Here is a 57,106-nt window from a genome sequence, read left to right as displayed (position 1 = left end):
CGAACGCCGAATTCGCCGCCGGGACCCCGCAGTAGACCCCTGTCTGTAGGAGCGCGGCCCCGATCTCCCGAGGACTGAGCCCGTTGCGCACCGCCGCGCGGACATGCATCGCCAGCTCGCCGTGGTGGCCGTGCGCGACCAGGGCGGTCAGCGTGATCAGACTGCGTTCGCGCCGGGACAGCGTCGGATCGGTCCAGATCTCGCCCCAGGCGTAGCGGGAGATGAAGTCCTGGAAGGGCGCGGTGAACTCCGTGGTCGCGGCCTGCGCCCGGTCCACGTGCGCGTCGCCGAGGACCTCGCGGCGCACCGCCGTCCCGCTTTCGCGCTCCCCCGGTGCGAAGTGGGCGCGCAGCGCCTCCCGTACGGCCGCGGGACGTTCGGCGGGAGCCAGGTGGGAGGCGCCCGGCAGTTCGGTCAGCGCGGCGCCGGGGATCCCGTCGGCGATCTCCCGGGCGTGCGCGGGAGGCGTCGCCGGGTCCTCGCGGCCCGCGACGACCAGCGTCGGAGCCCGTACCTCCGACAGCCCGGGCCGCAGATCGCAGTCGGCGAGAGCGTCGCAGCACGCGGCGTACGCCCCGGGGTCCGTCCCCAGGAGATCGTCGAGCAGCCGGGGCTCGGTGAATCCGGGTGTGAACCAGCGGCCCGCCGCGCTCTCCGCCACCTTGCCGAGGCCCTCGGCGCGCACGAGGGCGGCGCGCTCCCGCCACGGCCCCGGGTCGCCGAAGTGGGCGGAGGAGCAGACGACGGCCAGGCGGTCGACGCGCTCCGGGTGGTGGACCGCGAGCCAGAGGCCCACGGCGCCGCCCAGCGACACCCCGGCGTACGAGAAACGGTCCAGGGACAGCGAGTCGGCGAGATCCAGGACCAGGGCGCCCAGATCGGCGATCCCGGCCCCCGGGCCGATCAGACCGGCCGGCGAGCCGCCGTGCCCCGGCAGGTCCCACCGTACGACCCGGTGGGCGGCGGAGAGTTCGGGCGCGACCCCGTCCCAGAGCGCGGTGGAGGTGCCCAGCGACGGGCCGAGCAGGAGCGGGGGAGCGCTCGCCGGCCCTTCGGCGCTGTGGTGGAGGAGACGGTCGGGTGTCATGGTCATCGGCGCTCCAGTGCGCGGTCGGTGAGAGTGCCGGCGCAGCCGGTGTAACGGGCAGGGTCGGTCAGTTCCGCGAGATCCAGGCCCTCGAAGGCGGGCTCCCCGGCGAGGATCTCCGACAGCGGTATGCCTTCGTCGCGGGCACGGCCGGCGGCCTCGGTGAGGATCTCCTTGGCTCGGGCAGGTCCGACCCGGCCGGCGGCGACGGCGGCCAGCCGCTCCGAGACGATGAGCCCGCCGGTCAGTCCCAGGTGGCTCCGCATGGCCGACGGGAACACCTGGAGCCCCTCGGCGAGTTCGGCAGCGTCCCGCGCTGCCCCGCCGACGAGGCGCAGCAGATCGCGCAGCGGCTCCCATTCGGCGTGCCAGGCTCCCGCGGGCCGTTCGTCCTCGGCGGTGAGCGAGCCGTACAGCGTGGCAGCCTGCCCCGGCGCGCGGCGCGCCGCGGCGGCGATCAGGGTGGCTCGGACCGGATTGGCCTTGTGCGGCATCGCGGAGGAGCCGCCGCCGGATCCCTCCGCCACCTCGGCGATCTCGGTACGCGACAGCGTCAGCACATCGGCCGCGGCCTTGCCGAGCGCACCCGCCGTGAAGGCGAGCGCACCGGCCAGGTCCGCGACCGGGGTGCGCAGGGTGTGCCACGGCAGCGGCGGTTCGGCCAGGCCCAGTTCCCGGGCGTAGGCCGCGACGAGCGCCTGCCCCGCCCCGTCGCCGTCGGCCGAGAAGGCCGCAAGCGTGCCCGCCGCGCCGCCGAGCTGCACCGGGAGCGCGCCGCGGACGGCCCGCACCCGGTCCCGCGCGTCGAGCACCAGCGACCGCCAGCCGGCGGCCTTGAGACCGAAGGTCGTCGGCACGGCGTGCTGCGTCAGGGTGCGGCCGGGCATCGGCGTGTCACGATGCCCGGAGGCCAGCAGCTCCAGTGCGTCGGCGGTCCGCGCGAGGTCGTCGAGGACGAGTGCCAGGGTCCGCGACGCCACCAGCATCGCCGCCGTGTCGAGGATGTCCTGGCTGGTCGCGCCCCGGTGCACGAACGGCCGCGCGTCCTCGTCGACCGCCGCGGTGAGGGCGGCGACGAGCGGGATCACCGGATTGCCGCCGGACCGCGCCCGCAGCGCCAGCTCCCGTACGTCGAAGCTGCCGAGGTCGGCCGCCGCGGTGACCGCCCGCCCCGCCTCGGCGGGGGCGAGCCCGGAGGCGGCCTGCGCCCGGGTGAGCGCCGCCTCGGCGTCCAGCAGCGCCCGCAGGAAGGCGTGGTCGCCGGTGGCGGTCTCGGCGGCGGAGCCGGCCCGCCCGGGGGCGAGGAGACCGGCGTCGCTCTCGTGCATCAGCTGAACTCCAGGAAGACCGTCTCGTCGTCGCCCTGGAGACGGATGTCGAAGCGGTAGGTGCGGGGGTCCGTGCGTGTCGCGATCAGTGTGGCGCGCCGCTCCACGTCCAGCGACTCCAGCAGCGGATCGGCGTCGCCCACGCCCTCGTCGAGCAGATCGGGAAGATACACACGGGTGTAGAGGTGGTGGACCAGGCCGCGGGCGAACACGGCCGCACAGAGATACGGGACGCCGCCGGGCGGGAGCGTACGGACGAACCAGCGCCCGGCCGCGTCCGTCGGCGCCCGGCCGAACCCGGTGAAGTCCACCCCGTCGCGCCCGATCACCTTGCCCGTCGCGGGGTCGTGGCGCAGCGACCCCGGCAGACCCGTGCGCGAGCCGTCGGGCGCGGGCTGCCAGGTCTCCACGATCGCGTCGGGCACGGGCTCGCCCCGGCCGTCGAGCACGTGGCCGTGGACCGTGACCGTATCGGGGTGCCCGGCCGGGGCGACCTCGCTGCCGCCCGGGAAGGGCAGCGCGTAGCCGTAGAACGGTCCCACGGTCTGGGAGGGGGTGGGGGCGTGGGACATCAGGCGTCGCCTTCTTCCTCGGTCCAGGTGGCGCACGGTCCGTCGAGGACGATGTCCCAGCGGTAGCCGAGGGACAACTCGGGAACGGACAGATCGTGGTCGTACGTCGATATGAGCCGCTCGCGCGCGGCCTGGTCGGTGACGGACCTGATCACCGGGTCGTAGGGGAGGAGCGGATCGCCCGGGAAGTACATCTGGGTGATGAGCCGCTGGCTGAACGACGTACCGAACAGCGAGAAGTGGATGTGCGCGGGGCGCCAGGCGTTGGTGTGGTTGCGCCACGGGTAGGCGCCCGGCTTGACGGTCGTGAACGCGTAACCGCCGTCGTCGTCGGTCAGACAGCGGCCGAAGCCGGTGAAGTTCGGGTCGAGCGGCGCCGGGTGCTGGTCGAGCTGGTGGGCGTAGCGCCCGGAGGCGTTGGCCTGCCACACCTCGACGAGCTGACCCCGCACCGGCCGGCCCGCCCGGTCCAGCACCCGGCCGGTGACGGTGATCCGCTCGCCGAGCGGCTCGCCGTCGTGCTGGGCGGTGAGATCGCGGTCCAGCGCGGTCACATCGGTGACACCGAAGGCCGGACCGGAGAGCTCGACCGCCTCAGGGTCGCGTACGGGGATGAGCGAGCGGTGCGGGTGGCGGAAGTGGCTGCTGCGGTACGGGGGATAGTCGCGCGGCGGGTGGTGGGCGCCCGGCTCGGCAGCCGCCTGGGCCCTGGCCACCTCGGAGTCGATCTCCTGCTGGCTCATCCCGTCGGGCAGCGGATATGCGGGAAGGTCACGTGCGGTCATGTCACGGCTCCGTGAATTGCTGAAAATGCTCAGTACACTGAGTAAAATGCGATGGCCATGAAGCTACCCAGGGCGAGCTGTTGAGGTCAAGACCCTCAGTACACTGTGTATCTTCGGCATCCCGGCCGACGGAGCCGACGGCCGACGGCCGTCAGAGAGAGGGCGGTGCCGTGCAGGCGGTCGACCTGAGCACCCACCCCGGGCACCTGGCCCGGCGTCTTCAGCAGGCGCACCACCTGCTCTGGAACACCATGGTCTCCCAGGAGATCACCTCGCCCCAGTTCGCCGTCCTCAACGCCCTGACCGCGGAACCGGGCCTCGACCAGCGGACGGTGGGGGAGCGGGTCGGCCTCGACCGGTCCACCGTCGCCGAGGTGATCACGAGGCTGCTGCGCCGTGAGCTCCTGGACAAGGTGCGGGACCCCGGCGACGGGCGGCGCTTCCTGCTCCGGCTCACCGACGAGGGCGTGCGGACCCACCGACGGCTCGCCCTGCGCACGGTCGGGATGAACCAGGTCTTTCTCGGCCCGCTCTCCGCGGAGGAGCAGGAGACGCTGTTCGGTCTGATGCACCGGGTCGCGGACGCGGCCGAGGCCTTCCGCGCGCCGGAGGAGCCCGCGCAGCCCGCCCGGCGGTGACGGCGGGCCACGTCAGGGCGTGTGGATGCCGAACCGCGCCCCCTGCGGGTCGCGGAGCACCGCGACCCAGGGCCCGCCCGGGATGTGCGTCGGGGGTGCGAGCGGCTCGCCGCCCCCGGTCAGGGCCCTTGCGGCGGTGGCCTCGGTGTCGGACACCGTGAAGTAGGGCAGCCAGTGCGGTGGTGCCTCGGCCCGTTCGTCGTCGTCCTGCACCTTCATGCCGCCGAAGTCGGCTCCGTCCGCGCCCCAGTGCGTGAAGTGCGCGGAGCTGCTCACCGTCCAGTCGAACACCGACGGGTAGAAGGCGAGTGCGCCCCGCGGATCGGGGGTGCGGAGCTCTGCCCAGCCCAGGGCGCCCGCATCGTTGAGGCGCCCCGCTCCACGGAAGGCGCGGGCCTGCCAGAGGGAGAAGACCGCCCCCGACGGGTCGGCGGCCACGGCGAATCTTCCCTGGTCGAAGATGTCCATCGGTTCCATCAGCACCGTGCCGCCGGCCGAGCGCACGGCATCGGCCGTGGCGTCCGCGTCCTCGGCGGCGAAGGAGACGGTCCAGGCGGGCTGCTGCTCCGGCCGGTAGAGAGGACTGAAGGCCGCGACGGCGTCCTCCCCGAGGCGCGCCGTCGTGTAGCCGCCCGCCTCGGGCCGCGGATCGGTCTCGGACCGCCAGCCGAAGAGTCCCGCGTAGAACGCCTGTGCGGCCTGCACGTCCGGGGTGCTCAACTCGACCCAGCAGGGTCCGCCGGGCACCGGTTCCGTGGGCTTCATGCGGTTTCCTCCCGAGGCGCGCCGACAGTCACGTTCCTACGCTGTTGTGCAGCACGCTAGGGCCGCGCGGAGTGGGCGGCTACCGGAGACGTCCGGGTACGATCGCGGATCTTTTACGTGTGTAACACCTGCTAAAGTAAATGGGTGAGTGATACAGCCGTGCGACCCCGGAAGCCACCCGTCCACAGACTGCCGGTCACCGGTGTCCTGAGGCTGCACAGCCCCGCGGAGATCTGGTACAAGCCCGCGCTGAGCGTGGTGGTCGCCTCGGCCGTGCCGAACCTGCTGCTGTACTCCCTCGACCGCCTCGACCTCGTCATGTACACGATGGCGGGATCGCTCTGCGCGCTCTACGGACACAATCTGCCGTACGCCCGAAGGGCACACACCGTCCTCCGCGTGATCCTCGGGATGGCGGCGGGCCTCGCCGTCGCACTCGTGGCCGCCTCGCTCACCGACTCGACCGCCGTGCTGATCGCTGTCGGTGCGCTGCTCGCGGCCGTGCAGAAGACCTTCTGCGACGCGACGCGCATCGGCCCGCCCGGCAACGTGATCTTCGCCTTCGTCACGTCCGCCGCGCTCTTCGCCCCGCAGGAGCTCGGACAGGTGCCGGGGCACATGGCCCTGATGCTGGCCGCGGGCGCCTTCTCCTGGCTGGTCACCGCCGGCCCGGCCCTGTGGCGCAGGGAGGGGCCCGAGCGTCTGGCCACCGCCCGCGCGCTCGACGCCGCCGCGGCGCACGCGGCGAGTCCCGACGCCAGGACCCGGCACGCCGCGGCCGCGGCGGTGCAGGCCGCCTGGCAGTCACTGCTCGCCGCCGGACGCCCCACCCCCGTACGCCAGGAGCTCGAGCGGCTCGTCGTCCACGCCGAGCGGGCCCTCGCCACCACAGCGTCCGGCGGTAGCGTCCCCGGCGCCGGCGCCGACGAGCTCCGCCGGTGGGCGGCGGGGGCCCGGGCCCGCGGCCCCGTGCCCAGCCCGCCCCCCGCGCCCGGCACGGTGGAAGAGCTCTTCGGGATCGACGCCGAGCGGGCCGGACAGCGGATGCGGCGCGGCCGCCGCGAGGCCCGGCGCAGGCTGCTCCGCGCACTCGGCCCCGGCTCCCCGGTGCTGCCGGTGGCCTTCCGTACGCTCGTGGGCTGCGCCCTGGCCGGTTACGTGTCCTCGGCGCTCGGCGTCGGGCACCCGTACTGGGCCGTCGTCACCGCGGCCTCCGTCTACCAGCCCAATCTCACCCTCTCCTGGAGCAGGGCCCTGCAGCGGACCGTCGGCAACCTTCTCGGCGTGCTGGTCTTCGCGGCCGTCATCCCGCTCGCCCGGGTCAGCCCGCTCGTCCTCGTCCTGTGTGTCCTGTTCTTCAACTTCGCGGCCGAGGCCCTGATCACCCGTAACTACTGGCTCGGTTCCGTCGCCGTCACCCCGATGGCCCTGCTGATCCTGGAATTCGGCGGGTTCCAGCCGGCCGGTGAGCTCATCGCCGACCGCGCCCTGGACACCCTCGTGGGCGTGGCGGTCGGCGTCCTCGCCGCGGTGGCCGTCACCAACCGCCGGGCGTCCGGACGCGTGGAACGGGCCCTCGCCGCGGCAGCGGATGCCCAGGACCGCGCCCAACGGGCGGTCGCCGACCCGGCTGTCGACGCCCTCGCACTCGAAACGGCGCGCAGGAGGCTGACCGCCTCCCTCGTCGAGCTGCGCGACGCCAGTGACATCGCGTCGGGCGAGTGGTGGCAGCGCGCCCTGCCCGAGGAAGAGCTGCTGGCGGCCGAGCAGGCGGGACACCGTACGCTCGCGGCGACAGCACAACGGCAGGGGCTGATCACCCTGCCCCCGGCGAACGGAGCGGAGTGACCGACGACATCGTGGCCTCGGTGGTACGGCAGTGGCAGGCCGTCAACCCGGGGCTCGACACGGGACCGATGGAACTCATCGGCCGCATCAACCGCTGCGCGGCCCTGCTCCAGCAGGCCGAGGACGCCCCCTTGCGGGCCGCGGGGCTCACCCGTGCCGAATTCGATCTGCTCGGCGCGATGCGGCGCACCGACCGTGAGCTCACGCCGGGCGAGCTGGCCCGGGAGACCTTCTCGTCGGGAGCCGCCGTCACGAAGCGGCTGCGCGCCCTTCAGGAGTCCGGCCTGATCGGCCGCCGGAGCGACGCCAGGGACCGCAGGGTCGCCCACGTCGGGCTGACGGAGGCGGGGCGTGACCTCGTCGACCGCCTGCTACCCGAACAGCTCGCGTACGAGCGGTCGGTGCTCTCCGGACTCGACGAGGAGACCCGCAGAGGCCTCAGCGGACAGCTCGGCGAGCTGCTGGTGCAACTGGAGGGCCGGCTCGGCGGCCGCCGCTGAGGCCGCGGCGCTCCGACGCGGGCCGGGAACGGGGCATCCGACCTCCGGCGGCGGGGTGTCCTCACCGACGGTGACGGCCGCGCGGGCGGGTGACGGCCGTGCCGCCCCCGGCCGGCTGCCCGTCGACCGGACGGCTCGCCCCGCGCGGATTCCGCGCCGAGGCTTCGTACATCCGTCCGTCGCTCAGGGATCTGCTCCTTTCGATCCGATTCGATCACATGTGCCCTCGTCCCGCTCTGAGGTGCACTTCTATTCGTATGGGCTGATGGTTATCGCTCGCGCGTACGCATAATTTCTCGTTTCTGCTGGAAATTCACGGCCCGGAACGGCTGCCCCGAAGGTGCCGGTGTCCCGCAGGGTGGGACATCGGGGTCTGCTTTCTCCCGATTCCCGTAGAGCGTCACTCCCCGCGCACGCTCGACGGCGTTGAGTGCGAAAACTGGCGAGTGTATTACTGCCCGCGTGCTCGCGCAGGGGGTTGGGCGAATATGCCGAAGCGCTGTTCTGATCTGGCTAGGCTCACGCGCAGTGAAGTCGAGTTGATATGCAATTCGAGCACTTGTTCACAAATGTGCGTACTAGTGCCGTGCATCCCGAATACCTTCCCGAATCAACCGCCAGAGGGTTTAGATGGTCCGTGTTGAATCACCGCCGACCAACAGAGACATCCCCGTAGTGCGCGCGGCGCTCCTGCCCGTCGTGCTGATGGCCGGTGCGACCGCCGCAGGCGCGGTGCCGGTCACCGGGGCCACACGGGCGGCAGTCGTCTGGTGCGGCGCGATCGCCACAGTCGTGGTCGCCACGCTCACCGTCGTGCTGAACCGCCGGCGCCGGGCGATGCGCGTCCAGCGCGCCGAGTACGAACAGCGCATCGCCGCCCTGGAGCACCGCGTCGCCACGTACGACCAGGAGACGGAACGACTCAGCAAGGAACTCCTGCCGGCCGCGATCCGCAGGCTGCGGGCGAGCAACTCGCCGCAGGAGGTGATGCGCGACATCGTCGACGCGGACGCTTCGTACCGGAACCTCCCCAAGGCGCAACGCGCCCTGGTCCTCCAGGTCCTCGACATCATCGACAACGAAGAGGCGATGCGTGACTCCGCGCAGCGCGCCTTCGTCAGCGTCGCCCGCCGGGTCCAGGCCATCGTCCACCGACAGGCCAGTGAACTCCGGGAGATGGAGGACCACCACGGGCGCAACCCCGATGTGTTCGACGACCTGCTCCGCATCGACCACGGCACCGCGCTGATCGGCCGGCTCGCCGACTCCATCGCCGTGCTCGGCGGCGCCCGCCCCAGCCGCCAGTGGCCCAAGGCCGTACCGCTGTTCAGCGTGTTGCGCGGAGCCATGTCCCGGATCCTGGAGTACCAGCGCGTCGATCTGCACTCGATCGCCAAGGTCGCCATCGTCGGCACCGCGGTCGAGCCGCTCATCCACGCCTGCGCCGAACTCCTGGACAACGCGACGCGTTACTCGCCGCCCCAGACCCGGGTGCACGTCACCGCGGTCGAGGTGCAGACCGGCATCGCCATCGAGATCGAGGACGGCGGAGTCAGCCTCAGCGAGGAGGCCCGTGCGCGGGCCGAGAACATGCTCGCCCAGGCCCAGGCCGGCATCAACATGAACGACCTGGGGGAGTCCCCGCGCCTCGGCATGGCAGTCGTCGGCCGGCTCGCCCGCATGTACCAACTCCAGGTCTCCTTGCGCCAGTCCGCGTACGGAGGGGTCCGCGCCGTACTCATCGTGCCGCGCGACATGATCACCACCGGCCCGGCCCCCGGCATCGCACACGGCATCGGCGCCACCTCGCGGCCCCAGAGCTCGCTCGACATGTCGCAGATGAAGCACGTCGTCCCGCCGCGCGGCAAGCACAAGACGCGCCCCGCCGCGACCGGGCCCGTCCCGTCGCTCGCGCCCCCGGCGCCGGCCCCCGCACCGGCCCCGGCGGCGTCAGCCGCACGGTCCGCGCCCACCGCGTCAGCCATGGGCGACGACGAGATCGTCGTGACCGAGTGGACCGACGGCGGACTCCCGCAGCGCCGAAGCCGAGGGCGTGCGCCCCTCGGTTCGCACAACCTCCCGCAGCAGTCGGCATCGGCTTCGGAGCCCGCCGCCCGCAAGGGGCACAACGGACAGGGCGGCGGCGGCACGGCACCGCCCGGTCTCTGGCTGGAGGCCTTCACCCAGGCCGTCAACGGTGTGCCCAAGGAGCCGAAGCACGACACAGAATCTGACGACGTGTGGGACAAGGGAGACGAGAAGTGATCCAGCAGCGGGGAAACATGGACTGGATGCTCAAGGAACTGGCCGACGACGTACCGAGCATCCACCAGATCGTGGTGCTCTCCGCCGACGGACTCCGCATCGCCCGGCACGGCGGCGACCCCGACGTCGCCGACCGTCTCGCCGCCGCCTGTGCCGGGCTGCAGAGTCTGGCCGCGGCCGTCGCCACCGAGATCCCCTACAGCGACGGCCTGATGAAGCTCGTCGTCATCGAGGTCACCGGAGGGTTCTTCTACCTGATGGCGGCGGGCGCCGGTGCCTACCTCGCGGTCCTCGCCGGCGAGACGGTCGACGCCGGACTGGTGGGTGCCCGCATGCGCGACATGGTCGTCCGTATCGGTGCGCACCTGACGAGTCCTCCGCGCCACGACGGGCAGGCCGGATGAGTCCTCCCCGGCGAGAACGCCGTAAGGCCGACCCGGCGGTGAGCGACCCGGAACGGCTGTACGTGATCACCGGCGCCCCCGACGGTGAAAGGGCTGAACTCGACCTCGTCACCATGGTGGTGGCGCAGGCCGAGCCGTCGCCGACGGTCCAGCCCGAGCAGGCCGCGATCCTGCGGCTCTGCAGGGCGCCGTTGTCCGTCGCCGAGATCTCGGCCTATCTGAGTCTCCCCTTCAGTGTGGTCACCTCGCTCCTGACAGAACTCCTGGCGACCGAACTGATCGAGTCGCGCGCGCCCATCGTCCGCGCCGCGCTCCCGGACCGGTCCCTCCTCGAAGCGGTGATGCATGGACTTCAGAAGCTCTGACACGATCACGGGCCCCCGCAACGAGGACGTCCTTCCCGACACGGCCACGGCCGCGGTGAAGGTCGTCGTCGTGGGCGGGTTCGGGGTCGGCAAGACGACCATGGTCGGCTCGGTGAGCGAGATCCGGCCCCTGACCACCGAAGAGACCATGACCCAGGCCGGTGTCGGCGTGGACGACAACGTGGGTGTGGAGACCAAGACCGCCACCACCGTCGCCATGGACTTCGGGCGGATCAGCCTCAGCGACGAACTGATCCTCTACCTGTTCGGCACCCCCGGCCAGGAGCGCTTCTGGTTCCTGTGGAACGGACTATTCGAAGGAGCGCTCGGAGCCGTCGTCCTCATCGACACCCGTCGGCTCCAGGTCAGTTTCGACGTCATCGGCAGGCTGGAGGAGCGTGGCGTCCCGTTCGTGGTGGCCGTCAACACCTTCCCCGGCGCGCCGCGCCACCCCGTCGAGGCGCTGCGCAGCGCCCTGGACCTGCCCGACGAGGTCCCGATGATCGACTGCGACGCCCGGCTGCGCACCTCCAGCCGCGATGTGCTGATGACCCTGATGCGATACCTGCACCGCCTTGCCGTGCCGCTCGCCTGACGGCGGCACACACTCTGCCTCTGAACGGGCCCTGTCCCCACTCGCCCGGTCCCGGAACGTCTTACCAGGAGCCACTGTGACAACCCCCTTCCAGCATGAACCCGGCTCGGCCACCGGTCCGGTGCCGCCCCCGCAATGCCCCGCGCACGGCATGGGCATCGGGCCCGGCGGCCTGCGCCGGCTGTACGGCCCGGAGGCCGAGGCGGACCCCACGGGCCTGTACGAGAAGCTGCGCGCCGAACACGGCTCGGTGGCGCCCGTCCTGTTGCACGAGGACGTTCCCGCCTGGCTGGTGCTCGGGCACAGCGAGAACCTCCACATGACCCGGACCCCCTCGCAGTTCTCCCGCGACTCGCGGCGGTGGCGCGGCCTGCAGGACGGCAGCGTGGCCCCGGACCATCCGCTCGCACCGCTGTTCACCTGGCAGCCGGTGTGCTCGTTCGCGGAAGGCGCCGAACACGAACGGCTGCGCGGCGCGGTCACCGACAGCATGGCGCGCATCGACACCCGTGGGGTGCGCCGCCACATCAACCGGTACAGCAACCGGCTCGTCAACGACTTCTGCCGGGAGGGCCGGGTCGAGCTGGTCAGCCAGTTCGCCGAGCGCCTCCCGATGATGGTGATGTGCGCGATCATCGGCATGCCGGAGGAGTACGGCGACCGTCTGGTGCAGGCCGCCCGCGACATGACGCGGGGCTCGGAGACCGCGGTCGCGAGCAACGCCTACGTGATCGCGGCACTCGACAGGCTGGTCCAGCGCCGCCGGGCGGCCCCCGCCGAGGACTTCGCCACCTGGCTGGTCGAACACCCCGCAGGCCTCACCGACAAGGAGGTCAGCGAGCACCTGCGGGTGGTTCTGATCGTCGCCTACGAGACGACCACCAACCTGATCGCCAACGTGCTGCGCATGGTCCTCACGGACCCCAGGTTCCGGGCCAGGCTCAGCGGCGGGCACATGACCGTGCCCGAGGCGGTCGAGCAGACCCTGTGGGACGAACCGCCCTTCACCTCGGTCCTCGGCCGCTGGGCGGTGGGCGACACCGAGCTGGGCGGACAGCAGATCAAGGCGGGGGACGCCCTGATCGTCGGCATCGCGCCGGCCAACACCGACCCCGCCGTCCGGCCCGACCTCAGCGTCAACATGGAGGGCAACCGCGCTCACCTGGCGTTCAGCAGCGGCCCCCACGAGTGCCCCGGCCAGGACATCGGACGCGCCATCGCCGACGTCGGCGTCGATGCCCTGCTGATGCGCCTGCCCGACCTGGAACTCGGTGTCGACGAGGAGAAGCTGAACTGGGCCGGGAACTTCATGTCACGGCACCTGGTGGACCTGCCGGCGGGCTTCGCCCCTGCCCCTGAGCAGGAGATCGACGCCGAACCCCTGCCCGCGGTGGCCCGGTCCCGTTCGCACGTCGACTGGGAGGTGTCGTCGCCCGTCACCCCCCGCGGCCCCATGGCCCCCCCGGTGGGCCAGGTCCCGGCCGGAGTGCGCACCGCCGAGCCGCAGTACGCGGCACCCGGGGAGGGAGCTCTCATCCCGGCGCAGCGGAGCGGGCCGACGAGGATCTGGCGCGCCGTCGTACGGTGGTGGAACGGCCACTGACACCGGCACCGCCCGCCGTGCCGGTTGCCCCGGACCTCCGGGTCCGGGGCAACCGGCTGCCGGGCCCGTACCATCGAGCAGCGTGAAGCTGACAATTCTTGGCGGCGGCGGATTCCGGGTCCCTCTGGTGTACGGGGCACTGCTCGGCGATCACGCCGAGGGCCGCGTCTCGCGGGTGACCCTGTACGACACGGACGGGGACCGGCTCACCGCCGTCGCCCGGGTCCTCGACGAACAGGCGCGGGGCATCCATGACGCGCCCGCGGTCGTCGCCACCGACGATCTCGACGAGGCACTGCGCGGCGCGGACTTCGTCTTCTCCGCGATCCGCGTCGGCGGCCTCGAAGGCCGAGCCTCGGACGAACGTGTCGCACTCGACGAAGGCGTCCTGGGTCAGGAGACGGTCGGTGCGGGCGGTATCGCGTACGGGCTCCGCACCGTGCCCGTCGCGGTCGCACTCGCCCGGCGCATCGCGCGGCTCGCCCCCGACGCATGGGTCATCAACTTCACCAACCCGGCCGGTCTGGTCACCGAGGCCATGTCCCGGCACCTCGGCGACAGGGTCATCGGGATCTGCGACTCCCCGGTGGGGCTCGGCCGGCGCATCGCCCGGGTCCTGGGCGCCGATCCGGACCGGGCCAGGGTCGACTACGTCGGGCTCAACCACCTCGGCTGGGTGCGTGGCCTGGAGGTGGACGGCCGCGACGAACTCCCGCGCCTGCTCGCCGATTCCGCGCTGCTCGGCTCCTTCGAGGAGGGCAGGCTCTTCGGGGCGGACTGGCTGCGCTCCCTCGGCTCGATCCCCAACGAGTACCTGCACTACTACTACTTCAACCGGGAAGCGGTCCGCGCCTACCAGGAGGCCGACCGGACCCGCGGCGCGTTCCTCCGCGACCAGCAGGAGGGCTTCTACGCCCGGATGAAGGATCCGGCCGCCCCGGCGCTCACCACCTGGGACCGTACGCGCGCCGAACGCGAGGCCACGTACATGGCGGAGAACCGCGACGTGGCCGGGGCCGGCGAGCGTGAGGAGAGCGATCTGGACTCCGGGGGCTACGAACAGGTGGCCCTCGCCCTGATGCGGGCCGTCGCCCGCAACGAACGGACCTCCCTGATCCTCGACGTCCGCAACCGGGGCACCCTCTCGGTGCTCGACGAGGACGCCGTCATCGAGGTGCCCTGCCTGGTCGACGCCAACGGCGCCCACCCCGTGGCCGTCGACCCGCTCCCGTACCACGCGGTCGGCCTGGTCACCGCCGTCAAGGCGGTGGAACGCGCGGTGCTCGAAGCGGCGGAGACCGGCTCGCGTGCCGCGGCAGTCAAAGCCTTCGCCCTGCACCCGCTGGTCGACTCCGTCTCCGTGGCCCGCCGGCTGGTCGACGGCTACACGAAGGTCCACCCCGGCCTCGCCTACCTCGCGCCGTGACCGGTCAGGGAGCCGGCACGGCCTTCGGCCGGCCGGACGGGTCCCAGGACGGCACGACGCCGGTGACCTGACACACCATGAGGAAGAGCGGAATGGGCGGCGTGTACGGCGTCCGGCTGTCCGGTGCGTGGATCAGCCGGGGGCGCCCGGCGGGGACAAAGGCACCGGCGGCGTACGACGCCTGCTCCGGCCAGTCCAGATCGAGATCCGAACCCGACGGGACGATCCACCACCACCGGTCGGCGTCGGCGAACACGCATCCGGCGCGCGGCAGATGCGACATCAGCCTGAATCCGTACCGCGCGGGCACGCCCACCGCGTCGCAGCCGAGGCTCGCCGACAGCGCGGGCGGCAGCGGAAGCCGGACCCGGCCCGGTGCGCCGTCCTCCTCCGGGACCCGGGCGCGACGCGCGCCGAGCAGCTGGGCCAGGGCGTGCTTCAGCATGTCGGCTCCGGGCCGTACGGCAGCTCGGCCCATACGATGCGCCCGGAGTGGTTCCCCGCGTCGTGGGACCCCCACGCCGTGCTCATGGAGTCGACGAGCAGCAGCCCGCGCCCGTGCTCCCCGTCGGCGGTGAGGGACAGCCGGGGGCCGCCGGGCTGGTGCCCCTGGTCCTGTACGGCTATGCGCAACCGGCCGTCGTCGCAGCGGAGTTCGCAGACGACCCGGGCGCTCGCGGTGTGCACCACCGCGTTTGTCACGAGCTCGGAGACGATCAGCACCGCCGCGTCGTGGGCGTCCCCCGTCAGCCGCCAGTCCGCCAGCCGGGCCCGGGTGAGGCGCCGCGCACCGGCCACCGACTCGGGGTGCGCCGGCAGCGCGAAGCAGTAACGGAGCGCCTCCGCCCCGGGGCTGAGGTCCATGAGCCGGGGGATGAGCGCACTGCCAGGTGCCACGACCGATTCCTCACAGTGGGGGCTGTGTCACGCTTCGCACCGTCCCGCAACGGGGCGGGCGCGACCACGCGAACTTGGTTCGGTTACCAACTCTCCCCCTGACATGAACACTTGGCAAGAGGCACTCTGAAAAATTCAGAGTGACTGTGTCCCTGAAGCCCCGCGCATGGCACACTGCTCGCACACAGCGCATCGGGAGGTCTGAAGTGAGCGAACCGCGGTCGGCCCCGACCGTGGGCCAGGTCGTTCTCGGTAAGCGTCTGCAGGACCTGCGGGAACGCGTGGGCCTGAGCCGGGACCAGGCGGCGAAGGTGCTCCGTGTCGCCCCGGGGACCATACGCAGGATGGAGACCGCCGAGGTCGGGCTGAAGATCCCGTACGTCCAGCTCCTCCTCAAGGCCTACGGGATCGCAGACGACGAGACCGACGCCTTCGTCGAACTCGCAGAAGAGGCCAACAAGCCCGGTTGGTGGCAGCGTTTCCACGATGTGCTGCCCGACTGGTTCAGCATGTACGTCAGCCTGGAGGGCGCCGCGAGCCTCCTGCGCACGTACGAGCCGCACTTCGTCCCCGGGCTGCTGCAGACCGAGGACTACGCGCGCTCCGTGCTTCGCACCGGCGCGGTCGGCCAGACCAGGCCCGCCGACATCGAGCGCCATGTGGCACTGCGGATGGAGCGGCAGGCACTGCTCACCAAGGCGGAGGCGCCGAAGCTCTGGGTGGTCATGGACGAGACGGTCCTGCGCCGCCCCGTCGGCGGCCCCGACGCCATGCGGGCCCAGGTCGACCGCCTGCTCGAAGCGACCGACCTGCCCAACGTGACCCTGCAGATCGCGGAGTTCGCGACGGGCCACCACCCGGGTACGTACGGCCCGTTCGTCCTCTTCCGCTTCGCGGTCCCCGAGCTGCCCGACATGGTCTACAGCGAGTACCTGACAGGCGCCGTGTACTTCGACGCGCGCCCGGAGGTGGCCTCTTATCTCGAGGTCATGGACCGAATGGCGGCTCAGGCCGCAACTGCACAACGCACGAAGGAAATCCTCAGGGACTTCCGCAAGGAGCTGTGATGAACCACATATACAACGGCATGCCGGCCGCCGACCTCGGCACCGAAGGCTGGTACAAGCCGTGGAGCGGTGGTAACGGCGGCAATTGCATCGAGGCCATGAAGCTGGCCGACGGCAGGGTGGCGGTCCGTCAGTCCGCGGACCCGGACGGGCCCGCTCTCATCTACTCCAACGGCGAGATCGCCGCCTTCATCCAGGGCGCCAAGGCCGGACAGGCCGATTTCCTTCTCACCTGACGCACGAGCCGCCTATTGTCGCACCACACGCTGTTCGCCGAAGTCCCCGACCAACGGAGTGCGTTATGACCGGGCAGGATTCCCAGGCCGTCGAGATCGACACGAGCAAGCCGCATCCGGCACGGATGTACGACTGGTTCCTCGGCGGCAAGGACAACTACCCGGTCGACGAACAGATGGCCCAGCAGCTGCTCGCCCTGGATGCCCGGGGCCGCGACATGGCCCGGGTCAACCGTGCCTTCATGCACCGGGCCACCCGCTGGCTCGCGGAGAGCGGCGTGCGGCAGTTCCTCGACATCGGATCGGGCATACCCACCGAGCCGAATCTTCACCAGATCGCCCAGGGGACCGCCCCGGACGCGCGCGTCGTCTACTGCGACAACGACCCGATCGTCCTCGCGCACGCGGCGGCGCTGCTGCGCTCCACGCCCGAGGGCGCCACCGAATACATCCAGGCCGACGCCCGCAGGCCCGACGCCATCCTGGAGGCGGCGGGCAAGATCCTCGACTTCGACCGGCCGATCGCGCTCTCCCTCCTCGCCCTGCTGCACTTCGTCGACGACGAGGACGGGGCCGCCGAGCTCGTCGACCGCCTCGTGGAGCAGCTGCCCTCCGGCAGCTATCTGGTGCTGTCGCACACCACGGGTGACTTCGACCCCGAGGGCGCGGCCCAGGCCCGTGCCATGTACAAGGCGCGGGGGATGACCCTGCGGCCCCGCTCGCGCGCCGAACTCACCACGTTCTTCCACGGCCTCGAACTCGTCGAGCCGGGCGTCTCGCTCTCCGCGGACTGGCGTCCGGAGCTCGGCGAGGTCATCGACGTACCCGGCGTCGAGCCGATCCCCGGTTACGCGGGCGTGGCGCGCAAGCGCTGACCGCGCACGGCGGGGGACCGCCGTCTCCTGCCCCGTTCCCCGGGCGCCACGGCCGGCAGGTCACAATGGACCCATGTCACGACGCACCTCACGCCCCCGCCGGCCGGACGCCCCGCAGGCAGGGCCCCCGCGGATCACCCCGGAAACACCGTGTCCGTGCGGTCTGCCGGCCGCCTACGGGGAGTGCTGCGGCCGGCTGCACGCGGGCACCGTCGCCGCCCCGACGTGCGAGGCGCTGATGCGCTCGCGGTACGCCGCCTTCGTCGTCCGGGACGCCGGATATTTGCTGCGCACGTGGCATCCGGCGGCCCGCCCGCCGGCTGTCGACTTCGACCCGGCCCTGCGCTGGGAGCGGCTGGAGATCCTGGCCACCACCGAGGGCAGCGCCTTCCACACCACCGGTACGGTCACCTTCCGCGCCCACTACACCGACGACGGCAGGCCCGACTCGCTCCACGAGCAGAGCCGCTTCGTCCGCGAGCAGGGTGCCTGGGTGTACGAGACCGCGGTCTTCGTCGAGTAGTCCTCGGCCCGGATCAGGCCGGGACCCCCGTCCGCTCGGGCGGGGCGAGCTGCTGCTCCAGGTCCTCCGCGAGCAGCCGCTTGGCGATCACGTCGACCGCCGCGCGCAGCTGCCGGTCGTCGGGCCGGGCACCGTCCTCGGCCAGCCGGTCGTTGAGCCAGCGGCCCCAGGCCGCCGAGATCGTCGACGCCTCACGACTGCCCGCCGCCGTATGGGTGAAGAGCCGGCCGTCCCCGGTGAGATAGCCCTCCTCCATCATCCGGTCGAAGACGGGCACCAGCACCTCCGGCGGGATCCGGTGCCGGGCGGCGATCAGCGTGAGCCCCGCGTGGCCGACCATCCGGGTGAAGAGGTCGACCTGCATCACGGCCCAGGCCCCCGCCATGTCGAGCCGGGTGTCGGACTCCGCGACGATCCGCCGGGCCGTATCGGGGCCGGCCTGGTGCAGGATCCTGGCCACCGAGGATTCGAGCACCTTCGCCGCGTCGCCGGTCTGCGGCTGGGCGAAGCCGTCACCCATGTCGGTCGAGCCCGCACGGGCGCTGTCGCGCAGCTTCACCTGCTTCAGGAAGAGCGAGACGACGAAACCCAGCAGGGCCACCGGCACCGTCCAGAGGAAGACGGTGTGCAGGGTGTCCGCGTACGCCTGGGTGAGGGGCGCGGTCTGGCCGGCGGGCAGAGCGTGCACGGCCTTCGGACTCTCCGCGACGCGTGCCAGCGAGGCCGGATCACCGCCCGCCCGCGCTGCCTGCTCGACGCCCTGCGTCAGATTCGGCCGCAGAGCGTTGGCGTAGATCGTGCCGAACACCGCCGTGCCGAACGAGCTGCCGAGCGTACGGAAGAACGTCACGCCGGACGTGGCGGTGCCGAGGTCCGAGTAGTCGACGGTGTTCTGCACGGCGATCGTCAGCACCTGCATCGACAGACCGATGCCGATGCCCAGCACCAGCATGTACAGCGACTCCAGCCAGATGCCGCTGCCCGGGCCCATCCGGGACAGGAGGTAGAGGCCGACCGCCATGACGAGCGAACCGACGACGGGGAAGAAGCGGTAGTGGCCGGTCTTGCTCACCACGTTGCCGCTGAAGATCGAGGCCGCCAGCAGACCCACCACCAGGGGCAGGGTCCGCACCCCGGACAGGGTGGCCGAGTCCCCGTCGACGTACTGCAGATAGGTCGGCAGATAGATCATCGCGCCGAGCATGGCGAAGCCCACGATGAAGCTGAGGACGGAGCAGACCGCGAACACCGGATTGCGGAACAGCCGCATCGGCAGCATCGGCTCCTTCGCCCGTGTCTCCACGACGCAGAAGAGCGCCAGCGCGACGAGGCCGCCGATGAACAGACCGATGATGACCGGTGAGCCCCAGGCGTACTCGTTGCCGCCCCAGCTCGTGCCGAGGATCAGCGCGCTGGCGCCGACGGCGACCAGCGCGATGCCCAGGTAGTCGATGACCGGGCGTCCGGCCGCGCGCACGGACGGGATGGTGCGGGCGGCGGCGATGACCACCACGATCGCGATCGGCACATTGACGTAGAACGCCCACCGCCAGGTCAGATGGTCGGTGAACAGCCCGCCCAGCAGCGGACCGACCACCGTGGCGACGCCGAAGACCGCACCGATCGCCCCCTGGTACTTGCCCCGTTCGCGCAGCGGGATGACATCGGCGATCAGCGCCATGGCGGTGACCATGAGTCCGCCCGCCCCGATGCCCTGCAGACCACGCCAGATGATCAGCAGCAGCATGTTGGACGCGAGGCCGCAGAGGAACGAGCCCGTGATGAAGATGACGGCCGAGATCTGGAAGATCAACTTCCGGCCGAAGAGGTCGCCGAACTTGCCGACCAGGACCGTCGCCACGGTCTCCGCCAGCAGATACGCCGTCACGACCCACGACATGTGCTCCGCACCGCCGAGGTCCGAGACGATCGTGGGGAGCGCCGTTCCCACGATCGTCTGGTCCAGCGCGGCGAGCAGGATCCCCAGGACGATCGTGGCGAACACGATGTTCCGGCGTCCTGGGTCGAGGACGGGCGGCGCTGCGGCACTCTGCGCGGCGGGGGCGGTCTCGCTGGCAGTGGTCACCCTCGCACCCTCACACCCGGTCAGGCCCCACGCATGCGGGACGGGCCGGACGGGTCAGGCCAGCAGCTCCCGTACGGACTCCCTCATCCGGGTGACGAACGCCTCGCGGACCCTCTCCGGAACGAGGTCGAGCGACAGATACGGATTGAGGTCCTCCAGCTCGACGAGCAGCAGGCCGCCCTCCGGCGTCCGGCAGGCGTCCACCCGCTGGATGCCGTGCGTGAGGGTGTTCCACTCGACGAATCGGCGTGCGAAGTCCAGGTCCTCAGGGCTCGGGACATACGGTTCGAGCACCCAGCGCCTGTCCGGACGCGGTGCGTGGAGGGCGTACTGGAAGTCGTGGTCGACGAAGTAGAAGGACACCTCGTAGCGGAAGTCGATCCTGGGCTGGACGAGCAGTGTGCCGTCGGCACCCTCGGGATACTCCGGCCTCTCGGTGAAACGCAGGCCCACCGAGTCCGCGCCGAGCTTGGGCTTGACCACATAACCGGCCGAGCGGGGGAGCAGGCCGAGATCCGCCGCACGGTCCACGGTCGGGATCACCGGGAGGCCGGCCCGGCTCAGATCGACCAGATACTGCTTGCCGGCCATGTCCCCCCGCCCGTCGAGCGTGTTGTACACCCGCGTCCCCGAATCCCGAGCGCGGGTACGGAACGCGTCGTACGCCTCCTGGTAGTGCAGGACCGGTCCGCTGTTGCGGACGACGACCGCGTCGAACCCGTCCAGCAGCGCCGCCGCGTCACGGGGGTGACAGAGCGCGACGTCGAAGGTCTCGCGCAGCCGGGACGTCAGGAAAATGTCCTCGTCGCAGTAGCGCCGCCCCCGCGCCTCGTAGGCGAGGTCGGTGACGAACAGGACGGACGGACGTGGTGCCTCGGGCCCGGCGATCAAGAAATACTCCCAGGGGGTTCGCTATCCGGCTGACGGTCAATAGCCTTGCTGGTGTTGCCCGTTCACAGCAATGAAGCCCCTGCTCTCTGCCCCACAGGAGTCACACGTGTCCCAGGCGTCCTCACCGCCCGATATTCTCTCGCCCGCCTTCGCCGCCGATCCCTACGGGGCCTACCGGGCGATGCGCGAGAGTGCCCCGCTGATCCACCACGAGGCCACGGGGAGCTATCTCGTCTCGCGTTACGAGGACGTCGAGCGCGTCTTCAAGGACCGGGCGCAGGAGTTCACCACCGAGAACTACGACTGGCAGCTGGAGCCCGTCCACGGCCGCACCATCCTCCAGCTCAGCGGCAGGGAACACGCCGTACGCCGGGCCCTGGTCGCCCCCGCCTTCCGCGGCGCCGACCTCCAGGAGAAGTTCCTGCCCGTCATCGAGCGCAACGCCCGCGAGCTCATCGACGCCTTCCGGCACAAGGGGGAGGCGGACCTCGTCGAGGCGTTCGCGACCCGCTTCCCCGTCCTGGTCATCGCCGACATGCTGGGCCTGGACAGGGCGGACCACCAGCGCTTCCACGGCTGGTACACCAACGTCATCGCCTTCCTCGGCAACCTCGCGGGCGACCCCGCGGTCGCGGAGGCGGGGGAGCGGACCCGCCAGGAGTTCGCCGACTACATGATCCCCGTCATCCAGCAGCGCAGGGAGGAGCCGGGGGACGATCTGCTCTCCGCGCTCTGCGCCGCCGAGGTCGACGGCGTACGGATGAGCGACGAGGACATCAAGGCGTTCTGCAGCCTGCTGCTCGCGGCCGGCGGGGAGACGACCGACAAGGCCATCGCCTCGGTCTTCGCCAATCTCCTGGCACACCCCGAGCAGCTCGCCGCCGTACAGCGGGACCGGTCCCTGATCGACCGGGCCTTCGCCGAGACGCTGCGCTACACCCCGCCGGTCCACATGATCATGCGCCAGACGGCGGGGGAGGTGGTGCTGTCCGGGGGCACCGTCCCGGCCGGCGCCACCGTCACCTGTCTGATCGGGTCGGCCAACCGGGACGGAGCCCGCTACGCCGAACCGGACCGCTTCGACCTGTTCCGTGACGACCTGACCAGCACCACGGCGTTCTCCGCGGCCGCCGACCACCTGGCGTTCGCGCTGGGCCGGCACTTCTGCGTGGGTGCCCTGCTGGCCAGGGCCGAGGTCGAGACCGGGGTGAACCAGCTGCTCGACGCGATGCCGGACCTCCGGCTCGCCGACGGCTTCACCCCGGCCGAGGAGGGCGTCTTCACCCGGGGACCGGCATCGCTCCCGGTCCGCTTCACCCCGCTCGGAGCAGTGGGCGCATGACGTGGACGGCACCGCGGATCGAGCGGACCACGCTATTGAGCACTCTGGGCATGCTGCCTGAGCGCCAACTGCTGGAGGGCTGGCTGAACTGGCATCGGGAAACCCTGCTGGCCAAGTGCGCCGGTCTCGGTGCCGAACGACTGGCGACGGCGACCGTGGAACCGTCGAACCTCACCCTTCTCGGTCTGGTCCGCCACATGGCGGAGATCGAGCGGTGGTGGTTCCGGCGCAGCTTCGCGGGCGAGCCCGTCGGCGATGTCTTCACCGGGCCGTCGGACGGTGACGAGGGCTTCGACGGCGTGGACCCGGCCCACGCGGAGAGGGACTTCGGGAGATACCGGGCCGAGATCACGGCATGCGACGCGGCGGTGACCGGGCACGCTCTCGACGAGAGCTTCATGTCCACGCCCGAGGTCACCCTCAGCCTTCGCGCGGTCTACGTGCTGATGATCCAGGAGTACGCCCGCCACAACGGCCACGCCGATCTCCTGCGGGAGCGGACCGACGGGGTGACGGGCGACTGAACCGGAGGTCCGGGCTCAGCTGATCCGCGCGCCCCCCCAGGAATTGGCCTGGAACTCAGGCGTGCGATCGGACCGGGTCTCCGTACCGATGGCGCCTAGGTTTGTCGGTGCGGTGGTCCGCAGGCCACATGCCCCGTATGACCCGAAGGAGAATCGATATGCTGCGACGCCGCATCGGAGGCCCGAGTGGACCTGAGGTCAGCGCGCTCTGCCTTGGGGCGCTGCCCTTCGGCAGCACCGTGGACGAGCGCACGTCCTTCGCCGTTCTCGACCGTTTCGTCGAGGCGGGAGGCAACTTCATCGACACCGCCGACAACTACGTCTTCTGGCTTCCGGGGAGCACGGGGGACGAGAGCGAGACCACGGTCGGCCGGTGGCTGGCCGCCCGGAACCTGCGCGAGGAAGTGGTGATCTCCACCAAGTTCGGCGGGCGCCCCACGGTCCCCGGGACCGGGCTGGAGACAGCCGAAGGTCTCTCCGCGCCCGTAGTGCGCAAGGCGGCGCAGGAGAGCCTGCGCCGCCTGGGCACGGACCGTATCGATCTGTACTGGTCGCACGTCGAGGACCGGACCGTCCCGCTGGAGGAGACCGTTGGTGCCTTGAACGCACTGGTCTCCGAGGGCCAGGTGGGTGTGCTGGGGGCCTCCAACCATCCGGCCTGGCGCGTCGAGCAGGCCCGCGCCGTGGCCCGGGGGAACGGATGGGCGAGCTACAGCTGTGTGCAGCAGCGGTATTCCTACCTCCAGCCGCGGTTCGACGTCGCCCTGCCCGAAGCGGGCCACGTCCATGTGACGCCGGAGATGCTGGATTACGTGGGCAGCGAGCCGGATCTGACGCTCATGGCCTATTCCACCCTCCTGTCCGGTGCCTATGCCCGCGAGGACAAACCCCTGTCGGCGGCCTACGATCACCCGGGCACCGCACCCCGGTTGGCAGTGCTGCGCCAGGTGGCGTCCGAGCTGGGTGCCACGCCCAGCCAGGTGGTGCTGGCCTGGCTGCTGCACGGCACCCCTCCGGTGCTTCCCATCGTGGGGGTCAGTTCCGTCGAGCAACTCGACGAGCTCCTTGCCGCTGTGGACCTGCGCCTGGAAACCGAGCAGCGGAAGCGCCTCGACGAGGCCTGACGACCGCCCCCTGTCGGCTTCTGAAGTGACCGCGGTCGGGGCGGCCGCGGCGAGGCGTCAGCGGATGTGACGCCCCGAAATGGCCCGGGCGATGACCAGCCGCTGGATCTCGCTCGTACCCTCGAAGATCGTGTAGATCTTGGCGTCGCGGTACATCCGCTCCACAGGGTGCTCCCTGCTGTAACCGGCGCCGCCGAGGATCTGGACCGCCTTCTCCGTCGCGGAGACCGCGAGTTCCCCGGCGCGGAGCTTGGACATGGAGCCCTGGCCCGCGTCGAAGGTCCGGTCGTTACGGGCCATCCAGGCCGCCTGCCAGATCAGCAGGCGTACGGCCTCGATCTCCGTACGGATGTCGGCCAGGGCGAAGGCGATCGACTGGTTCTCGATGATCGGCCGGCCGAAGGCCTCGCGTTCGCCGGCGTACTCCAGCGCGTACTCGTACGCGGCGCGCGCGATACCCAGCGCCTGGGCACCCACGGTGGGGCGGCTGACCTCGAAGGTCGCCATCGCCGCCTGGCCCTTGGCGGTGCCGCCCTCACGGGCACGCGCCAGCCGGGCGTCCAGCCTCTCCTTCCCGCCCAGCAGGCAGAGCCCCGGGACGCGTACGTCGTCGAGGAACACGTCCGCGGTGTGCGACGCGCGCAGGCCGAGCTTCTTGATGGTGCGGCTCGCCGCCAGGCCCTTCGTGCCGGGCGGCACGATGAACGCGGCCTGGCCGCGGGCGCCGAGGGCGGGGTCGACCGAGGCGACCACCACATGGATCCCGGCGATCCCGCCGTTGGTGATCCACGCCTTCTGGCCGGAGAGCACCCACTCGTCCTTGGCCTCGTCGTAACGGGCCTTCGTGGCCATGGCGGAGACGTCGGACCCGGCCTGCGGCTCGGAGACGCAGAAAGCGGCCACCTTCGGGTCGTCCTCGTCGCCGTAGCACTGCGGAACCCACTCGGCGAGCTGGTCGGGCGTGCCGGAGGCGAAGATCCCGGCGACCGCGAGCGAGGTGCCGAACAGTGCCATGCCGATCCCGGCGTCGCCCCAGAAGAGCTCCTCGTTGGCGATCTGGAGAGAGAGTCCGCTCGGGTCGCCGTACATGTCGGCGAGCGACTCGAATCCATACAGACCGATCCTGGCCGCTTCCTGGATGACCGGCCACGGGGTCTCTTCGCGTTCGTCCCATTCGGCCGCCGCGGGGCGCACCACCTGGGCGGCGAAGCCGTGGACCCAGTCGCGGAGGTCCCGCTGTTCCTCGGTCAGGGCGAGGGAGAAGTAGCTCATGGGCTCAGGCCTTCGGGATGTCGAAGTAGCGGGTCAGACCCGAGGCCAGGCCGACGTCACCGGCGACCTTCAGCTTGCGCATCATGAACATCGTCACGGGATTGCCGTTGCCGGAGACCAGCTTGAGGAATTCGGCGTCGCCCATCACCAGCGTCGTACGGGGCTCGGCGTCGGATCGGCCCGCGCTCACCGTGCAGGTGCCGTCGGCTATGGAGGTCTCGTAGACCTCCTCGCTCTCGCCCGTGATCTTCCAGCGGATCAGGGCCTTCAGCCCGCCCGCTGCCTCCGGGCGGAACTGCTGCCGCATCCGGCCGAAGACCTCGCTCAGCACCCGGGCGCGCAGGTCACCTTGCATGACCTCGCCGAGCTGTTTGGCGGACAGGTCCTTGACGATTCGCGCGAACTCCTCCGGGGAGACGGCACCGAAGTCGAGCCCGGACAGTTCGTCGGTGAGGTTGCCGCTGCTGTTGTCGGCCACGCCAAATCCTTACTCCAGAGTAAACTTACTTCTGAGTAAGGTAAGTCGGCCGTCGCCCCCGCGCAAGCAGGCGAGCGTCACCAGGCGCCGTCGTGGCGCACCGCGAGGTGCGGGTGATGAGCGGACAGCACCTTGTTGGCCCACGCGAGCTCGGACAGCGCCTGTTCGCGGTCGGCCTGGTCCTCGATGCCGAGCCTCGGCCCGCGGAACCTGCGCACCTCGCGAGCGGCGCAGTCGGCGTCGAACTCAGCCTGCAGGATGTGCGGCGGAGTGCAGGACCCGATCAGCGCGGCGACCCGGTCCGGGATCGGCACGGGGACGAGGAGGTGCGAGGCGGTCATGTGGGGGTTCCCTCTCGGATGGTTGGCCAGGAGGTGGCGCTTCGCGGCGGCCGGTGGGCCACCGCTCCTCCCTATGTAACGGGACGCAGTTCCGGGTTTCTTGTTGAGAACGTCTCCGTGTCGCAACCGTTTGGGACTGACCGTCTATTTCCTGTTACCTGGAGGTAAGTTGACTCCATGCACTCAATGTGATGGCCCCTCAGTTCAGGGACTGACCGCCACGAGCGCGTAACCGCGACGCGCGCAGCACGGCTTCGGTCGAGAAGCGGCTCTCGGGATCGGTCAGCTGGTCGCCGAAGATGGCCTCGAGGCTGCGCATCCGGTAGCGGACCGTCTGAGGGTGCACATCCAGCAGCTCGCCCATCTGGGCGGCGGTGCCCCGGGTGTCGAGCCAGATCCGCAGGGTCTCGATCAGCCGCTCGCGCCGTGTGGGGCTGATGCCGGAGACGGCAGCCAGTTCGCGCTCGGCGAGCTGGTCGAGGAGAGCGGTGTCGGAGAGGAGCCACAGGGTGATGAGGTGGTCCTCGCAGAGGATGACGGGCGCGTCGTCGATGACCCCCGCGTCGACCAGTTCGAGGACACGCCGGGCCCAGCGGATCGAGTCGGCGGCGAGCGCGGTCGGCACGGTCAGCCCGATCGCCGCGCCGCCGCCGGGGATCGTCCGGTCGAGCATCTCTCTGCGCGCGTCGTTCATCGGCCCGGGAATCAGCAGGTGCGGCTGCGGATCGGCGGGATCGATCAGGACGTCGTGGTCCGCGCTGATCCGGTCCAGGCCGGACGGGGCGCGTACGGCGACGAGCGTGACCTGATCGGGCAGCGTCCATCCGGTCTGCTCGCACAACTCGGCGATGGCGCTGCGGGGCACGGGTCTGCCCGTGAGGATCAGATGCAGCAGACGCCGGCGCACCGCCTCGCTCTGCTGGTCGGACTGGGCCTGCACCTCCAGATAGCCCTCGCGGGACAGCGACTCGAGCTCGTCCACGTACGCGAACAGCGCGTCGGCGAAGCTGAGCATCAGCGCCGGCGAGAAGTTGTAACTCCGGCCCACCTTCTTCGCCCGCCGGAGCGCGACCCGCGCGCCCAAGCGGTAGGCGCCCTGGAGCGCGTCCATGGTGCGGCCCTCGTAGGCCTCGAACCTGCCGAATCTCCGGCACATGTCGTCGCGCAGGACCGTGGGTGACGAGGGCTCGGCGACCAGGTCGACAAAGGAGGAAAGGCTCTGTTCGACGCCCATGCGGATGGACGTTCCGTTGGGGCCGTTCAGCAGGCGCGCGTATTCCGGATAGGCGCGGGTCACTTCCATGCCTATCTCTTTGATCAGGCTCGGCAGTTCGGGCCGCATGATCGCGGCGAACTCCTGGGGGAGGGGCCCCAGCGGGTCTCCGGTGTCCAGCGGCTGGATGAGTCTCGGCATGACCGTCCCCTTGCTTCCTGGGCCCGGAGTGGGTGGAACGTGTGGGGGAAAGCGCTCCCACGGACCGGCAGGTGTGTACCAACAACGGCGCCGAAGATAGACCAAGTCGGGCGGGGTGCACACCGCCTGGACAGGATCGAAGTGCAGGGGGCACACAACGTGGCCCTGTTGTGGGGCTCCGGTGCAGGTGGGGCCATAAATGCTCACTTCCGGACAATGTTTTCGGCCGTGGGCGCACCGAGGGTGTCGACGGGGCGTCGCGGCGCCCGCCGCGCCGGCTGGGCCGAGGGATGTCTCCGGAATCTCCTCGGCGTCTTTTTGTCCTTTCCGGAAGCTTCGCGCGGTGGTGGCGCCGAGTCGGGGGACGGCGGCAACGCGGTATTCCGCAGCGATATTGCGCACGAAGTGACAAGTGAGCCAGGCGAATTAGTGACCTACTGACGAGGAAAAAAACTTGCCCAACCAATCTTGACCGGCGGGATTGTGCTCCAAGTTTCCCGCAAGTAACGTCACGCCCTGTCACAGAACGTGTGTGGCTGAAAGCGCAGCATGGCCCCCACGCAACACGATTCATCGCGGCACTCCCTGCGTCTTTGCAGGAATTCGGGTGCCTTCCCCGCAACAGTGCACCCGCACTGGCGAATCGGAGGAACTCACTGTGCGCAACTCCCTCAGAAAGATCGCGATCGCGGCCGGTGCCGCCGCAGCAGCCGTCACCCTCGGAGCCACCACCGCCACCGCCGGCGTCGCCGCTCCGACCTGGACCGTCGGCCCCAACTCGCCGGAGACCTTCTCGGCCAGTTCCGGCACCGTCACCCTCGTCCTCAACGGCGTCCCGATGACGTGTACGTCCTCCGCGGCGTCGGGCAACCTGGCCAGCGCCCCCGGCACGACGAACGTGCAGGTCGGCACCATCGCTCCGCTGACCTGGAGCGGCTGCACCAGCCCGTTCGGCCCGGTGACCCCGACCGCCGACACCTCCACCTCGTGGAAGCTGACCGCGAACACCTACAGCGCCGGTGTCACCAACGGGTACATCGCCGGAGTGAAGGCCACGCTGAAGGTCCTCACCTGCACCTTCACGGTGACGGGCAACGTCGCCGCCAAGTACACCAACTCCACCGGCGTGCTGGCAGTCAGCAACAACGCCACCTACAAGCTGACCGTCGCCACCGTCACCTCGGGCTGCGCCGGTATCGCGGCCGTGGGCAACAACCCGACCTACACCGCCAACTACAACGCGGTCACACCCAGCGGCGGCACCACCAAGCCGACCATCGTCTACACCCCCTGATCCGGCCACGAGCCACTCAGGGATGAACAGGGGTCGCACCGCGGGGTCCGCCCGCCGTGCGGCCCCGTGCCCACCGGACCGTTGCCGAAACGGAGGAGCCAGCTGTGCGCAGGTCTCTCAGGGAGCTCGTGATGGCGGCCGGTGCCGCTGTCGCCGCCATCGCCTTCGCGGCACCCGTCGCAACGGCGGGCGTCGCGGCGCCCACGTGGACCGTCGGCCCGAACCCGGCGGAGACCTTCTCCGCCGGCTCCGGGACCGTCCGTCTCCAATGGGGCCTCGACGCCAACCTTCCGACCACGTGCGAGTCATCGGCGGCACGGGGCAACCTGGCTACCGCCTCCGGTACGGCGAACGTGCAGGTCGGCACAATCGCTCCGCTGACCTGGAGCAACTGCACCAGCCCATTCGGCCCCTTGTACCCGGCCGCCGACACGACCACCCCTTGGAAGCTGATGGCGAACAGCTACAACGCCGGTGTCACCAAGGGATACGTCTCCGGAGTGAAGCTCAGGATGACGATGCTCACCTGTTCCATGACGGTGTCGGGCCGGCTCGCCACCACCTACACCAACTCCACCGGCGAGCTGAAGGTCAACGACGACAGCACCTACAAGCTCACGGTCGGGACAGCTACTCCGGGATGTGCCGGGCTTGCGGCTGTGGGGGACAACTGGGAGTACCAAGCCCTCTGTTCCGTGACCACGCCGAGCGGCGGCACCACCAAGCCAGCCATCGTGTTCACCCCCTGATCCGGCCGCGCACCCGCGATGAGTGAGCAGGGAGCCCGTGGCGAGTCCGCCTGACACGCGACGCACGTCCGGTCGGTCCGAGAGGGGAGATCGTCAGTGAGAGGCAGTCGTATGAATGGCGCACGCAGGCGCACGGCGCGTGGTGCGGCGGTGGCCACCGCGGTGCTGCTCGGAGGGATGATCCCAGGTGCGCAGGCCGCGTCAGGTATGCAGGAGATCGACGCTGAGCTGGCCTATACGTGCGACCTGCCCGAGGGCGGGCAGCCGGTGAAGGTCGGGATCACCGCGCAGCTGCCCGAATCGGCTCGGCCCGGGCAGGCGATACAGCCCGAGAACGTGGTCCTGGAGACGACTCTTCCCGAGGGCGTGATCCCTGTGCCGGCCGGTTCGTCTGCGACGAGCGTGAGCGCGGAGATGAAGCTCGCTGTCGATGTGTCCCAGAAGGACGAGCATGCGCAGGCCGAGTGGATCGGCACGACCGCCGAGCCCGTGCCGGTTCCCGCCGAGGGCGGTCTGCCGCTGACCACGTCGGGCACCGTCCCGTTCGTGAAGCCCGGGGCGCCCGGAGACCTGACCTTCGACGCGGGAGCACTCTCGGTGGAACTCTCCCTGAAGACCGCTCAGGGCACACCCGCGGAACCGTCCGCCATCTCCCTGAACTGCGCCCTCGACCCGGAGCAGGGGGCCGAGCTGGCGAAGATGGACATCAGTGGTGACGGCGAGGACGGTGCATCCGCGTCGGCGCCGCCCGCATCCGCGCCTGCCGAGAGCGAGTCGTCAGGCGGTGAGGCCACCCCCGAGGTCGGCGCCAGGGCGAAGCAGCCCGCTGCCCCCGACGCCCCTCCGTGCGTCGGCGACGTGAACAACGATCTGAACCTGAACGCCTATGTGACCGGCTATGCCAACGTGACGAAGCTGGACGGGGCGACCAAGTTTCCTCTGGCCTGTACGCAGATCCAGCAGGGGCCGACCCGCGTCGACCTGTCCGAGCCGGGATTCACGCACATCTACCAGGATTCGACCGCCCTGCTCGACTACGAGGGAAAGCCTCAGCTGCCGCCCGCTTCGGGCACTTTCCTGACCTTCGGCTTCATGCCGACCACCGCGACCCTGGAGATGACGCAGATCCCCCCAGGTGTGGATGGAGAGGGGACTCCGGACTACAACGTGAAGTCGCACCTGGTGGTCGACTGGTCCGACATGTCGAACAAGGGTGTGACGACCATCGATCTCGACCTCATGCTCCGACTCCGCGACGTCGAGGTGAACGGCGTCCCCCTGGACGTGGGTGACAACTGCCGTACCAGTAAGCCCTTCACTCTGTCCCTGGCAGGCAGTATGACGGCGAAGGACGGTGTCACGACGGGCTACACCTTGGCTACGGGGGGTGTCCTGACAGGGTCGGTGACCCTTCCCCCGTTCAGTGGGTGCGGCGTGGGCGAGGACCTCGACAGCCTCTTCACCGCGTCGTTGTCCGGTGTGCCGGGCTACGTCAAACAGGTGCAGGGTGCCCCTTGCGCGGCTCAACAGCACACCCCGGGTTCCGAAGGCGCCGTCTGTACGGACGAGTACGGGCCGGTCGACGTTCCCGAGGCGACCCGCTGACCCGCGAAGCCATACCGATCCATCGCACCGAACGAACCGAACGCAGCATCTTCCGTGAGCCGCTGACGAATTGAGGGAACAATGAGACCTGCCTCGAAGACCTGGATCAAGGCCGCCGGCGCCGTCACCGCGTCCGCCGCACTGGTCATGCCCCTTACCGCAACCCCGGCCGGCGCCGCCACGGCCGCCGCCCAGCTGAACGGTTCCTGGGCCCCCTTCGACCGCTGCCCGGTGGACGCCCCGGCCATGCTCGCGACGGACGGCGACACCGATGTCCCGCTGTGCGTGACGTCCACCTCGCCCAACGGGACGATCAAACTGGGCAACACCACGGCGACGACCGGGTCCACGAACCTGCAGTTCGGCGTCATCCAGCATCCGGCCGAGGGGACCTACACGGTCATCCCGCCGGCGGCCGGATCCATCATCAGCGGGAAGACCACCATCCCCGGTGGCCTCCTCGGCATCATGTGCCCCAGTAACGTCCCGGTCATCTCGGGCGTCTGCGGGCAGATCACCAACGCCACCCTGAACAAGGTGACCGCCACGGTGGAGTCGGCCGGCACGCCGACCGAATTCAGCCTGGTCGCGGGCATATCCTCAGGGCCGATCGTCAAGCTGCCTGTCAAGATCCGCCTGGAGAATCCGCTGCTCGGCTCCAACTGCTACATCGGAAGCAGCAGCAACCCGGTGATCCTGCGCCCCGGGAACCTCAGCGCGCCCAGCTTCTCCGCCTCCCGGTTCAACGGTGACGGCTCGGCGAACCCGGACGAGGGATCGATGATCCAGATCGCCCTGGCCGGGGCGGCCCAGGGTGACAGCCAGTTCTCCGTGCCGAAGGCCAGTGGCTGCGGTCTCGGCGGCATCCTCAGCTGGGCGATCGACCTCAAGGTCGGCCTGCCGGCCGCGGCCGGCTCGAACAACCTCGTGCTGAACGACGCCAAGACCTACACGGCCGGACTCACCGCTCCGGGCCTGTCGGTGCCCGACGCCGGCAAGGAACTCTCCGAGAGCTGGCACTCCGCGGTGAAGTAACCGGCGAGACCGGCACGGGGCGCCGTCTCCGGCTTCTTGTCACTTCATGCGCCCCGGACCTTGACCGCCCATGAGCCCGCCCCGGCCGAATGAACCCTGGTCGGGGCGGGCTTCGGCGTGTCCGGGCCCGCTTCCGGGAGCCGCCGCTTCGGCCGGGAGGTCCTCACTTTTCGACAGGTTTCGCGGCCCGATTGCTCATCGGCGCATAAGAAAACGGTGTGCTGCAATTACCTCGGAGAAAGTTCGTGAAGTGCTATTGCGGACTTAGGTTACCGGCCCGTAGCGTCCCGCTTGAGCAGCTCGGAAACGCGTCCGTACCTGCTCGTTCGACGCACGTGGAGTCCTGGTCGAGCCCCCTTTACCCGGGATTCCTCCGGGAGTTCATCCGGCCCCGAACCCTCCCACCCGGGGCGGGGTTCTCCCGACCGCCGGTGTCTCGTGGCTCCGGCCCCCCTGGGCCACGGGGCACCGGAGCACCCGGAGTGCTTGCGCAGATTCCGACAAAGCCGTCCGGCGGGTTTGTCAATCGGTGACAAGTGATCCACACAGAGATCGAAGTCCGGCGATTCCCGCTGTTCAACGGCTTGTCCTCGCGGTTTCGACGGACATAACGTGCGCCTCCTGGTGCATGTGTGACGAGCCGCCATTGCTTTTACCGGAGCCGGAGCGCTGACAGATGACGTCGTTCACCACCACTTCGAGGGAGGGCCGATGGGTATCGAAGTAGTCGTCGAAGGCCTGACGAAGTCCTTCGGCAAGCAGAACATCTGGCAGGACATCAGCCTCACGCTGCCGGCCGGTGAGGTGAGCGTCATGCTCGGGCCCTCCGGCACCGGGAAGACCGTGTTCCTGAAATCCATCATCGGACTGCTGAAGCCGGAAAAGGGCCGAGTCCTCATCAACGGCGTCGACATGGTGAACAGCCCCGAGCGCGAAATCATGGAGACCCGGAAACTCTTCGGCCTCATGTTCCAGGACGGCGCCCTCTTCGGCTCGATGTCGCTCTTCGACAACATCGCCTTCCCCTTGCGTGAGCACACCCGCAAGAAGGAGTCGGAGATCCGCCGCATCGTCATGGAGCGGATCGACATCGTGGGCCTGCTGGGCGCCGAAGGAAAGCTGCCGGGCGAGATATCCGGCGGTATGCGCAAGCGGGCCGGTCTCGCCCGTGCCCTCGTCCTGGACCCGCAGATCATCCTCTGCGACGAGCCGGACTCCGGCCTCGACCCGGTCCGTACGGCCTACCTCTCGCAGCTCCTGATCGACCTCAACGCCCAGATCGACGCGACGATGCTCATCGTCACCCACAACCTCGACATCGCGGCCACCGTCCCCGACAACATGGGGATGCTGTTCTGTCGCAACCTCGTCACCTTCGGCCCGCGCGAGGTTCTGCTCACCAGCGACATGCCCGTCGTCTCGCAGTTCCTCGCCGGACGCCGCGAAGGCCCCATCGGCATGTCCGAGGAGAAGGACGCGGCCACCCTCGCAGCGGAGCAGACCAACGGCTTCGTCCACACGGCCGGGCCCCGCACCGTCGTACCGCAGCTGGAGCCCTCAGCCGGACTGCCCGTGCGGCAGGGCGCCCTGCGCCGCCGGGAGCGGGTGCTCTCCATGATGGGCCAGCTGCCGGAGGCCGCCCGTACAGCCATCCTGAACAGCTACACGCCGACCTTGGACGGTGGGCGCCGATGACGGCACCGCTGCCCGTACGCCCCTCCGTGCCGGCCGCCGAGGAGGCGCGGGCGCAGGCACCGAAGCAGAGACAGCCCTCGCGGCTTCTCGCCCCGCTGCGCCAGACCGGTCAGCTGTTCGCCCTCGCTCTGGCCGTCGGCCGGGCGATCTTCCGCCGCCCGTTCCAGGTGCGGGAGTTCATCGAGCAGTTCTGGTTCGTCGCCAGCGTCACCATCCTGCCGGCTGCCCTCGTCTCGATCCCCTTCGGCGCGGTCATCGCCCTCCAGGTCGGCTCCCTCACCGAACAGCTCGGCGCCCAGTCGTTCACCGGCGGCGCCAGCGTCCTCGCCGTCATCCAGCAGGCCAGCCCGCTCATCGTGGCCCTGCTGATCGCCGGCGCCGCGGGTTCCGCGATCTGCGCGGATCTCGGTTCGCGCAAGATCCGCGAAGAGCTCGACGCCATGGAGGTCATGGGCGTCTCGCCCATCCAGCGCCTCGTCGTCCCCCGCGTGCTGGCCACCATGTTCGTCGCCGTCCTGCTCAACGGGCTGGTGTCCGTCGTCGGCACGCTCGGCGGCTACTTCTTCAACGTGATCATGCAGGACGGCACCCCGGGCGCCTACCTCGCCAGCTTCTCCGCCCTCGCCCAGCTGCCCGACCTCTACATCGGTGAACTCAAGGCGCTGATCTTCGGCTTCATCGCGGGCATCGTCGCCGCCTACCGGGGACTGAACCCGCGCGGCGGCCCCAAGGGTGTGGGCGACGCGGTCAACCAGTCCGTCGTCATCACCTTCATGCTCCTGTTCGCGGTGAACATGGTCCTCACGGCGATCTACCTCCAGATCGTACCCCCGAAGGGGGGCTGACCGATGTCGATGCTCGGCTGGCTCGACCGCTCAGGGGAGCAACTCACCTTCTACGTACGGGCGCTCATCTGGATCCCCAGGACCCTGCGCCGCTATCTCAAGGAGGTGCAGCGGCTGCTCGCCGAGGTCGCCTTCGGCAGCGGCGGCCTCGGCGTCATCGGCGGAACCATCGGCGTGATGATCGCGATGACCCTCGCCACCGGTTCGGTCGTCGGCCTCCAGGGGTACGCGGCCCTCGACCAGATCGGCACCTCCGCCTTCACCGGCTTCATCTCCGCCTACTTCAACACCCGGGAGATCGCCCCGCTCGTCGCCGGGCTCGCCCTCTCGGCGACCGTCGGAGCCGGCTTCACCGCCCAGCTCGGCGCGATGCGGATCAACGAGGAGGTGGACGCCCTCGAAGCGATGGGCGTGCGCTCCATGCCCTACCTCGTCACCACGCGCATCATCGCCGGCGTCGTCGCCATCATCCCGCTCTACGCGATCGGGCTGCTCTCCTCCTACCTGGCGTCCCGCTACATCACCGTCCTGTTCAACGGGCAGTCGGCGGGCACCTACGACCACTACTTCAATCTCTTCCTCTCCCCGGACGACGTGCTGCTGTCGGTGCTCAAGGTGCTGATCTTCAGCGTGCTGGTGATCCTCGCCCACTGCTACTACGGCTTCCACGCCACCGGCGGCCCGGCCGGCGTGGGAGTGGCCGTGGGCCGCTCGGTGCGCAACGCCATCGTGCTGATCAGCGTCACCGACTTCTTCCTCTCGCTCGCCATCTGGGGTGCGACGACAACGGTGAAGGTGGCCGGCTGATGCATTCCCCAACGGCGCAGACGGTGCGCCGCAGACTCGCGGGTGTGGCCTTCGTGCTCGTGCCCGCCGTGCTCGTATGGCTGTCGGTCTCCGTCTACGAGAAGGACTTCACGGACGACGCCACCGTGACCGTACGCACCGGAAGCGTCGGCAACGAGATGCACGACAACGCCGAGGTCAAGCTGCGCGGAGTCGTGATCGGCGAGGTGCGCGACATCGAGGCGGCCGGGGACGGGGCGCGGCTGACCCTCGCCATCCAGCCCGGCCGGCTGGGGCAGATACCCGCGGACGTCACCGCACAGATGCTGCCCACCACTCTCTTCGGCGAGCGGTTCGTCGCCCTCGTACCTCCGTCCGTCCCGTCCACGCAGACCCTGCGGGCCGGTGCCGTGATCCCGCAGGACCGCTCCTCCAACGCCATCGAGCTGGAGGAGGTCCTCGACAACGTCCTGCCGATGCTGACCGCCGTCCAGCCGCAGAAGCTCGCCGCCACCCTCAACGCGGTCTCCCAGGCGCTCGAAGGACGCGGCGACAAGCTCGGCGACACGTTGGTCACCCTCGACGCCCACCTCAAGGAGTTCAACCCGCAACTCCCCACGCTCAACGCGGACATCAAGGAACTCGTCAAGGTCAGCACGCTCTACGCGGACGCCGCCCCCGACGTCCTGGACGCGCTCACCGACTTCACCACCACCAGCGGCACCATCGCCGAACAGCAGGCGGAACTCGCCGATCTGTACGGCTCCACCACCGCCTCCGCCCAGGACGTCACCTCCTTCCTGCGCAAGAACAAGGACAACCTCATCCATCTCTCCGCCTCGGGCCGGCCGACGCTGGAACTCCTCGCGGAGTACTCGGACGCCTTCCCCTGCACCCTGCGTACGATGGCCGGCTTCGTGCCCGCCATGGACAAGGCGCTCGGCAAGGGCACCGACCGGCCCGGTCTCCACGTCACGATCAAGCCCGTGGAGTCGAAGGGCAAGTACGTGGCGGGCAAGGACACCCCGGTCTACGACGCGACCGGCGGGCCGCGCTGCTACTCGGTGCCGTACACCGGCAGGGCGGTGCCGACCGCCGACGCCCGGACCGCTTCCGTCACGGACAGCGCCCCAGGCGTGGCGGACCAGGACACCGGAGCCGCAGACACGGCCCTCGGCATGCCCAACTCCCCTGAGGAGAGCCGACTGGTCAACGAGCTCGTCGCCCCCTCCCTGAAAGTGCGGCCCCAGACCCTGCCCGACTGGAGCAGCGTGCTCATCGGTCCGGCCTTCCGCGGTGCGGAGGTGAAGCTCAAGTGAAGCGCCGCTCCCTCGCGGGACCCCTCGTGAAGTCGATCGTCTTCGTCGTGGTGACCGCCCTGGCCACCACCGTCCTGGGACTGTCCATAGCCAACACGGGCGTCGGCGACACCGTCTCGTACAAGGCGCGGTTCACCGACGCGACCGGGCTCGTCGTCGGCGACAGCGTCCGGATCGCCGGCGTCAAGGTGGGACAGGTCGAATCCATCCAGGTCGCCGACAAGCGGCTGGCCGAGGTGGGCTTCGCCGTCCGCAAGGGCCGGAAGCTGCCCGCCTCGGTGACCGCCTCCATCAAGTACCTCAACATGGTCGGCCAGCGCTACATCGACCTCGACCAGGGCGCCGGGCCCGTCGGCGCCAGCTTCAGCTCGGGAGCGACCATCCCGCTCTCGCGCACCACACCCGCGCTGGACCTCACCCAGCTCTTCAACGGCTTCCAGCCGCTCTTCGAGGGGCTGTCGCCACCGGACGTCAACCAGCTCGCCGGCTCGATCGTCCAGGTCCTCCAGGGCGAGGGCGGCACCGTCGACAGCATCCTCTCCCACGTCGGATCGCTGACCGGCACCGTCGCGGCCAAGGACAAGGTGATCGGCGAGGTGATCAAGAACCTCAACACGGTCCTGAAGACCGTCAACGACCGGGAGGCTGGCTTCGACGACCTCGTCGTCACCCTCCAGAAGCTCGTCACGGGCTTCTCGGGCGACCGCAAGCCGCTCGGCGAGGCGGTCACGGCGATGGGCGCGCTCACCACCGTCACCGCTGACCTCCTCCAGGACGGCCGCAAGCCGCTCAAGGAGGACATCGCCCAGCTCGGACGGCTCACCGGAGGGCTCGACAAGAACGCCCCCAAGATCGAGAGCTTCCTGCAGAAGACCCCGGCCAAGATGGAGGCGATCACCCGCCTCACCTCGTACGGGTCATGGCTCAACCTCTACCTCTGCGAAGCCAGGGTCAGCGGTGTGACGACGGAGGACGGCAGCGCGCCGCCCACCGGCGTCACCATCGAGCAGCCGAGGTGCCAGGGATGAGAATCAAGCCCGTACGGGAACGCAACCCCGTCGCCGTCAGCATCGTCGGACTTCTCGTCCTGACACTCCTCGGCCTCGCCGCCTACCGCGCCGACGCGCTGCCCTTCATCGGTGGCGGCACCACCTACAGCGCCGACTTCACCGAATCCGCCGGGCTCGACGAGGGCGACGAGGTACGGATCGCCGGAGTGAAGGTGGGCGAGGTCACCGGCGTCTCGCTCGACGGCGCCAAGGTGAAGGTGGACTTCCGGGTCAAGGACGCCTGGATCGGCAACTCCTCCACCGTCGGCATCGCCATCAAGACCCTTCTGGGCGACAAGTACCTCGCCGTCGACCCCCTAGGCAACGCCCGGCAGGACCCCGGTTCCCGCATCACCGTGAGCCGCACCACGTCCCCGTACGACGTCACCCAGGCGTTCAACGGACTCGGGGAGACGATCGAGGAGATCGACACCGCCCAGCTCGCCCAGAGCTTCGAGACGATCTCCGAGACGTTCAAGGACTCACCACCCGACGTACGCAGCGCGGCGAACGGGCTGTCGGCGCTGTCGAGGACGGTGTCCGAGCGGGACGCGCAGCTCGCCACCCTCCTCAAGGGCAGCAAGCAGCTCACGAAGACGCTCGCGAGCAAGAAGAGCAGCTTCGAGACCCTCCTGGAGGACGGCAATCTGCTACTCGGGGAGATCCAGGCGCGCCGCGACTCCATCCACCTGCTGCTCACCGGGACCCGGAACCTCGGGACGCAGCTCACCGGGCTCGTCACGGACAACGACAAGCAGCTGAAACCCACCCTGGACTCGCTGGGACGGGTCACCTCGGTCCTGGTGAAGAACCGCAAGAGCCTCGACAAGGTGCTCTCCCTGGCCGGCTCCTACAACCGCCTCGTCGGCAACACCCTCGGCAACGGCCGCTGGTTCGACAACTACGTCTGCGGGGTCGTCCCGAAGAGCTACCTGCCCGAGGGCACGCCCCCCGACGACGGCGACTGCATGCCACCGAAGCAGGGAGGGCGCTGACATGAGACGCACACGCATCATCGGGATCGGCGCCGGGCTCGCGGTCGTGGCGGTCGCCGCCACCTCGGGTGTGATGGCGATGGACGACCAGGGGAAGACCACCGTCACCGCCTACTTCGACCAGGCCACGGGCGTGTACGCCGGATCGGATCTGCGGATCCTCGGCGTGAAGGTCGGCACCGTCGAATCCGTCGAACCGAGCGGCAAGGAGGTCAGGGTCACCCTGCGGCTCGACAAGGGCGTCCAGGTTCCCAAGGGGGCGCACGCCGTCGTCGTGGCCCCCAGCCTGGTCGCCGACCGGTACGTGCAGCTCGCGCCGGCGTACACCGGGGGAGCGCGGCTCGAGGACGACGCCGTACTCCCGGCCGCCCACAACGCCACCCCCATCGAGGTGGACCAGCTGTACGAGTCGATCACCGAGCTCTCCACGGCCCTCGGCCCGGACGGCGCCAACACGGACGGTGCGCTCGCGGGACTCCTCGACACCGGGGCGAAGAACCTCGACGGCAACGGAAAGGCCATCGGAGACTCCGTCGAACAGTTCGGAAAGGCGACGAAGACACTCGACAAGAGCAGCGGGAACCTCTTCGACACGCTGGCCTACCTGCAGACCTTCACGACGATGCTGAAGGACAACGACGGCAACGTGCGGGCCGCCGAGCAGCAGCTGAACACCGTCACCGGCTTCCTCGCCGACGACAAGAAGAACCTCAGCGCGGCCCTGAAGGAACTGGGCAAGGCGCTCGGCCAGGTCAAGGGCTTCATCCAGAGGAACCGCGGCGCCCTCAAGCAGAACGTGGACCTTCTGCTGCCGCTCACCCAGACCCTGGTCGACCAGCGCGCCTCGCTCGCCGAGTCCCTCGACACGCTGCCCCTCGCGGCGGGCAACGTGCTGAACGCCTACGACCCGGCGAACCGCACCCTCAACGGGCGCACGAACCTCAACGAACTGTCGATGGGCGGGCCGCTCACCGGGACCGAGGCCGGAGCCGCCGGCCTGGAAGGGCTGGCACCGGTGGACGCCTCCCGGCAGAAAACACTTCCCGCACTGCCGCTGCCCGCCGTCGGCACCGTCTACGGCACCCCGGAGAAGTCCGGGACGAAGAAGCCCGGAACGGACGAGAAGAAGGAGGCGACCCCGTGAGCCACGCCCTGCGCAGCCCCGGCACCCGCGCGGTCACGGGCCTCGGCGCCCTCGTCGCCGCCGGTGTCGGCTTCGTGCTGGTCGCCACGACCGTCGGCCTGCCGTCGTTCTCGGGCATCGAGCAGGTGCCGCTGCCCGGCGGAGCCGACCTCGGAGACCACCCGTACGAGATCACCGCCGAGTTCGGCGACGTCCTCAGTCTCGCCCCGCAGTCCTCGGTCAAGGTCAACGACGTAGCCGTGGGCAGGGTCACCGACATCGCCCTGACCCCGGGCAGCTGGACCGCCAAGGTCACCATGCGCGTCAACGGGAAGATCGACCTGCCCGCCAACGCCTACGCCCACCTCGAACAGTCCAGCCTCCTCGGCGAGAAGTTCGTCCAGCTCTCGCCCCCGAGCGCCGGCACCGCCCGGGGCGCCCTCTCGGACGGCGACCGGATCCCGCTCTCCCGCACCAACCGCAACCCGGAGGTCGAAGAGGTCTTCGGCGCCCTGTCGATGCTCCTCAACGGGGGCGGGGTCGACCAGCTCAAGACCATCACCACCGAGCTCAACAAGGCACTCGCCGGACAGGAACCGCAGATCCGCTCGATGCTGAAGCGGGTCGACACCCTCGTCACGAACCTGGACGGCCACAAGGAGGACATCACCCAGGCACTCGACGGCGTCAACCGGCTCTCCGCCACCCTCGCCACCCGCAAACAGGACGTCGGCACGGTCCTCACCGGTCTCAGCCCCGGTCTGAAGGTCCTGGAGAAGCAGCGCGGATCACTCCTCACCATGCTGCGCTCGCTCGACTCGCTCTCCACCGTCGCCGTCGACACGATCAACAAGAGCAAGGCCGACATGATCGCCGACCTCAAAGCCATCGCACCCACGCTCACCGCGCTCGCCGACTCCGGAAACGACCTGCCGGACTCCCTCCAGGTCCTGGTCACCTACCCGTTCACCGACGAGGTGCTCCGCGGTGTGAAGGGCGACTACCTCAACGTCTACCTGGACGTGACCGCCCAGCCGGGCACCCAGGTCATCCCCGCACTGACCCCGCCCACGGAGTCCGGCGCGCAGAAGAAGTCAGGGGCGGCTCTGCCCCTGCCACTCCCCTCGGTCACCACTCCGGGAACGGAGGGCACCCGCTGATGATCACCCTCGCCATCCGGCTCAAGAACATCGCCTTCCTCGTCATCGCCGTACTCGTCCTCGGCTTCCTGGGGGTGCGGTACGCGGACCTCGGCCACTACGTTGGGCTGCGCGACTACTACACCGTCACGGTGCAACTACCGCAGACAGGCGGCCTGTTCACCCACTCCAACGTCAGCTACCGAGGTGTGTCCGTGGGCAGGGTCGGCCCGATCGAGCTCACCGACGACGGGGTCGAGGCCGAACTGCGCATCGAGAACGACGCGCCGCGCATCCCGGACAGCCTGCAGGCCGTCGTCGCCAACCTCTCCGCCGTCGGCGAGCAGTACATCGACCTGCGCCCCACCCGCGCGGACGGCCCCTTCCTGGAGAACGGCTCGGTCATCGACCAGGCCGACACCACCATCCCCGCACCCGTCACCGACGTCCTCGTCGGCGTCAACGACCTGACGGCCTCCGTCGACACGGAAGCCCTGCGCACGGTGGTCGACGAGTTCGGCACGGCGTTCAGCGGGCGTGGCGACGACCTACAGGTCCTGCTCGACACCGGCAGCGAGTTCGTCGAGGCCGCCGACGAGGCCCTGCCGACCACCACCAAGCTCATGGCCGACGGCGAGACCGTGCTGCGCACCCAGAACGAACAGGGCGAAGCACTCAAGGGCTTCGCCTCCGGAGCCGAGGAACTCGCCGCGGAACTCAAGGGATCCGACACCGACCTGCGCCGGCTCATCGCCGCGGCGCCCGATGCCACCGAACAGATCAGCGGCCTGCTGCGCGACCTCGACCCCGCCTTCGGCGTGGTCGTCGCCAACCTCCTCACCACCTCCGAGGTCGCCGTCACACGGCAGCGCGGACTGGAGGAACTCCTGGTCAAGATCCCCGCCGTCGCGGCCGCCGGCGCCAGCGCCGTCGACCAGGACGGGGCCAGGTTCGGCATGTCGGTCACCTTCTTCGAACCACTGCCCTGCACCGCCGGATACGGCTCCACCACCTACCGCCCCGGCGCCGACGTCTCGGCGGCCCCCGCGGCCAACACCAAGGCCCGCTGCGCGTCCTCGCCCGGCAGCGGCATCAACGTCCGTGGCAGCGCCAACGCCCCGAAGGGCGGCCCCGTACCCGAACCGTTCACGCCGGGCTCCGGCCTCCTCCCCGACACGCTCGGCACCACCGGGAAGACCACTGCGCCGCAGGCCGACGGTATGGCCGGCCTGCTCGGCCTGGGAGGCGGCTCATGAGCGACCGTACGAGAACGGGGCTCGGCTGGGCCGCCCTGCTCGCCGCCGTGCTGGTCTGCGCGCTCGGCACCTGGTCGTACGCCCAGGCCCGGGGGGACGACACGCTGGCGTACGCGAAGAGCCGCGACGCCGCCCTCGCCGACGGCAGGCGGCACCTCACCCGGCTGACCAGCATGGACGGCAAGAGCGCCGCGAGTGTGAAGTCCGGGCTCACCGCATGGCTCGACGCCTCGACCGGACCGCTGCACGACCGGCTGGAGCGCACCCGGAAGAAGGACGAGGGTGAGCTCACCGAGTCCGGCGCCACCGCACGCGGCAAGGTCACCGACGCCGCCCTCACCGCGCTCGACGACCGGGCCGGCACCGCGGCGCTCATCGCGACCGTCGACGTCGCGATCACTCCGCGCACCGGCAAGGGCGGGACGGAGCGCAAACGCTTCGAGGCGACGCTCGCCCGGACCGGGAACGGCTGGAAGATCAAGGCACTTGACGCGCTACCGGTCGGGAGCGGCTCATGAAGCAGAGCACGGGAACAGCGACGATCCCGCCGGCCCTCGATCCCGAACCGGACGCAAAATCCGTGCCGGAGGGCATCCCCGCCCGTCGGAGGTGGGCCCGCCCGGCCGCGGCACTGCTGGCAGTCGTCCTGCTGGGCCTGGGTGCCACCCTGTTCGTCCAGGGGCAGCGGCTGCGCGACACCCCCGCCACCTCCAACCACGCCCTGACGCACTCCGCCGCGACCACCCGGGTCGCCGGCGACGTGAGCAGCGCGCTGGGCAAGGTCTTCTCGTACGGCCCGCAGGCCACCGGCGCCACCAAGGAGTCGGCGAAGCAACTGCTCGGCGGCCGGGCCCTCCAGCAGTACGCGGCGCTGTTCGGCCAGGTCGAGAAGCAGGCCGCGGACCAGAAGCTGACGCTCACCAGCCAGGCCGTACGCGCCGGAGTCACCCGGCTCTCCGGCAGCAGCGCCCACCTCCTCGTCTTCCTCGACCAGGTATACGAGCGCAAGGGAAAGCCCGCCACCACGGCTGCGGCGCAGCTGTCCGTGACCGCGGAACTGCGGGACGGGCACTGGCGGATCGTCGACATCACCTCCAGGTAGGGGAGAGCACCGAGATGGCACGGGTACGCACTACGAGGAATCCGCTGCGGGCCGCAGCGGTCGCGCTGACGGTCGTGGCCGCCGTCGCCGCGGGCTGGGGAGGCTGGTCCCGCTACGACGCCGCGCACGACGACTCGGCGGCCTACGCGCAGGCCCGCGACGACGCCCTGGCGGCGGGGGAGCAGGCCGTGCAGAACATGAACACGCTCGACCACGCCCGGCTCACCGAAGGGCTCGACAGCTGGGAGGACTCGACCACCGGTGATCTGCACGAGCAACTCGTCGACGGACGGGACGCGTTCGTCGAGCAGATCGAGGCGGCCAAAACGGTCAGCACCGCCAAGGTCCTGTCCGGAGCGGTGACGGAGCTGGACGACCGGGAGGGGAAGGCCGGTGTGATGGTGGCGCTGCGGGTCACCGTCACCGCCCCCGAGGGCGAGCCCGCGGTCAAGGAGAGCCGGATGCTGGGGCAGCTCACCCGCACCCCCGGTGGGTGGAAGCTCAGCGCCCTCGGCCAGGCGCCCGTCGGAAACACCACCGGCTGACCCCGCCCGTCCGCCACGCACGTCTTCGAGAGGACCCCCGACATGTCGACGACCCGTCACCTGGTCAACCGACGACGCCGGCTCGCCACCGTCGCCGCCACGGCCGCGCCGCCACGTACGGCCGCGGCACCGGAAGGACCGGCGCCCGAAGCTCCCGGGACACCCGGGGCGGCGAAGCCACCGGAAGCGGAGGACACGGCCGCCGCCGAAGCGCCCGAGGACGGGACCGGGACCGAGGAGGAGGACCCAGGCGACGGGCCTCCGCGCGGACGGCTGCCCCGCCTGCGCATCAGGCTGCCCGCCGTCCTCTGCGCCGCGACGGTCCTCCTCGGCGCCTTCGCCGTCTGGTCGTTCACCTCGGCCGGCACGCTGCGCGACGAGCCGAGCCGGCAGAACGCGGCCCTCACCGACATCGGCAGGACCAGCGAGGTCAAGGGGCAGATCACCGAGGCCGTCGGCGCGGCCTTCTCCTACGACTACGCCTCGCCGGCCAAGTCCGACCAGGCCGCGCGGAAGCACCTGACCGGCAGGGCGGTCCAGCAGCACAAGGACATGCTCGCCGAGGTACGCGCGCAGGCGCCGAAGCAGAAACTCGTCCTCACCACGACCGTCACCCAGAGCGGGGTCGAACTGCTCGACGGCGACCGGGCCCGGCTGCTGGTCTTCGCCGACCAGAGCAACACCCGTACCGGCAAGGAGGAGGAGACGACGTACGCCGCCGCCATGTTCGCCGTGGACGCCGTTCGCCGCGGGGACACCTGGCGGATCGCGGCCATCGACACGTTCACGCGATGACCCAGGAGAGGGAGGACACATGAGGTTCGACGGAACCATGCGCCGCGGACTCGCCGGCACGGCCACCGCGGTCGCGGCCATGGCGGCGCTCACCGCGTCCCAGGCCCCGGGGCTCACGGGCGGCGGCCGTGCCGACGACATGAAGAACGTGGCGTCGGACGACGTGCTCTGGACCGAGGCGCCGAACGACGACAGCTACCACACCGAGCTGCCGCCCCTGGAGTCGCCGGAGCCGCCGAGGAGCACCGGCGCGAAGCCCCGCCCCGCCGTGGCGCAGCCCTGGGCCGAGGCGGGCATCCCCGCCACGGTCCTGGCGGCCTACCGCGACGCGCAGGGAGCGCTCGGCCGCAGCGACCCCGGCTGCCATCTGCCCTGGCAGTTACTCGCGGCGATCGGCAAGGTGGAGTCCGGCCACGCGAGCGGGGGGCGGGTGGACGCCGCCGGCACCACGGTCACCCCGATCCTCGGCCCCGTCCTCAACGGCAGCGGCTTCGCGCACATCGCCGACACCGACGGCGGCGCGTACGACGGCGACACCCGGTACGACCGGGCCGTCGGGCCCATGCAGTTCATCCCGTCCACCTGGGCCCACTGGGGGAAGGACGGCAACGGCGACGGGCGCAAGGACCCCGGCAACATCGCCGACGCGGCGCTCGCCGCCGGCCACTACCTCTGCGCCGGGATCCGCGACCTGTCCGTACGGGCGGACCTGGACAGGGCGGTCCTCAGCTACAACCACTCGGACACCTACCTCCGTACGGTCGTGTCCTGGCTGGAGTTCTACCGCAAGGGCGTCCACCCCGTGGCCGACGGCAAGGGCGTGATCCCGAAGAGCCCCGGCGCGGGAGGCCCCCGCGCCCCCGAGGGCCCGGTCGGCGGGGGCGCTCCCGGCAAGGGCGGCGGCCTCGTCGTCGGCCCGCAGCCCACCCGCACACCGGCTCCCTCCACCTCGCCGGCCCCCACCCCGACGGGCTCAGGCACCCCGGGCCCGAGCGGTTCGGCGACGCCCACGGAACCCGGCCCCGACCCGACCGACAGCGGGCCCACGGATCCGACGACGACCCCTGATCCGACGACGACGCCGGACCCGACGTCCACGCCGGACCCGACCACGACACCGGACCCGACCACCTCCCCCGACCCGGACCCGAGCACCACCGGCCCGGCCTGCCCCACGCCCTCAGCGGAAACCGGCCCCGCCGCCCCCACGGACGACCCCTGCCCCACGCCCACCGCATGACGGATCAGCGGCCGCCGAGCACCTCGGAAAGGTCGTACCGCACCACTTCCTCCAGCTGCGCGTAGGTGCAGCCGGAGGGGGTGCGGTCCGGCCGCCACCGCCGGAACTGGGTGGTGTGGCGGAAGCGGTCGCCCTCTATGTGGTCGTACGCCACCTCGCAGACCCGCTCCGGCGCGAGCGCCACCCAGGACAGGTCCTTCTTGCCTGACCAGCGGCTCGGCGCGCCCGGCAGCCGTGCCCCCTCGTGTGCCGCCGCCTCCGCCCAGGCCGCCCACGGATGTTCCCCGGGGTCGATGCGCAACGGGTCGAGCTCCTCCAGGAGTTCCGCGCGCCGCTTCATCGAGAAGGCCGCGCACACTCCCACGTGCTGGAGGGCGCCCCCGGCGTCGTACAGACCGAGCAGCAGTGAGCCGACCACCGGGCCGCTCTTGTGGAAGCGGTAGCCCGCCACCACGCAGTCGGCGGTCCGCTCGTGCTTGATCTTGTACATGGCCCGGGCGTCCGGCCGGTACGGCAGATCGAGCGGCTTGGCGACCACCCCGTCGAGCCCCGCGCCCTCGTACCGCTCGAACCACTCCTGGGCGAGGGCCGGGTCCGTGGTGGACGGGGCGAGATGGACGGGGGCCGAGGCGTCCTCCAGCGCCCCCTCCAGGACCGTCCGCCGTTCGGTCTGGGCGGTGGTCAGCAGGGACGTGTCGTCGAGGGCGAGGATGTCGAAGGCGACGAAACTCGCCGGGATCTGCTCGGCCAGCATCCGCACCCGCGAATCCGCCGGATGGATGCGCTCGCTCAGCCGGTCGAAGTCCAGCCGCCCGTCGTACGGCAGGACGATCTCGCCGTCGACCACACACCGCGGCGGCAGATTCTCCCGCACGGCGGTGACCACCTCGGGGAAGTAGCGGGTGAGGGGCTTCCCCGTCCGGCTGCCGATCACCACCTCGTCGCCGTCCCGGTGCACGATCGCCCGGAACCCGTCCCACTTCGCCTCGTACTGCATACCGGGCGGAATCGCGGACACGGACTTGGCGAGCATCGGTTTCACAGGAGGCATCACCGGCAGGTCCATGGCCCCGATTCTCACTCACCACGCGGAGCACGTCTTCCGATATGCGGCATATGTGGGCCCGGCCTACGGTGTCCGACATGGGAGCAGGAGCAGCGGTGGAGCTGGACGTGGACGGACGAGCCGTGCGGCTGTCCAATCCGGACAAGGTGTACTTCCCGGAGAAGGGCTACACGAAGAAGGACGTGGCCGGTTATTTCCAGGCCGTCGGGCCGGGGATCCTCCGCGCCCTGCGCGAGCGGCCGACCACCCTCCAGCGCTTCGTCGACGGGGTCGAGGGCGACTTCTTCTACCAGAAGCGGGCGCCGAAGAACCTCCCCGACTGGACCCCCACGGCCCGGATCGAATTCCCCAGCGGCCGGCACGCCGACGAGATGTGCCCCACCGAGCTGGGCGCCGTCCTCTGGGCGGTCAACCTCGGCACCCTCACCTTCCACCCCTGGCCGGTGCGCAGGGCGGACACCGACCACCCCGACGAGCTGCGCATCGACCTCGACCCGCAGCCCGGCACCGATTACGCCGACGCGGTGAGGGCCGCTCACGAACTGCGCTCGGTCCTGGAGGACCACGGGCTGCGCGGCTGGCCCAAGACCTCCGGCGGGCGGGGCATCCACGTCTTCGTCCCGCTGGTCCCGGAGTGGACGTTCACCCAGGTCAGGCGCTCCGCCATCGCGGTGGGACGGGAACTGGAGCGCAGGATGCCGGACCGGGTGACCACCGCCTGGTGGAAGGAGGAGCGGGGCGAGCGGATCTTCGTCGACTACAACCAGACGGCCCGCGACCGCACCATCGCCTCCGCCTACTCCGTACGTCCCTTCCCGCACGCCCCGGTCTCCGCCCCCCTGCGCTGGGAGGAGATCGACGACGCCGAGCCCCGCGACTTCGACCTGCGCACCATGCCCGCGCGGTACGCCGAGGTGGGCGACCTGCACGCCGACATGGACGAGCACGCCTTCCGCCTCGACCAGCTGCTGGAACTGGCGAGGCGGGACGAGCACGAGCACAAGCTCGGTGACCTGCCCTACCCGCCGGAGTACCCGAAGATGCCGGGCGAGCCGAAGCGGGTGCAGCCCAGCCGCGCACGCCACGACGACGACGGCGTCGCATGAGCGCCGGCGAGGGGGCCGAGCCCCCGGCGCACGGCGCCCACGGCAGGCCCCCGACCCGGGCCGAGAAATGGGCATCGTACAAACAGTCCCCGTACGTCCCCGCCTTCGTGCTGCTCTTCATCCTCGCCGCCGCGGCCGGACTCTTCGCCGGCTCGTACACCTACACGATGGCCGACCCGACGCCGCGTCATATCCCCTCCGCGGTGGTCGGCGACGTCCAGGCCAAGGGAGGGAAGCAGTTCATCGCCGGGATGGAGAAGGCGCTCGACGCCTCCCTCCAGCTGCGCCCGTACGCCTCCCGGGCCGCGGCCCGGGAGGCCATGGAGGAGCAGAAGGTCTTCGTGACCCTGCGGCCGGGCGAGCGCGGGGTGGCCATGGACATCGCGGGAGCCGCCGGGGCCACGGTCGCGCAACTGCTCGCCGAGACGGGGGCGAAGGTCGCGAAGTCCACCGGGGTCCCGGTCACGATCACGGACGTCAAGCCGCTCCAGCAGGGCGACCCGCGCGGGCTGGCGCTCTTCTACATCTCGCTGGCCGCCGTCATCATCGGCTTCGTCGGAGCCATCCAGCTCAGCGTGCACGCCCGAGCGCTGAACCCCCTGGAGCGGATCGCCTTCACGGTCGCCTACTCCCTGCTCGGCGGCTTCGCGATCGCCGCGGTGGTGGACTGGCTGATCGGCGCGCTGGACCTGCCGTTCGTCGAGTCCTGGCTGATCCTGGCGTTCACGATGTTCACGTCCGGCATGGTCTTCACCATGTTCAACACCATCATGGGGCGCTGGGCGATGCTCCCCACCTGGGGGCTCATGGTGCTGCTGGGAAATCCGTCGTCCGGGGGAGCGGTGTCCTGGCCGCTGCTGCCCTCGGCGCTCGGAGAGATCGGGCGCTGGCTGCCTCCGGGCGCCTCGGTCAACGCCCAGCACACGGCGGTCTACTACCAGGGCCACCAGTACGCCGCCCCCTTCCTGGTGCTGGCCGCCTGGTCGCTGGTCTCCTGCACGGTCTTCTGGGTGTGGCGCCACCGGCACCCGGGAGGCCGTGGCCACATGCCTGAGCATGCGGCCACGGCCTCGTGAGTGCGCCTCGCCCCTACAACTCCTGGATGCGGATGTCGCGGTACGAGATCACGTCCGTGGTGCTGTGGACCTGGAGCCCGATGTAACCGGAGGCGTACCGCCGGCCGTCGGTGCCCGGGTCGTCACCCCGCGGCGGCTCGAAGAGCTGGCCGCCGTTGTTGTCGAACTCGTTCAGCAGGACACCGTTGCGGTAGACCGAGTAGTGCTGGTCCACCACCCGGATCTCGTAGTCGTTCCAGGTGCCCTTGGGAGTGACCCCGGCGCCGCCGAGACCGACCCGGTCGAACCCGTAGACGGACCCGGTCTTGTACATGTCGCCGTCGGGCCGGTCGTTGACCTGGATCTCATGGCCGTACTTGATGGCGACCCACTCCGGACGGGACTCCTCCGGGTGGTCGTGGACGTTCGGGAAGCGGACGAAGACCCCGCCGTTGGCGTTGCCGCCCTCCGGGGCGTCGTCCCGCCACTGGAGCTTCAGCGAGAAGTCCCCGTACTGCCGGGACGGGAACCACAGCATCCCCATGCCGTCCACCGTGGTGGAGCTGGTGATCGAGCCCTCCTCCTCGTTCAGCGCGAACTGTCCGCCGCCGACCTGCTCCCACTTGGCGAGGGACGCGGCGGTGCCGTCGAAGAGCTTGCGGTAGCCCTCGTCCTGGCCCGGCTTGCCGATGCCGGACTGCTTGGCCGCCCGGTAGATCTTCTTGTGCTCACGGGCGTCGACGACCCCGTCGGTGAGCAGCTTGTCCAGGACCTTGTCGACGTGCTTGAGGAACAGGGCGTGCGAGGACCAGTCCTTCTCGTCCTCGATGAGCTCGTTGATCGTGCAGCGGTTGCCGGTGAGCCGGTTGGGGACACCGGTGTCGACCGTGCCGACGATGACGGTGCGCCGTTCGTCGAACTCGGGGCAGTTGGGTGCCGGGACACCGCCGCTCTGCGCGACGGTGAACGAGCTCTGCTTCGCCTCCGAGGTGTTGCCGGCCTTGTCCGTCGCCCGGTGGGCGAACGTGTGGTGGCCGACGCGGTCGACGATGACGGGGGAGGAGTACGCGAGGTACGGGCCGCCGTCGAGGGAGTACTCGGCCTTGTCCACGCCCGAGTCGTCGTCGGTCGCGCTGAGGGTGACCTCGGCGCTCGTGATGAACGCGCCGTCCGAGTTCTTGTCGCCCGCCACGACCACGGAGGTCTCCGGCGGCGTCTTGTCCTGCGAGGGCGGCTCGACGACGGTGAAGTCGACGGACTTCTCCTCGGCCGCGTTGCCCGACTTGTCGGTGGCGCGGTAGCGGACCGTGTGGGCACCGACCTCGTGCACCATCACGGGTGCGGTGTAGGGCTGCCAGGCGCCGTCCGCCCCGACGGCGTACTCGATGGTGTTGACCCCTGACCCGGTGTCGGACGCGGTCACGGTGACCGTGGCCATGCCGAGGTAGGCGCCCGTGTCGTCCTTCTCACCCGAGACGGTCGCGGAGGTCTCCGGCGGGGTCTTGTCGTCCGTCGGCGGCGCGGCGACCGCGAAGTCGACGGACTTCTCCTCCGCCGCGTTGCCCGACTTGTCCGTGGCGCGGTAGCGGATGGTGTGGCTGCCCACCTCGTCCACCACGACGGGCGCGGTGTACGGCTGCCAGGCGCCGTCCGCCCCGACCGCGTACTCGACGGTGCCGACGCCCGATCCCGCGTCGGTCGCCGCCACGGTGACGGTGGCCTGGCCGATGTAGGCGCCGTCGGCGTTCTTGTCGCCGTCCACCGTCGCCGAGGTCTCGGGGGCGGTGGTGTCGTCACCGCCGCCACCGTCCTCGGTCACCGTGAGGACACCCTGCATCGAGCCGTGGCCGGGGATCGTGCAGTGGTAGAAGTACTTGCCGGGCGTGAGGGTGACCTCGACGCTGTGCTTGCCGCCCTCGCTGTCACCCGGGTTGGCCAGGATGTTGACCTGGACGTCGCTGTTGTACTCCGGGTCCGACACGCTGAACGTCAGCGTGTGCGGCATGCTCGTCGTGTTGCCCGTGGCCTCGCTGTTCTCGAAGACGATGGTCGCGGCGCCGGCCACCGCGGTCTCGGGAGCCGTCAGATAGTGGTCGATGGGATCGCCAGCGGTCCAGGTGAGGACCTGGTCGGCCGCTGCGGCCCTGTCGTCGTCGCGGCCGTACGCCGCCGTCGACGCCAGCCCGAGGACCATCAGGAACGAACCGAGCAGGGCGAGCCACCACCGGGCGGGCCCGTACCGCCGTCGCGCGAGGAGTGAAGGGTGTCTCACTGCGCTGCCGCCTTCCTGGCCAGGTCTGCGGCGGCCGGGGTCGGCCCGCCGCCCTTGTACGTCACGCGCCACAGCGCGGACTTGGAGTCGGAGGTGAAGAAGCCGCGCCCGTAGTCCAGGACGTAGAGCGAGCCGTCCGGGGCGAACTTCCAGTCCATGAGGTTGCGGATGCCGTCCGCACCGACCGGAATGATCTTCTTCAGGGACTCGGCGTGCGTGGGCAGGCCGCCCTTGCCGACCGTCTTCGGGTCGGTCAGCACGGCGTGACGCGGCTGGGTGTCGTCGTAGAAGTCACCGACGAACCACTTCCCGTCCCAGTAGGCGGGCCACTTGGCCTCGCTGGTGCTCGCCGCGTCGTAGCGGTAGACCGGGCCGTTCATCGTGGCCTGGCCGCCGCCCTTGAGCCAGGGCAGGAGCTCCTTCTGGTCCTCCACCTTGTAGCTCGGGATGCCGTTCTCGTCACGCGGGTAGTCGACGCCGCCGCCCTGGGGGGAGTACCAGATGGTGTTTCCGGTCACCGGCGGCAGGTTGACCAGGCCGTCGTTGTTCGGCGACTCGTTCTTCGGCGCGTCGCAGTCGTACCAGTCCAGCGGCTTGGTGGGATCGGGCAGGTTGCGGTCCCGGTAGGGCTGCTTGTTGCCCATGCAGTACGGCCAGCCGTGGTTGCCGGCCTTGGTGATCGCCGCGAACGTGTCGTACTTGGCGGGGCCCCAGGTCGTGCTCGGCGCTCCCGCGTCGGGGCCGACCCAGCCCGCGTACAGCGTGTCGGTCGACTTGTCGATGGAGATGCGGGCGGGGTTGCGGACACCCATCACGTAGATCTCGCCACGGGTCTTGCCGCCGCCCTCGTCGGGCTCCTTGCCGGTGAAGAGGTTGCCCTCGGGCAGGGTGTAGGTGCCGTCGTCCTCGGGGTGGATCCGCAGAATCTTCCCGTTGAGGTTGTTGGTGTTGCCCGCGGTGCGCCGGGCGTCGGCGAAGGACACGCCCTTGTAGTTCGGCTGCGGATTGTTGCCGGAGTAACCGTCGCTGAACTGGGAGGAGTTGTTGTCACCGGTCGCGATGTACAGGTTCTCCTCGGAGTCCCAGGCCATCCCGCCGCCCGCGTGGCAGCAGCTGTGGATCTGGACCGGCCAGTGCAGGAGCACCTTCTCGGACGCCAGGTCCAGCTTGTTCGTGGCGTGGTCGAAGGTGAAGCGCGAGACCTGGCGCACCGCCATCTGCTTGTCGCGGTCGATCTTCGCGTGCGGGGTGTAGTGCAGATACACCCAGCCGTTGGTGGCGAAGTCCGGGTCGAGCTCGATCCCGAGCAGGCCCTCCTCCACCTTGACCAGTTCGTCGCCGCCGCCCTTGTTGCCGAAGACGCTCAGCTTGCCGGCGAGGGTGACCTTCTTGGTGGCGGGGTCGTAGACGTGGATCTCGCCCTCGCCCTTGCCGACGTTCGGATCGTTCCAGTCGGTGACCACAGGCACGCTGCTGTCCGCGCCGCCCCGCCCGATGTAGAAGATCCGCCCGTCCTTCGCGGTCACGAGGCCGTGCGGTTCGCCGATCTGGTCGTTCTGGCCGGGCTGATTGGGCTGGGTGAGCCGCTCGGCCGTGTAGTTGGAGTCGATCGTGGCCTTGCAGTCGGCCTGCGACAGACGGCTCGTCCAGGCCAGCGCGCCGCGCAGATGATCGCGGAAGTCGGTCTCGGCGAAGCTCGCCGCCGTACCGCCCATGGCGGTGTAGAAGGAGCGGCCGCCGTCGTAGTCACGGCACCAGGAGACCGGATGGTCCCAGCCGTTGGCGCTCTTGCCCGGGGTGTAGGTGAGCTCCCGGACGCGGGCCACGGTGTGCACGTCGCCGGACGGGTTGTCCTTCCAGTTCAGCCACTTGTCCGGGCGCTTCCACTCCAGCGGGAGGTTCTTCGTCGCCGGGTGCTGCCGGTCGCCGATCTCCACGGTGGCCCGCTGGACGCCTGTCGGGCTGTCCGCCGCCGGGCGGGCGCCGACCAGGCCGGTGAACCAGTCGGAGTACGGTTCGGTGCGCGCCGCGTCATGGATGCCGAGGAAGCCGCCGCCGGCCTCCATGTACGCCTCCAGACCCGCCTCCTGCTCCGGGTCCAGCACGTCGCCGCCGCCGGTCAGGAAGACGACCGCGTTGTACGTGCCGAGTTTCCTGCCGTTGGTGAAGACCCCGGCGTCGTCGGTGGCGACGGTCTTGAAGCGCCCGGCCTCAGGACCGCTGAGCCCGATCTTCTCGACGGCCGCGATGCCTGCGTCCACGGTCGGCGACTCCTCGCCGGCCGAAGCGTGGAACACCAGTACCTTGACGTCGGCCCCGCCGGGCGGCGTGGGAAGGGACAACGTTGTCGCCATCCGTTCCTTCAGCCCAGGATCCGGATAAGGGCTGGCAGTGGCCGCGTTGCCGCCGAGCAGGGACGCGGTCAGGGCACCTGTTGCCACGGCCGCCGCGATACCGCGGCGCGATCTGGACCTGTGATGTGGTGTGCGCTGCATGTGGTCACCCACCCCTCTTGGTCACTTCTCTGGTCACTTCTCTTGTCACCGCGCCTCTGTGGTCACTGCGACAGCGCACGAAGCTAGACCTCTTTTCGTGGCTCGCCAATAGGTATGGCAGCAATCGAACGAACTTTGTCCTGAGTGTGGATAAACCAACGGCCCACGGCTACCGTGTGGGCCGTCCAGGGGAGCAGCGCGTCAGTTTCCGTCTCGCAGTGGGGAGTTCGACATGGACCGAAGGACCTTCAACCGCCGGATGCTGGTGGGCGGCGGGGTGGCGGCGGCAACCGGCGTGACATCGATGTCACTCGGCGCCGTGCAGGCCACCTCCGCGGAGAACCCCGCGAAGACGGCCCCCGCGGGCGGCGCAGTCCGCCATCTCAAGCTGTACGCGGAGAAACTGGCGGACGGTCAGCTCGGATACGGATTCGAGAAGGGCAAGGCGTCGATCCCCGGACCGCTCATCGAGATCACCGAGGGCGACACGCTGCACATCGAATTCGAGAACACCACGGACGTCGACGCCAGCCTCCATGTGCACGGCGTCGACTACGACATCGCGAGCGACGGCACCCGGATGAACCGCAGCCATGTCGAACCCGGCGGCACCCGGACGTACACCTGGCGCACCCACGCCCCCGGCCGCCGCAAGGACGGCACCTGGCAGGCGGGGAGCGCCGGTTACTGGCACTACCACGACCACGTGGTCGGCACGGACCACGGCACGGGCGGCATCCGCAAGGGGCTGTACGGGCCACTCGTCGTACGCCGCAAGGGAGATGTCCTGCCGGACAAGACGATCACGATCGTCTTCAACGACATGACCATCAACAACAAGGCGGCCCACGAGAGCCCGAACTTCGAGGCCACCGTGGGCGACCGGGTCGAGGTCGTGATGATCACGCACGGCGAGTATTACCACACGTTCCACATTCACGGGCACCGCTGGGCGGACAACAGGACGGGGCTGCTCACCGGCCCCGAGGACCCCAGCCGAGTGGTCGACACGAAGATCTGCGGTCCGGCCGACTCATTCGGCTTCCAGATCATCGCGGGCGAACACGTGGGAGCCGGCGCCTGGATGTACCACTGCCACGTCCAGAGCCACTCCGACATGGGGATGGCCGGTCTGCTGCTCGTCGCCAAGGCGGACGGCACGGTGCCGGGTTACGACCCGCCGCACCACGCGGCAGGCGCGGCAGAGGAGCACGCACACTGAGACCGGCCGGCACACGGGGGCGGCCGGCCCGGGTCAGGCCCCGGCCGCCATCCGCTGCTGCTCCTCCTCGACGATGCGCCGGGCGAGGGCCCCGTCCGACACGTCGACGGCGTCAGGCGTCGCCTCGGCGAGATCGCTGCGCCGCGCGTACGCGTCGAAGAGCCGGTCCTTGCGCGCCAGGATGTCCAGCATCCGCTGGTCCACACTGTCCGCCGCGAGGAGCCGGTGGACCCGCACGGTCCGTATCTGCCCCATGCGGTGAGCCCTGGCCACCGCCTGGTGCTCCATCGTCGGCTTGATCTGCGGCTCGCAGAGGATGACCACCGACGCCGCCTGGATGTTCAGACCGACGCCGCCGGCCTGTATCTGGCTCAGCAGCACCGCGTGGCCGTCCACCGCGCCGAAGTGGTCGACGAGTTCCTGCCGGCGGGCCGCCGGGAGGCTTCCGGAGACCGGACCGAACACCCCTTCGCCCAGGGCCTCCCGGACGGTCCGGAGCACCTCACGGAAGTACGAGAAGACCACGACCTTCAGCCCGTTGGCCTCGGCCTCCGCGACGAGCTCGCGCAGCCGGTTCAGCTTCGCCGACGTCTCGGGGCGGGCGTAGGCGGCGCGGCGCATCCGCATGAAGTGCCCCGAGCCGACCGCCTCGCGGTACGCCTCCAGGTCGGCGGGGGAGAACTCCTCCCACTCGTCGGCCCGCACCAGCGCCGGGAGTTCGCTCAGCACGTCGTCCTGGTTCCGCCGCAGATAGGCGGGTGCGACGGCCCTGCGGAACGCGTGGGAGCCGGCGACGCCGTGTGTGGAGGTGACGAGCGGTGCCAGCTCGGGCCGCAGTTGCCGCACGAGGCTCCGGAACTCCTCGACCCGGTTCTCCATCGGGGTGCCGGTCAGGAACAGCACCCGTTCGGTGTGCCGCGTCCAGCCGTCCACGGCCCGGGAGCGCCGGGTCTCGGGGTTCTTCACGAAGTGGGCCTCGTCCACCACCACCATGCCCGGTCTGACCCCGGACTCCGGGCCTTCCGGCAGGGTGGACAGCGCGTCGAAGGTGGTCAGGGCGACCCCGCCCCGCTCACACCACTCGCCGAACGCCCCCTGCCGCTCCGGGCCGTGCACCGGCACGGCCCGCAGGGTCGAGCGGGCGGTGATCTCCCGCCGCCAGTTGATCAGGACGCTCGCCGGGCACACCACCAGGAAGTGCTTCTCGCCCCCGGCCGCGAGATGAGCCAGCGCGGCGATGGCCTGCACGGTCTTGCCGAGCCCCATCTCGTCGCCCAGGATCACCCGCTTCTGGGCCAGCGCGAAGCGCGCTCCGAAGGACTGGTAGCCGCGCAACGAGACCCGCAGGCACGTGTCGTCGAGCCGCAGCCCGCGGACCCGGTCCGCGATCCCGGCAGGCAGGAACCCCTCGGCCGCGTCCCGGTCAGGTCCGCTGCCGGACAGCTCGGCGAGCAGGCTGTAGTACTCGGCCGAGCGCAGCTCGAAGTCGACCCAGACCTCCGCCTCCGACGCGGGACCGCGCAGCAGGTCGACGGAGACCTGCCCGAACAGGGTCCGGAGCCCGCGTGCGTCCGCGTCCCGCACCACCTCCCGTACGGAGGCGACGGCGGCCGGAACCCGGGCACCGGCGGCCCGTCCCGAGAACAGCATCCGCAGACGGCTCCGCGCCGGCGCCGCCGCCACGAGCAGCGGTTCCAGCTCCGCGGTCAGACGCCGGGCTGCGTCGACCGCCCGGCGCACGTCGGGGCCACCCTCCACCAGCCGGTGCAGGGCGACGAGCAGCGTGTTCGTCGCCGCGTCCGACGCGTCCATGTCTATCCGTACGGCGACGGTGTCCCGGACCGCGTGCGCGATCTGCCGCGCGGCGGCCAGCGCCTGATCCGCCGTCTGCGCACCGACACCGGGGATCTGGCGGAGCTCGTAACGCCCCGCCCCGTGGACGCGGCCGACCGTCCTGTACCCGGCCTGTTCCAGCGCGCCGAGCCGCAGCCGGCCCTCCGTGACGTCCGCCAGCCGGGAGGCGGGGATGGCGGCCAGCTCGAGAGCGATGAGGGAGTCCAGCAGGGG

At 70.3% G+C, this 57,106-nt stretch carries 54 protein-coding genes (2 of these 54 only partly in view); 37 read left to right on the top strand and 17 right to left on the bottom strand.

What is annotated here, in order from left to right:
• From pcaC to pcaH, 4 genes are all read right to left on the bottom strand, one after another.
• On the bottom strand, nt 1-1,027 hold the 5' portion of the coding sequence (gene pcaC / locus ACIQM3_RS35890; protein ID WP_401632169.1) for a 4-carboxymuconolactone decarboxylase. It extends 65 nt beyond the left edge of the window; 1,027 of the gene's 1,092 nt are visible here — the first part of the coding sequence; the start codon lies at nt 1,025-1,027; its stop codon lies off the left edge, out of view.
• A gap of 62 nt (nt 1,028-1,089) precedes the next feature.
• A complete protein-coding gene (pcaB, locus tag ACIQM3_RS35885; protein WP_401632135.1) occupies nt 1,090-2,415 on the bottom strand; it encodes a 3-carboxy-cis,cis-muconate cycloisomerase in 1,326 nt (441 codons plus the stop codon).
• Nucleotides 2,415-2,987 (bottom strand): protocatechuate 3,4-dioxygenase subunit alpha, encoded by a 573-nt coding sequence (pcaG, locus tag ACIQM3_RS35880; protein ID WP_401632132.1) that lies wholly within the window; start codon nt 2,985-2,987, stop codon nt 2,415-2,417. Before pcaG ends, pcaB begins: the two co-directional genes overlap by 1 nt.
• Nucleotides 2,987-3,730: a protocatechuate 3,4-dioxygenase subunit beta gene (gene pcaH, locus ACIQM3_RS35875; protein ID WP_401632166.1), complete on the bottom strand. Its 744-nt coding sequence runs from the start codon at nt 3,728-3,730 to the stop codon at nt 2,987-2,989. Before pcaH ends, pcaG begins: the two co-directional genes overlap by 1 nt.
• Nucleotides 3,731-3,942: 212 nt before the next feature.
• On the opposite strand from pcaH, the gene ACIQM3_RS35870 reads away from it, so the two are divergent.
• The gene (locus ACIQM3_RS35870) at nt 3,943-4,410 is read left to right on the top strand and encodes a MarR family winged helix-turn-helix transcriptional regulator (protein WP_401632129.1); all 468 of its coding nucleotides are present in this window, start codon (nt 3,943-3,945) and stop codon (nt 4,408-4,410) included.
• Nucleotides 4,411-4,422: 12 nt separating this feature from the next.
• Here the strand turns inward: ACIQM3_RS35870 and ACIQM3_RS35865 are convergent, their stop codons facing one another.
• A complete protein-coding gene (locus ACIQM3_RS35865; protein WP_401632126.1) occupies nt 4,423-5,175 on the bottom strand; it encodes a VOC family protein in 753 nt (250 codons plus the stop codon).
• A 144-nt stretch (nt 5,176-5,319) separates the two neighbouring features.
• Between ACIQM3_RS35865 and ACIQM3_RS35860 the strand changes: the two genes are divergently transcribed.
• The 8 genes from ACIQM3_RS35860 to ACIQM3_RS35825 all read left to right on the top strand — a co-directional run bounded on the left by ACIQM3_RS35860 (nt 5,320) and on the right by ACIQM3_RS35825 (nt 14,181).
• Nucleotides 5,320-7,023, top strand: coding sequence for an FUSC family protein (locus tag ACIQM3_RS35860; RefSeq protein WP_401632124.1), 1,704 nt, complete (start codon nt 5,320-5,322; stop codon nt 7,021-7,023).
• Nucleotides 7,020-7,523 (top strand): MarR family winged helix-turn-helix transcriptional regulator, encoded by a 504-nt coding sequence (locus ACIQM3_RS35855; RefSeq protein ID WP_401632121.1) that lies wholly within the window; start codon nt 7,020-7,022, stop codon nt 7,521-7,523. The genes ACIQM3_RS35860 and ACIQM3_RS35855 overlap by 4 nt, the downstream gene beginning before the upstream one ends.
• Nucleotides 7,524-8,153: 630 nt before the next feature.
• A complete protein-coding gene (locus tag ACIQM3_RS35850) occupies nt 8,154-9,788 on the top strand; it encodes a sensor histidine kinase (RefSeq protein WP_401632118.1) in 1,635 nt (544 codons plus the stop codon).
• Nucleotides 9,785-10,192, top strand: coding sequence for a roadblock/LC7 domain-containing protein (locus tag ACIQM3_RS35845; protein ID WP_014152870.1), 408 nt, complete (start codon nt 9,785-9,787; stop codon nt 10,190-10,192). The genes ACIQM3_RS35850 and ACIQM3_RS35845 overlap by 4 nt, the downstream gene beginning before the upstream one ends.
• Nucleotides 10,189-10,557 (top strand): DUF742 domain-containing protein, encoded by a 369-nt coding sequence (locus tag ACIQM3_RS35840; protein ID WP_104783578.1) that lies wholly within the window; start codon nt 10,189-10,191, stop codon nt 10,555-10,557. Before ACIQM3_RS35845 ends, ACIQM3_RS35840 begins: the two co-directional genes overlap by 4 nt.
• A complete protein-coding gene (locus ACIQM3_RS35835; RefSeq protein ID WP_401632114.1) occupies nt 10,538-11,152 on the top strand; it encodes a GTP-binding protein in 615 nt (204 codons plus the stop codon). The genes ACIQM3_RS35840 and ACIQM3_RS35835 overlap by 20 nt, the downstream gene beginning before the upstream one ends.
• Nucleotides 11,153-11,228: 76 nt before the next feature.
• Nucleotides 11,229-12,755 (top strand): cytochrome P450, encoded by a 1,527-nt coding sequence (locus ACIQM3_RS35830; RefSeq protein WP_401632111.1) that lies wholly within the window; start codon nt 11,229-11,231, stop codon nt 12,753-12,755.
• Nucleotides 12,756-12,837: 82 nt separating this feature from the next.
• On the top strand, nt 12,838-14,181 hold the full coding sequence (locus ACIQM3_RS35825) for a 6-phospho-beta-glucosidase (protein ID WP_401632109.1): 1,344 nt from the start codon (nt 12,838-12,840) through the stop codon (nt 14,179-14,181).
• Between the two features lie 4 nt (nt 14,182-14,185).
• Here ACIQM3_RS35825 and ACIQM3_RS35820 read toward each other — a convergent pair whose 3' ends face one another.
• Complete coding sequence (locus ACIQM3_RS35820; RefSeq protein ID WP_401632107.1) at nt 14,186-14,626, bottom strand: hypothetical protein; 441 nt, start codon at nt 14,624-14,626, stop codon at nt 14,186-14,188.
• On the bottom strand, nt 14,620-15,078 hold the full coding sequence (locus ACIQM3_RS35815; RefSeq protein ID WP_401632105.1) for an ATP-binding protein: 459 nt from the start codon (nt 15,076-15,078) through the stop codon (nt 14,620-14,622). The genes ACIQM3_RS35820 and ACIQM3_RS35815 overlap by 7 nt, the downstream gene beginning before the upstream one ends.
• 206 nt (nt 15,079-15,284) lie before the next feature.
• On the opposite strand from ACIQM3_RS35815, the gene ACIQM3_RS35810 reads away from it, so the two are divergent.
• From ACIQM3_RS35810 to ACIQM3_RS35795, 4 genes are all read left to right on the top strand, one after another.
• Nucleotides 15,285-16,145, top strand: a complete 861-nt coding sequence (locus tag ACIQM3_RS35810) for a helix-turn-helix domain-containing protein (RefSeq protein ID WP_401632103.1) — start codon at nt 15,285-15,287, stop codon at nt 16,143-16,145.
• Complete coding sequence (locus ACIQM3_RS35805) at nt 16,145-16,381, top strand: DUF397 domain-containing protein (RefSeq protein ID WP_014049581.1); 237 nt, start codon at nt 16,145-16,147, stop codon at nt 16,379-16,381. Before ACIQM3_RS35810 ends, ACIQM3_RS35805 begins: the two co-directional genes overlap by 1 nt.
• A 65-nt stretch (nt 16,382-16,446) precedes the next feature.
• A complete protein-coding gene (locus ACIQM3_RS35800; protein ID WP_401632100.1) occupies nt 16,447-17,256 on the top strand; it encodes an SAM-dependent methyltransferase in 810 nt (269 codons plus the stop codon).
• 73 nt (nt 17,257-17,329) lie between these two features.
• Nucleotides 17,330-17,779, top strand: coding sequence for a YchJ family protein (locus ACIQM3_RS35795; protein ID WP_401632097.1), 450 nt, complete (start codon nt 17,330-17,332; stop codon nt 17,777-17,779).
• 13 nt (nt 17,780-17,792) lie between these two features.
• On the opposite strand, the gene ACIQM3_RS35790 is transcribed toward ACIQM3_RS35795, so the two are convergent.
• Together ACIQM3_RS35790 and ACIQM3_RS35785 are read right to left on the bottom strand one after the other, a co-directional pair.
• Entirely contained in the window at nt 17,793-19,865 is a 2,073-nt protein-coding gene (locus ACIQM3_RS35790) for an MDR family MFS transporter (RefSeq protein WP_401632095.1), read from the bottom strand.
• 54 nt (nt 19,866-19,919) lie between these two features.
• On the bottom strand, nt 19,920-20,756 hold the full coding sequence (locus tag ACIQM3_RS35785; RefSeq protein ID WP_401632092.1) for a hypothetical protein: 837 nt from the start codon (nt 20,754-20,756) through the stop codon (nt 19,920-19,922).
• Nucleotides 20,757-20,862: 106 nt separating this feature from the next.
• Between ACIQM3_RS35785 and ACIQM3_RS35780 the strand changes: the two genes are divergently transcribed.
• The 3 genes from ACIQM3_RS35780 (at nt 20,863) to ACIQM3_RS35770 (ending at nt 23,746) form a co-directional block, all read left to right on the top strand.
• Complete coding sequence (locus ACIQM3_RS35780) at nt 20,863-22,098, top strand: cytochrome P450 (RefSeq protein WP_401632090.1); 1,236 nt, start codon at nt 20,863-20,865, stop codon at nt 22,096-22,098.
• Complete coding sequence (locus ACIQM3_RS35775; protein ID WP_401632088.1) at nt 22,095-22,622, top strand: DinB family protein; 528 nt, start codon at nt 22,095-22,097, stop codon at nt 22,620-22,622. Before ACIQM3_RS35780 ends, ACIQM3_RS35775 begins: the two co-directional genes overlap by 4 nt.
• A 158-nt stretch (nt 22,623-22,780) precedes the next feature.
• Entirely contained in the window at nt 22,781-23,746 is a 966-nt protein-coding gene (locus ACIQM3_RS35770) for an aldo/keto reductase (protein WP_401632085.1), read from the top strand.
• Between the two features lie 57 nt (nt 23,747-23,803).
• On the opposite strand, the gene ACIQM3_RS35765 is transcribed toward ACIQM3_RS35770, so the two are convergent.
• From ACIQM3_RS35765 to ACIQM3_RS35750, 4 genes are all read right to left on the bottom strand, one after another.
• Nucleotides 23,804-25,018, bottom strand: a complete 1,215-nt coding sequence (locus ACIQM3_RS35765; RefSeq protein ID WP_401632082.1) for an acyl-CoA dehydrogenase family protein — start codon at nt 25,016-25,018, stop codon at nt 23,804-23,806.
• A gap of 4 nt (nt 25,019-25,022) precedes the next feature.
• The gene (locus tag ACIQM3_RS35760; RefSeq protein ID WP_401632080.1) at nt 25,023-25,496 is read right to left on the bottom strand and encodes an SCP2 sterol-binding domain-containing protein; all 474 of its coding nucleotides are present in this window, start codon (nt 25,494-25,496) and stop codon (nt 25,023-25,025) included.
• Between the two features lie 77 nt (nt 25,497-25,573).
• On the bottom strand, nt 25,574-25,837 hold the full coding sequence (locus ACIQM3_RS35755) for a hypothetical protein (RefSeq protein ID WP_393766440.1): 264 nt from the start codon (nt 25,835-25,837) through the stop codon (nt 25,574-25,576).
• Nucleotides 25,838-26,036: 199 nt separating this feature from the next.
• Nucleotides 26,037-27,251: a helix-turn-helix domain-containing protein gene (locus ACIQM3_RS35750; protein ID WP_401632077.1), complete on the bottom strand. Its 1,215-nt coding sequence runs from the start codon at nt 27,249-27,251 to the stop codon at nt 26,037-26,039.
• Between the two features lie 658 nt (nt 27,252-27,909).
• On the opposite strand from ACIQM3_RS35750, the gene ACIQM3_RS35745 reads away from it, so the two are divergent.
• From ACIQM3_RS35745 to ACIQM3_RS35660, 18 genes are all read left to right on the top strand, one after another.
• Entirely contained in the window at nt 27,910-28,545 is a 636-nt protein-coding gene (locus tag ACIQM3_RS35745) for a hypothetical protein (RefSeq protein ID WP_393766438.1), read from the top strand.
• A gap of 104 nt (nt 28,546-28,649) precedes the next feature.
• Entirely contained in the window at nt 28,650-29,294 is a 645-nt protein-coding gene (locus ACIQM3_RS35740) for a hypothetical protein (protein ID WP_401632074.1), read from the top strand.
• Between the two features lie 111 nt (nt 29,295-29,405).
• Nucleotides 29,406-30,899 carry a DUF6801 domain-containing protein gene (locus tag ACIQM3_RS35735; protein ID WP_401632071.1) on the top strand — a complete coding sequence of 498 codons (1,494 nt, stop codon included), beginning with the start codon at nt 29,406-29,408 and terminating at the stop codon, nt 30,897-30,899.
• Nucleotides 30,900-30,980: 81 nt separating this feature from the next.
• A complete protein-coding gene (locus ACIQM3_RS35730) occupies nt 30,981-31,934 on the top strand; it encodes a hypothetical protein (protein ID WP_401632068.1) in 954 nt (317 codons plus the stop codon).
• A gap of 711 nt (nt 31,935-32,645) precedes the next feature.
• Nucleotides 32,646-33,629 carry an ABC transporter ATP-binding protein gene (locus ACIQM3_RS35725; protein ID WP_401632065.1) on the top strand — a complete coding sequence of 328 codons (984 nt, stop codon included), beginning with the start codon at nt 32,646-32,648 and terminating at the stop codon, nt 33,627-33,629.
• Nucleotides 33,626-34,474, top strand: a complete 849-nt coding sequence (locus ACIQM3_RS35720) for an MlaE family ABC transporter permease (protein WP_401632062.1) — start codon at nt 33,626-33,628, stop codon at nt 34,472-34,474. The genes ACIQM3_RS35725 and ACIQM3_RS35720 overlap by 4 nt, the downstream gene beginning before the upstream one ends.
• 3 nt (nt 34,475-34,477) lie before the next feature.
• The gene (locus ACIQM3_RS35715; protein WP_031094766.1) at nt 34,478-35,281 is read left to right on the top strand and encodes an ABC transporter permease; all 804 of its coding nucleotides are present in this window, start codon (nt 34,478-34,480) and stop codon (nt 35,279-35,281) included.
• Nucleotides 35,281-36,579, top strand: coding sequence for an MCE family protein (locus tag ACIQM3_RS35710; RefSeq protein WP_401632060.1), 1,299 nt, complete (start codon nt 35,281-35,283; stop codon nt 36,577-36,579). Before ACIQM3_RS35715 ends, ACIQM3_RS35710 begins: the two co-directional genes overlap by 1 nt.
• Nucleotides 36,576-37,607: an MCE family protein gene (locus tag ACIQM3_RS35705; RefSeq protein WP_401632057.1), complete on the top strand. Its 1,032-nt coding sequence runs from the start codon at nt 36,576-36,578 to the stop codon at nt 37,605-37,607. The genes ACIQM3_RS35710 and ACIQM3_RS35705 overlap by 4 nt, the downstream gene beginning before the upstream one ends.
• Nucleotides 37,604-38,623, top strand: coding sequence for an MCE family protein (locus ACIQM3_RS35700; protein WP_401632054.1), 1,020 nt, complete (start codon nt 37,604-37,606; stop codon nt 38,621-38,623). Before ACIQM3_RS35705 ends, ACIQM3_RS35700 begins: the two co-directional genes overlap by 4 nt.
• 1 nt (nt 38,624) lies before the next feature.
• The gene (locus tag ACIQM3_RS35695) at nt 38,625-39,767 is read left to right on the top strand and encodes an MCE family protein (protein ID WP_401632052.1); all 1,143 of its coding nucleotides are present in this window, start codon (nt 38,625-38,627) and stop codon (nt 39,765-39,767) included.
• Nucleotides 39,764-40,906, top strand: coding sequence for an MCE family protein (locus ACIQM3_RS35690; RefSeq protein WP_401632050.1), 1,143 nt, complete (start codon nt 39,764-39,766; stop codon nt 40,904-40,906). Before ACIQM3_RS35695 ends, ACIQM3_RS35690 begins: the two co-directional genes overlap by 4 nt.
• On the top strand, nt 40,906-42,141 hold the full coding sequence (locus ACIQM3_RS35685) for an MCE family protein (RefSeq protein ID WP_401632047.1): 1,236 nt from the start codon (nt 40,906-40,908) through the stop codon (nt 42,139-42,141). The genes ACIQM3_RS35690 and ACIQM3_RS35685 overlap by 1 nt, the downstream gene beginning before the upstream one ends.
• Nucleotides 42,138-42,659 (top strand): hypothetical protein, encoded by a 522-nt coding sequence (locus ACIQM3_RS35680; RefSeq protein ID WP_401632043.1) that lies wholly within the window; start codon nt 42,138-42,140, stop codon nt 42,657-42,659. The genes ACIQM3_RS35685 and ACIQM3_RS35680 overlap by 4 nt, the downstream gene beginning before the upstream one ends.
• Nucleotides 42,656-43,243, top strand: a complete 588-nt coding sequence (locus tag ACIQM3_RS35675) for a hypothetical protein (protein ID WP_401632041.1) — start codon at nt 42,656-42,658, stop codon at nt 43,241-43,243. The genes ACIQM3_RS35680 and ACIQM3_RS35675 overlap by 4 nt, the downstream gene beginning before the upstream one ends.
• Nucleotides 43,244-43,257: 14 nt before the next feature.
• On the top strand, nt 43,258-43,788 hold the full coding sequence (locus tag ACIQM3_RS35670; protein WP_401632038.1) for a nuclear transport factor 2 family protein: 531 nt from the start codon (nt 43,258-43,260) through the stop codon (nt 43,786-43,788).
• Nucleotides 43,789-43,830: 42 nt separating this feature from the next.
• Entirely contained in the window at nt 43,831-44,583 is a 753-nt protein-coding gene (locus ACIQM3_RS35665) for a hypothetical protein (protein ID WP_401632036.1), read from the top strand.
• Between the two features lie 19 nt (nt 44,584-44,602).
• The gene (locus ACIQM3_RS35660; RefSeq protein ID WP_401632034.1) at nt 44,603-45,823 is read left to right on the top strand and encodes a lytic murein transglycosylase; all 1,221 of its coding nucleotides are present in this window, start codon (nt 44,603-44,605) and stop codon (nt 45,821-45,823) included.
• A 4-nt stretch (nt 45,824-45,827) separates the two neighbouring features.
• Here the strand turns inward: ACIQM3_RS35660 and ACIQM3_RS35655 are convergent, their stop codons facing one another.
• Nucleotides 45,828-46,889 (bottom strand): ATP-dependent DNA ligase, encoded by a 1,062-nt coding sequence (locus ACIQM3_RS35655; protein WP_401632032.1) that lies wholly within the window; start codon nt 46,887-46,889, stop codon nt 45,828-45,830.
• 95 nt (nt 46,890-46,984) lie between these two features.
• Between ACIQM3_RS35655 and ligD the strand changes: the two genes are divergently transcribed.
• Both ligD and ACIQM3_RS35645 read left to right on the top strand, forming a co-directional pair.
• Entirely contained in the window at nt 46,985-47,995 is a 1,011-nt protein-coding gene (gene ligD / locus ACIQM3_RS35650; RefSeq protein ID WP_401632163.1) for a non-homologous end-joining DNA ligase, read from the top strand.
• Nucleotides 47,992-49,071 (top strand): ABC transporter permease, encoded by a 1,080-nt coding sequence (locus tag ACIQM3_RS35645; protein ID WP_401632029.1) that lies wholly within the window; start codon nt 47,992-47,994, stop codon nt 49,069-49,071. Before ligD ends, ACIQM3_RS35645 begins: the two co-directional genes overlap by 4 nt.
• A gap of 13 nt (nt 49,072-49,084) precedes the next feature.
• Here ACIQM3_RS35645 and ACIQM3_RS35640 read toward each other — a convergent pair whose 3' ends face one another.
• Both ACIQM3_RS35640 and ACIQM3_RS35635 read right to left on the bottom strand, forming a co-directional pair.
• Complete coding sequence (locus ACIQM3_RS35640; protein WP_401632026.1) at nt 49,085-51,322, bottom strand: OmpL47-type beta-barrel domain-containing protein; 2,238 nt, start codon at nt 51,320-51,322, stop codon at nt 49,085-49,087.
• Nucleotides 51,319-53,763 (bottom strand): ThuA domain-containing protein, encoded by a 2,445-nt coding sequence (locus ACIQM3_RS35635; protein WP_401632023.1) that lies wholly within the window; start codon nt 53,761-53,763, stop codon nt 51,319-51,321. Before ACIQM3_RS35635 ends, ACIQM3_RS35640 begins: the two co-directional genes overlap by 4 nt.
• Before the next feature lie 286 nt (nt 53,764-54,049).
• Between ACIQM3_RS35635 and ACIQM3_RS35630 the strand changes: the two genes are divergently transcribed.
• Nucleotides 54,050-55,039 carry a multicopper oxidase domain-containing protein gene (locus ACIQM3_RS35630; RefSeq protein ID WP_401632020.1) on the top strand — a complete coding sequence of 330 codons (990 nt, stop codon included), beginning with the start codon at nt 54,050-54,052 and terminating at the stop codon, nt 55,037-55,039.
• Nucleotides 55,040-55,072: 33 nt separating this feature from the next.
• Here ACIQM3_RS35630 and ACIQM3_RS35625 read toward each other — a convergent pair whose 3' ends face one another.
• A protein-coding gene (locus ACIQM3_RS35625) for a DEAD/DEAH box helicase (RefSeq protein ID WP_401632017.1) crosses the window boundary here: on the bottom strand, nt 55,073-57,106 show its 3' portion. It continues 147 nt past the right edge of the window; the window shows 2,034 of its 2,181 coding nt (coding positions 148-2,181); its start codon lies beyond the right edge, outside the window — the gene reads right to left on this strand; it ends in the stop codon at nt 55,073-55,075.

The organism is Streptomyces sp. NPDC091271, assembly GCF_044757505.1.
Classification (GTDB): domain Bacteria; phylum Actinomycetota; class Actinomycetes; order Streptomycetales; family Streptomycetaceae; genus Streptomyces.
The sequence above is the reverse complement of the archived record's forward strand: the minus strand, read 5'-3'. Positions and strand labels throughout refer to the sequence as shown.

Coding starts and splice junctions, on each gene's coding strand:
- pcaB (WP_401632135.1), bottom strand. CDS start 2,415: ATGCACGAGAGCGACGCCGGTCTCCTCGCCCCCGGGCGGGCCGGCTCC.
- pcaG (WP_401632132.1), bottom strand. CDS start 2,987: ATGTCCCACGCCCCCACCCCCTCCCAGACCGTGGGACCGTTCTACGGC.
- pcaH (WP_401632166.1), bottom strand. CDS start 3,730: ATGAGCCAGCAGGAGATCGACTCCGAGGTGGCCAGGGCCCAGGCGGCT.
- ACIQM3_RS35865 (WP_401632126.1), bottom strand. CDS start 5,175: ATGAAGCCCACGGAACCGGTGCCCGGCGGACCCTGCTGGGTCGAGTTG.
- ACIQM3_RS35850 (WP_401632118.1), top strand. CDS start 8,154: ATGGTCCGTGTTGAATCACCGCCGACCAACAGAGACATCCCCGTAGTG.
- ACIQM3_RS35840 (WP_104783578.1), top strand. CDS start 10,189: ATGAGTCCTCCCCGGCGAGAACGCCGTAAGGCCGACCCGGCGGTGAGC.
- ACIQM3_RS35835 (WP_401632114.1), top strand. CDS start 10,538: ATGGACTTCAGAAGCTCTGACACGATCACGGGCCCCCGCAACGAGGAC.
- ACIQM3_RS35820 (WP_401632107.1), bottom strand. CDS start 14,626: ATGCTGAAGCACGCCCTGGCCCAGCTGCTCGGCGCGCGTCGCGCCCGG.
- ACIQM3_RS35805 (WP_014049581.1), top strand. CDS start 16,145: ATGAACCACATATACAACGGCATGCCGGCCGCCGACCTCGGCACCGAA.
- ACIQM3_RS35800 (WP_401632100.1), top strand. CDS start 16,447: ATGACCGGGCAGGATTCCCAGGCCGTCGAGATCGACACGAGCAAGCCG.
- ACIQM3_RS35795 (WP_401632097.1), top strand. CDS start 17,330: ATGTCACGACGCACCTCACGCCCCCGCCGGCCGGACGCCCCGCAGGCA.
- ACIQM3_RS35775 (WP_401632088.1), top strand. CDS start 22,095: ATGACGTGGACGGCACCGCGGATCGAGCGGACCACGCTATTGAGCACT.
- ACIQM3_RS35770 (WP_401632085.1), top strand. CDS start 22,781: ATGCTGCGACGCCGCATCGGAGGCCCGAGTGGACCTGAGGTCAGCGCG.
- ACIQM3_RS35765 (WP_401632082.1), bottom strand. CDS start 25,018: ATGAGCTACTTCTCCCTCGCCCTGACCGAGGAACAGCGGGACCTCCGC.
- ACIQM3_RS35755 (WP_393766440.1), bottom strand. CDS start 25,837: ATGACCGCCTCGCACCTCCTCGTCCCCGTGCCGATCCCGGACCGGGTC.
- ACIQM3_RS35750 (WP_401632077.1), bottom strand. CDS start 27,251: ATGCCGAGACTCATCCAGCCGCTGGACACCGGAGACCCGCTGGGGCCC.
- ACIQM3_RS35735 (WP_401632071.1), top strand. CDS start 29,406: ATGAATGGCGCACGCAGGCGCACGGCGCGTGGTGCGGCGGTGGCCACC.
- ACIQM3_RS35730 (WP_401632068.1), top strand. CDS start 30,981: ATGAGACCTGCCTCGAAGACCTGGATCAAGGCCGCCGGCGCCGTCACC.
- ACIQM3_RS35725 (WP_401632065.1), top strand. CDS start 32,646: ATGGGTATCGAAGTAGTCGTCGAAGGCCTGACGAAGTCCTTCGGCAAG.
- ACIQM3_RS35720 (WP_401632062.1), top strand. CDS start 33,626: ATGACGGCACCGCTGCCCGTACGCCCCTCCGTGCCGGCCGCCGAGGAG.
- ACIQM3_RS35715 (WP_031094766.1), top strand. CDS start 34,478: ATGTCGATGCTCGGCTGGCTCGACCGCTCAGGGGAGCAACTCACCTTC.
- ACIQM3_RS35710 (WP_401632060.1), top strand. CDS start 35,281: ATGCATTCCCCAACGGCGCAGACGGTGCGCCGCAGACTCGCGGGTGTG.
- ACIQM3_RS35700 (WP_401632054.1), top strand. CDS start 37,604: ATGAGAATCAAGCCCGTACGGGAACGCAACCCCGTCGCCGTCAGCATC.
- ACIQM3_RS35695 (WP_401632052.1), top strand. CDS start 38,625: ATGAGACGCACACGCATCATCGGGATCGGCGCCGGGCTCGCGGTCGTG.
- ACIQM3_RS35685 (WP_401632047.1), top strand. CDS start 40,906: ATGATCACCCTCGCCATCCGGCTCAAGAACATCGCCTTCCTCGTCATC.
- ACIQM3_RS35680 (WP_401632043.1), top strand. CDS start 42,138: ATGAGCGACCGTACGAGAACGGGGCTCGGCTGGGCCGCCCTGCTCGCC.
- ACIQM3_RS35675 (WP_401632041.1), top strand. CDS start 42,656: ATGAAGCAGAGCACGGGAACAGCGACGATCCCGCCGGCCCTCGATCCC.
- ACIQM3_RS35670 (WP_401632038.1), top strand. CDS start 43,258: ATGGCACGGGTACGCACTACGAGGAATCCGCTGCGGGCCGCAGCGGTC.
- ACIQM3_RS35665 (WP_401632036.1), top strand. CDS start 43,831: ATGTCGACGACCCGTCACCTGGTCAACCGACGACGCCGGCTCGCCACC.
- ACIQM3_RS35660 (WP_401632034.1), top strand. CDS start 44,603: ATGAGGTTCGACGGAACCATGCGCCGCGGACTCGCCGGCACGGCCACC.
- ACIQM3_RS35655 (WP_401632032.1), bottom strand. CDS start 46,889: ATGGACCTGCCGGTGATGCCTCCTGTGAAACCGATGCTCGCCAAGTCC.
- ACIQM3_RS35645 (WP_401632029.1), top strand. CDS start 47,992: ATGAGCGCCGGCGAGGGGGCCGAGCCCCCGGCGCACGGCGCCCACGGC.
- ACIQM3_RS35630 (WP_401632020.1), top strand. CDS start 54,050: ATGGACCGAAGGACCTTCAACCGCCGGATGCTGGTGGGCGGCGGGGTG.